This window comes from Streptomyces sp. NPDC006476, assembly GCF_040612015.1.
Classification (GTDB): domain Bacteria; phylum Actinomycetota; class Actinomycetes; order Streptomycetales; family Streptomycetaceae; genus Streptomyces; species Streptomyces griseorubiginosus_B.
The window spans coordinates 1-54057 of sequence record NZ_JBEXPK010000031.1 but is presented as its reverse complement, the minus strand read 5'-3'; the positions used below and the strand labels follow the sequence as shown (position 1 = coordinate 54057).

At 71.0% G+C, this 54057-nt stretch carries 56 protein-coding genes and 5 pseudogenes (1 of these 61 only partly in view); 39 read left to right on the top strand and 22 right to left on the bottom strand.

Translation table 11 applies throughout. The annotated features are described in order from the left end of the window. Positions 1-74 (top strand): annotated as a pseudogene (locus tag ABZZ74_RS30810) (IS30 family transposase); its annotated part reaches 136 nt to the left of the window's first position; the annotation flags it as partial. A 389-nt stretch (positions 75-463) separates the two neighbouring features. On the opposite strand, the gene ABZZ74_RS30805 reads toward ABZZ74_RS30810, so the two are convergent. Next, positions 464-1039, bottom strand: coding sequence for a TetR family transcriptional regulator (locus ABZZ74_RS30805; protein ID WP_356770453.1), 576 nt, complete (start codon positions 1037-1039; stop codon positions 464-466). Positions 1040-1352: 313 nt separating this feature from the next. On the opposite strand from ABZZ74_RS30805, the gene ABZZ74_RS30800 reads away from it, so the two are divergent. The 3 genes from ABZZ74_RS30800 to ABZZ74_RS30790 are packed head-to-tail and all read left to right on the top strand — an operon-like array spanning position 1353 to position 3985. After that, positions 1353-1550: a ferredoxin gene (locus tag ABZZ74_RS30800; RefSeq protein ID WP_099933971.1), complete on the top strand. Its 198-nt coding sequence runs from the start codon at positions 1353-1355 to the stop codon at positions 1548-1550. Positions 1551-1555: 5 nt separating this feature from the next. Beyond that, positions 1556-2731: an FAD/NAD(P)-binding oxidoreductase gene (locus ABZZ74_RS30795; protein WP_356770563.1), complete on the top strand. Its 1176-nt coding sequence runs from the start codon at positions 1556-1558 to the stop codon at positions 2729-2731. Between the two features lie 45 nt (positions 2732-2776). Then, positions 2777-3985: a cytochrome P450 gene (locus ABZZ74_RS30790; protein WP_356770451.1), complete on the top strand. Its 1209-nt coding sequence runs from the start codon at positions 2777-2779 to the stop codon at positions 3983-3985. 150 nt (positions 3986-4135) lie between these two features. Here the strand turns inward: ABZZ74_RS30790 and ABZZ74_RS30785 are convergent, their stop codons facing one another. The 3 genes from ABZZ74_RS30785 to ABZZ74_RS30775 all read right to left on the bottom strand — a co-directional run bounded on the left by ABZZ74_RS30785 (position 4136) and on the right by ABZZ74_RS30775 (position 6693). Continuing rightward, complete coding sequence (locus tag ABZZ74_RS30785) at positions 4136-4477, bottom strand: hypothetical protein (RefSeq protein WP_356770571.1); 342 nt, start codon at positions 4475-4477, stop codon at positions 4136-4138. 252 nt (positions 4478-4729) lie between these two features. Next, entirely contained in the window at positions 4730-5533 is an 804-nt protein-coding gene (locus ABZZ74_RS30780) for a citryl-CoA lyase (protein WP_356770449.1), read from the bottom strand. Further along, positions 5530-6693: a CoA transferase gene (locus ABZZ74_RS30775; RefSeq protein WP_356770447.1), complete on the bottom strand. Its 1164-nt coding sequence runs from the start codon at positions 6691-6693 to the stop codon at positions 5530-5532. The genes ABZZ74_RS30780 and ABZZ74_RS30775 overlap by 4 nt, the downstream gene beginning before the upstream one ends. A gap of 309 nt (positions 6694-7002) precedes the next feature. Between ABZZ74_RS30775 and ABZZ74_RS30770 the strand changes: the two genes are divergently transcribed. Continuing rightward, a complete protein-coding gene (locus ABZZ74_RS30770) occupies positions 7003-7602 on the top strand; it encodes an NAD(P)H-dependent oxidoreductase (protein WP_356770445.1) in 600 nt (199 codons plus the stop codon). A gap of 172 nt (positions 7603-7774) precedes the next feature. Continuing rightward, positions 7775-8584 carry an IclR family transcriptional regulator C-terminal domain-containing protein gene (locus ABZZ74_RS30765; RefSeq protein WP_356770443.1) on the top strand — a complete coding sequence of 270 codons (810 nt, stop codon included), beginning with the start codon at positions 7775-7777 and terminating at the stop codon, positions 8582-8584. A 32-nt stretch (positions 8585-8616) separates the two neighbouring features. Here ABZZ74_RS30765 and ABZZ74_RS30760 read toward each other — a convergent pair whose 3' ends face one another. Both ABZZ74_RS30760 and ABZZ74_RS30755 read right to left on the bottom strand, forming a co-directional pair. Next, positions 8617-9780: an LLM class flavin-dependent oxidoreductase gene (locus ABZZ74_RS30760; protein WP_356770441.1), complete on the bottom strand. Its 1164-nt coding sequence runs from the start codon at positions 9778-9780 to the stop codon at positions 8617-8619. Continuing rightward, positions 9777-10619, bottom strand: a complete 843-nt coding sequence (locus ABZZ74_RS30755) for an alpha/beta fold hydrolase (RefSeq protein ID WP_356770439.1) — start codon at positions 10617-10619, stop codon at positions 9777-9779. Before ABZZ74_RS30755 ends, ABZZ74_RS30760 begins: the two co-directional genes overlap by 4 nt. A 188-nt stretch (positions 10620-10807) precedes the next feature. Here ABZZ74_RS30755 and ABZZ74_RS30750 point away from each other — a divergent pair, with 188 nt between their 5' ends. The 3 genes from ABZZ74_RS30750 to ABZZ74_RS30740 all read left to right on the top strand — a co-directional run bounded on the left by ABZZ74_RS30750 (position 10808) and on the right by ABZZ74_RS30740 (position 13332). Further along, the gene (locus ABZZ74_RS30750) at positions 10808-11833 is read left to right on the top strand and encodes an AraC family transcriptional regulator (RefSeq protein ID WP_356770437.1); all 1026 of its coding nucleotides are present in this window, start codon (positions 10808-10810) and stop codon (positions 11831-11833) included. A 20-nt stretch (positions 11834-11853) separates the two neighbouring features. Beyond that, complete coding sequence (locus tag ABZZ74_RS30745; RefSeq protein WP_356770435.1) at positions 11854-12546, top strand: alpha/beta fold hydrolase; 693 nt, start codon at positions 11854-11856, stop codon at positions 12544-12546. Between the two features lie 219 nt (positions 12547-12765). Beyond that, entirely contained in the window at positions 12766-13332 is a 567-nt protein-coding gene (locus ABZZ74_RS30740) for a VOC family protein (protein ID WP_099926988.1), read from the top strand. A 291-nt stretch (positions 13333-13623) separates the two neighbouring features. Here ABZZ74_RS30740 and ABZZ74_RS30735 read toward each other — a convergent pair whose 3' ends face one another. Together ABZZ74_RS30735 and ABZZ74_RS30730 are read right to left on the bottom strand one after the other, a co-directional pair. Then, complete coding sequence (locus tag ABZZ74_RS30735; protein ID WP_356770433.1) at positions 13624-14163, bottom strand: alpha/beta hydrolase fold domain-containing protein; 540 nt, start codon at positions 14161-14163, stop codon at positions 13624-13626. 73 nt (positions 14164-14236) lie between these two features. Beyond that, positions 14237-16510 carry an MMPL family transporter gene (locus ABZZ74_RS30730; RefSeq protein WP_356770431.1) on the bottom strand — a complete coding sequence of 758 codons (2274 nt, stop codon included), beginning with the start codon at positions 16508-16510 and terminating at the stop codon, positions 14237-14239. Between the two features lie 192 nt (positions 16511-16702). Between ABZZ74_RS30730 and ABZZ74_RS30725 the strand changes: the two genes are divergently transcribed. The 5 genes from ABZZ74_RS30725 (at position 16703) to ABZZ74_RS30705 (ending at position 20254) form a co-directional block, all read left to right on the top strand. Then, entirely contained in the window at positions 16703-17431 is a 729-nt protein-coding gene (locus tag ABZZ74_RS30725; RefSeq protein ID WP_356770429.1) for a response regulator transcription factor, read from the top strand. Next, entirely contained in the window at positions 17425-18468 is a 1044-nt protein-coding gene (locus ABZZ74_RS30720) for a HAMP domain-containing sensor histidine kinase (RefSeq protein ID WP_356770427.1), read from the top strand. The genes ABZZ74_RS30725 and ABZZ74_RS30720 overlap by 7 nt, the downstream gene beginning before the upstream one ends. 452 nt (positions 18469-18920) lie before the next feature. After that, positions 18921-19529 (top strand): IS110 family transposase, encoded by a 609-nt coding sequence (locus tag ABZZ74_RS30715; RefSeq protein ID WP_356770425.1) that lies wholly within the window; start codon positions 18921-18923, stop codon positions 19527-19529. After that, positions 19529-19735 (top strand): hypothetical protein, encoded by a 207-nt coding sequence (locus ABZZ74_RS30710; RefSeq protein ID WP_356770423.1) that lies wholly within the window; start codon positions 19529-19531, stop codon positions 19733-19735. Before ABZZ74_RS30715 ends, ABZZ74_RS30710 begins: the two co-directional genes overlap by 1 nt. 258 nt (positions 19736-19993) lie before the next feature. Further along, positions 19994-20254, top strand: coding sequence for a hypothetical protein (locus tag ABZZ74_RS30705; RefSeq protein ID WP_356770421.1), 261 nt, complete (start codon positions 19994-19996; stop codon positions 20252-20254). A 790-nt stretch (positions 20255-21044) separates the two neighbouring features. Here the strand turns inward: ABZZ74_RS30705 and ABZZ74_RS30700 are convergent. Next, positions 21045-22010 carry a pirin family protein gene (locus tag ABZZ74_RS30700; protein WP_356770419.1) on the bottom strand — a complete coding sequence of 322 codons (966 nt, stop codon included), beginning with the start codon at positions 22008-22010 and terminating at the stop codon, positions 21045-21047. A 75-nt stretch (positions 22011-22085) separates the two neighbouring features. Between ABZZ74_RS30700 and ABZZ74_RS30695 the strand changes: the two genes are divergently transcribed. Both ABZZ74_RS30695 and ABZZ74_RS30690 read left to right on the top strand, forming a co-directional pair. Next, positions 22086-22577, top strand: coding sequence for a MarR family transcriptional regulator (locus tag ABZZ74_RS30695; protein ID WP_356770417.1), 492 nt, complete (start codon positions 22086-22088; stop codon positions 22575-22577). Next, the gene (locus ABZZ74_RS30690) at positions 22574-23017 is read left to right on the top strand and encodes a MarR family transcriptional regulator (RefSeq protein WP_356770415.1); all 444 of its coding nucleotides are present in this window, start codon (positions 22574-22576) and stop codon (positions 23015-23017) included. The genes ABZZ74_RS30695 and ABZZ74_RS30690 overlap by 4 nt, the downstream gene beginning before the upstream one ends. Positions 23018-23061: 44 nt before the next feature. Here ABZZ74_RS30690 and ABZZ74_RS30685 read toward each other — a convergent pair whose 3' ends face one another. Continuing rightward, the gene (locus ABZZ74_RS30685; RefSeq protein ID WP_356770413.1) at positions 23062-24462 is read right to left on the bottom strand and encodes a PepSY-associated TM helix domain-containing protein; all 1401 of its coding nucleotides are present in this window, start codon (positions 24460-24462) and stop codon (positions 23062-23064) included. A 146-nt stretch (positions 24463-24608) separates the two neighbouring features. Between ABZZ74_RS30685 and ABZZ74_RS30680 the strand changes: the two genes are divergently transcribed. Then, positions 24609-25253, top strand: coding sequence for a peptide deformylase (locus tag ABZZ74_RS30680; RefSeq protein WP_356770411.1), 645 nt, complete (start codon positions 24609-24611; stop codon positions 25251-25253). 28 nt (positions 25254-25281) lie between these two features. On the opposite strand, the gene ABZZ74_RS30675 is transcribed toward ABZZ74_RS30680, so the two are convergent. Next, a complete protein-coding gene (locus tag ABZZ74_RS30675; RefSeq protein WP_356770409.1) occupies positions 25282-26715 on the bottom strand; it encodes an NAD(P)/FAD-dependent oxidoreductase in 1434 nt (477 codons plus the stop codon). A gap of 121 nt (positions 26716-26836) precedes the next feature. Between ABZZ74_RS30675 and trxA the strand changes: the two genes are divergently transcribed. Then, on the top strand, positions 26837-27223 hold the full coding sequence (trxA, locus tag ABZZ74_RS30670) for a thioredoxin (RefSeq protein WP_356770407.1): 387 nt from the start codon (positions 26837-26839) through the stop codon (positions 27221-27223). Positions 27224-27393: 170 nt separating this feature from the next. Then, positions 27394-27636 carry a hypothetical protein gene (locus tag ABZZ74_RS30665; protein WP_356770405.1) on the top strand — a complete coding sequence of 81 codons (243 nt, stop codon included), beginning with the start codon at positions 27394-27396 and terminating at the stop codon, positions 27634-27636. Positions 27637-27842: 206 nt separating this feature from the next. On the opposite strand, the gene ABZZ74_RS30660 is transcribed toward ABZZ74_RS30665, so the two are convergent. Genes ABZZ74_RS30660 through ABZZ74_RS30650 form a run of 3 tightly spaced genes read right to left on the bottom strand, consistent with a single transcriptional unit; the run spans position 27843 to position 31549 of the window. Continuing rightward, entirely contained in the window at positions 27843-29279 is a 1437-nt protein-coding gene (locus ABZZ74_RS30660; protein ID WP_356770403.1) for a benzaldehyde dehydrogenase, read from the bottom strand. Between the two features lie 30 nt (positions 29280-29309). Beyond that, on the bottom strand, positions 29310-30485 hold the full coding sequence (locus ABZZ74_RS30655; RefSeq protein WP_356770401.1) for a 4-hydroxybenzoate 3-monooxygenase: 1176 nt from the start codon (positions 30483-30485) through the stop codon (positions 29310-29312). A gap of 17 nt (positions 30486-30502) precedes the next feature. After that, positions 30503-31549, bottom strand: a complete 1047-nt coding sequence (locus ABZZ74_RS30650; protein ID WP_356770399.1) for a LacI family DNA-binding transcriptional regulator — start codon at positions 31547-31549, stop codon at positions 30503-30505. 130 nt (positions 31550-31679) lie between these two features. Between ABZZ74_RS30650 and ABZZ74_RS30645 the strand changes: the two genes are divergently transcribed. Together ABZZ74_RS30645 and ABZZ74_RS30640 are read left to right on the top strand one after the other, a co-directional pair. Further along, positions 31680-32372 (top strand): TetR/AcrR family transcriptional regulator, encoded by a 693-nt coding sequence (locus ABZZ74_RS30645; RefSeq protein WP_356770397.1) that lies wholly within the window; start codon positions 31680-31682, stop codon positions 32370-32372. Further along, positions 32369-33499, top strand: coding sequence for an NAD(P)/FAD-dependent oxidoreductase (locus tag ABZZ74_RS30640; protein ID WP_356770395.1), 1131 nt, complete (start codon positions 32369-32371; stop codon positions 33497-33499). Before ABZZ74_RS30645 ends, ABZZ74_RS30640 begins: the two co-directional genes overlap by 4 nt. A gap of 146 nt (positions 33500-33645) precedes the next feature. On the opposite strand, the gene ABZZ74_RS30635 is transcribed toward ABZZ74_RS30640, so the two are convergent. Further along, positions 33646-34326 carry a helix-turn-helix domain-containing protein gene (locus ABZZ74_RS30635; RefSeq protein ID WP_356770393.1) on the bottom strand — a complete coding sequence of 227 codons (681 nt, stop codon included), beginning with the start codon at positions 34324-34326 and terminating at the stop codon, positions 33646-33648. A gap of 101 nt (positions 34327-34427) precedes the next feature. Here ABZZ74_RS30635 and ABZZ74_RS30630 point away from each other — a divergent pair, with 101 nt between their 5' ends. Next, entirely contained in the window at positions 34428-34991 is a 564-nt protein-coding gene (locus tag ABZZ74_RS30630; RefSeq protein ID WP_356770391.1) for an NAD(P)H-dependent oxidoreductase, read from the top strand. A gap of 52 nt (positions 34992-35043) precedes the next feature. Here the strand turns inward: ABZZ74_RS30630 and ABZZ74_RS30625 are convergent, their stop codons facing one another. Beyond that, complete coding sequence (locus tag ABZZ74_RS30625) at positions 35044-35949, bottom strand: LysR family transcriptional regulator (protein ID WP_356770389.1); 906 nt, start codon at positions 35947-35949, stop codon at positions 35044-35046. Positions 35950-36068: 119 nt separating this feature from the next. On the opposite strand from ABZZ74_RS30625, the gene ABZZ74_RS30620 reads away from it, so the two are divergent. After that, on the top strand, positions 36069-36260 hold the full coding sequence (locus ABZZ74_RS30620; protein ID WP_356770387.1) for a hypothetical protein: 192 nt from the start codon (positions 36069-36071) through the stop codon (positions 36258-36260). A gap of 2 nt (positions 36261-36262) precedes the next feature. Here the strand turns inward: ABZZ74_RS30620 and ABZZ74_RS30615 are convergent. Beyond that, positions 36263-37144, bottom strand: a pseudogene (locus ABZZ74_RS30615) (LLM class F420-dependent oxidoreductase). A 116-nt stretch (positions 37145-37260) separates the two neighbouring features. Here ABZZ74_RS30615 and ABZZ74_RS30610 point away from each other — a divergent pair. The 3 genes from ABZZ74_RS30610 to ABZZ74_RS30600 all read left to right on the top strand — a co-directional run bounded on the left by ABZZ74_RS30610 (position 37261) and on the right by ABZZ74_RS30600 (position 40506). Beyond that, a complete protein-coding gene (locus tag ABZZ74_RS30610) occupies positions 37261-38028 on the top strand; it encodes an FkbM family methyltransferase (protein WP_356770385.1) in 768 nt (255 codons plus the stop codon). Between the two features lie 221 nt (positions 38029-38249). Beyond that, positions 38250-39221, top strand: coding sequence for an alpha/beta hydrolase (locus ABZZ74_RS30605; RefSeq protein ID WP_356770383.1), 972 nt, complete (start codon positions 38250-38252; stop codon positions 39219-39221). A gap of 262 nt (positions 39222-39483) precedes the next feature. Beyond that, the gene (locus tag ABZZ74_RS30600) at positions 39484-40506 is read left to right on the top strand and encodes a helix-turn-helix domain-containing protein (RefSeq protein ID WP_356770381.1); all 1023 of its coding nucleotides are present in this window, start codon (positions 39484-39486) and stop codon (positions 40504-40506) included. Here ABZZ74_RS30600 and ABZZ74_RS30595 read toward each other — a convergent pair. Next, a complete protein-coding gene (locus tag ABZZ74_RS30595) occupies positions 40503-41057 on the bottom strand; it encodes a 2'-5' RNA ligase family protein (RefSeq protein WP_356770379.1) in 555 nt (184 codons plus the stop codon). The genes ABZZ74_RS30600 and ABZZ74_RS30595 overlap by 4 nt on opposite strands. Before the next feature lie 88 nt (positions 41058-41145). Between ABZZ74_RS30595 and ABZZ74_RS30590 the strand changes: the two genes are divergently transcribed. Next, positions 41146-41604, top strand: a complete 459-nt coding sequence (locus tag ABZZ74_RS30590) for a MarR family transcriptional regulator (RefSeq protein WP_208785055.1) — start codon at positions 41146-41148, stop codon at positions 41602-41604. Between the two features lie 184 nt (positions 41605-41788). After that, a complete protein-coding gene (locus ABZZ74_RS30585) occupies positions 41789-43000 on the top strand; it encodes an MFS transporter (protein WP_356770377.1) in 1212 nt (403 codons plus the stop codon). Between the two features lie 88 nt (positions 43001-43088). Here the strand turns inward: ABZZ74_RS30585 and ABZZ74_RS30580 are convergent, their stop codons facing one another. The 3 genes from ABZZ74_RS30580 to ABZZ74_RS30570 form a co-directional block, all read right to left on the bottom strand. Next, on the bottom strand, positions 43089-43835 hold the full coding sequence (locus ABZZ74_RS30580) for an NAD(P)-binding domain-containing protein (RefSeq protein WP_356770375.1): 747 nt from the start codon (positions 43833-43835) through the stop codon (positions 43089-43091). A gap of 81 nt (positions 43836-43916) precedes the next feature. Beyond that, positions 43917-44459 carry a DoxX family protein gene (locus ABZZ74_RS30575; protein ID WP_356770373.1) on the bottom strand — a complete coding sequence of 181 codons (543 nt, stop codon included), beginning with the start codon at positions 44457-44459 and terminating at the stop codon, positions 43917-43919. A gap of 112 nt (positions 44460-44571) precedes the next feature. Next, the gene (locus tag ABZZ74_RS30570) at positions 44572-45003 is read right to left on the bottom strand and encodes a hypothetical protein (protein WP_356770371.1); all 432 of its coding nucleotides are present in this window, start codon (positions 45001-45003) and stop codon (positions 44572-44574) included. Between the two features lie 18 nt (positions 45004-45021). On the opposite strand from ABZZ74_RS30570, the pseudogene ABZZ74_RS30565 reads away from it, so the two are divergent. Then, positions 45022-45123 (top strand): annotated as a pseudogene (locus ABZZ74_RS30565) (hypothetical protein); the annotation flags it as partial. Positions 45124-45193: 70 nt separating this feature from the next. Beyond that, on the top strand, positions 45194-45328 hold the full coding sequence (locus tag ABZZ74_RS30560; RefSeq protein WP_356770369.1) for a hypothetical protein: 135 nt from the start codon (positions 45194-45196) through the stop codon (positions 45326-45328). A 4-nt stretch (positions 45329-45332) separates the two neighbouring features. Here ABZZ74_RS30560 and ABZZ74_RS30555 read toward each other — a convergent pair whose 3' ends face one another. Then, on the bottom strand, positions 45333-46253 hold the full coding sequence (locus ABZZ74_RS30555; RefSeq protein ID WP_356770367.1) for a LysR family transcriptional regulator: 921 nt from the start codon (positions 46251-46253) through the stop codon (positions 45333-45335). A 142-nt stretch (positions 46254-46395) separates the two neighbouring features. On the opposite strand from ABZZ74_RS30555, the gene ABZZ74_RS30550 reads away from it, so the two are divergent. From ABZZ74_RS30550 to ABZZ74_RS30510, 9 genes and pseudogenes are all read left to right on the top strand, one after another. Further along, complete coding sequence (locus tag ABZZ74_RS30550; protein WP_356770365.1) at positions 46396-47637, top strand: MFS transporter; 1242 nt, start codon at positions 46396-46398, stop codon at positions 47635-47637. Between the two features lie 66 nt (positions 47638-47703). After that, a pseudogene (locus ABZZ74_RS30545) lies at positions 47704-48537 on the top strand (TauD/TfdA family dioxygenase). Further along, entirely contained in the window at positions 48534-49127 is a 594-nt protein-coding gene (locus tag ABZZ74_RS30540; RefSeq protein ID WP_356770363.1) for an SDR family NAD(P)-dependent oxidoreductase, read from the top strand. The pseudogene ABZZ74_RS30545 and the gene ABZZ74_RS30540 overlap by 4 nt, the downstream one beginning before the upstream one ends. 49 nt (positions 49128-49176) lie before the next feature. Continuing rightward, positions 49177-49446: a hypothetical protein gene (locus tag ABZZ74_RS30535; protein ID WP_356770361.1), complete on the top strand. Its 270-nt coding sequence runs from the start codon at positions 49177-49179 to the stop codon at positions 49444-49446. 167 nt (positions 49447-49613) lie between these two features. Continuing rightward, positions 49614-50813: an MmgE/PrpD family protein gene (locus ABZZ74_RS30530; protein ID WP_356770359.1), complete on the top strand. Its 1200-nt coding sequence runs from the start codon at positions 49614-49616 to the stop codon at positions 50811-50813. A 1-nt stretch (position 50814) separates the two neighbouring features. Beyond that, entirely contained in the window at positions 50815-52002 is a 1188-nt protein-coding gene (locus ABZZ74_RS30525) for a CaiB/BaiF CoA-transferase family protein (protein ID WP_356770357.1), read from the top strand. Positions 52003-52023: 21 nt separating this feature from the next. Beyond that, complete coding sequence (locus tag ABZZ74_RS30520; RefSeq protein WP_356770355.1) at positions 52024-53190, top strand: acyl-CoA dehydrogenase family protein; 1167 nt, start codon at positions 52024-52026, stop codon at positions 53188-53190. Continuing rightward, positions 53183-53929, top strand: a complete 747-nt coding sequence (locus ABZZ74_RS30515) for a GntR family transcriptional regulator (RefSeq protein WP_208783417.1) — start codon at positions 53183-53185, stop codon at positions 53927-53929. The genes ABZZ74_RS30520 and ABZZ74_RS30515 overlap by 8 nt, the downstream gene beginning before the upstream one ends. Positions 53930-53961: 32 nt before the next feature. Beyond that, positions 53962-54057, top strand: a pseudogene (locus ABZZ74_RS30510) (electron transfer flavoprotein subunit beta); the annotation flags it as partial.

Sequence of the window (54057 nt, the reverse complement as noted above, 5' to 3'; positions counted from 1 at the left end):
AGACACATGGCTGTCGAACACCGGCAGAGGTCGACGCTGACTTCCTGAACAGCGGTGGTGCGCTGACCGCTTGAGTGGTCATCGTTTGACGACAGGCGTTCCTTGGGGATCGGCAAGGATGTCGCGCGGAACCTGGCCCGCCAGGGCGCGACGGTTGTACTGCACGGCCGCGACCAGGCGCGGGGCGAGGCCGTGGCGAAGGAGATCCCGTGCGGCCGTGCCGGTGATCGGCGGCTGATCTCCGAGATCGTCTGGTTCCTGGGCGAGGGGCCGCCGACGAAGCCGGAGAACACCGATATTGGTGACAGCGTCAGCCGCCCGAGCGAGAACGAGCCGATCTCGTCCACTCGCTCCAGCGCTTGGGAGAACGCGGTGCCCATCGTCCTCGTGGGCGGTCGGCGCAGCCGCTCCAACTCGGAGAACCTGCGGTCCTTCCGGTGTCATCAACGCGCCGCACGCCATCTCAGTCGGGGAGCCCTTGAGCCGCTGTCAACACGGCGGTGCGGAGTGCCTCCGACAGTCCCGCACTTTCATTCTGGCCCGGCTCGGATCGGCCAACGCGCTCCCGCCATGCGTAATGCTCCGCGGCCACGCGCAGGGCAGCGTTGATCGTCGCGGCTTGGATCCTGATGTGCAGGTCATCAGCGTCACAACCTGCGCGCTCGGCGAGGATTTCGGCGAGCTGACCGTCGTATTCGTGGTACGTCTGAAGCCATACGGCCTTCAGTCCCGGCTCGGTGCGGGTGAGGCGGATGAGTTCCAGACTCGCGGCGACATCGGGCTCGTCCATCAGGGCGTCGCCGTCTTCCCAGTCATTCACGGCCTCTCTCAGGGTGCGCCCTGACGGCCATGTGCGCAGTCGCCGGGTGACCGCTTCGGCCCCCGCTGCCAGTAATGGCTGGACGCATGCTTCCTTGCTGGGGAAGTACCGCCGCAGTGTGCGCGTCGAGATGCCGACGGCTTCCGCGATCTCATCGGCCGAGGTCGCGGCGACGCCCTTGCTCGTGAACAGTCGCACTGTCTCGCGGGCGATCTCCATCCTCGTTTCGGCCTTGCGCCGTTCCGTCAGTGGCGGACGGCCCGTTCTCCGCTCCGCGTCCGGCGCGCCTCGTCGGCTTGTCGCCGTGTCGCCGCACTTCACGTCACCCGTCTCCGCTCATCCCCACCATCTGGCCGAAAGTAATGCTATGTCATCCAGGGACTTCATGTCCCTTCCGGACTTACTGTCCGCTTAGGCCAATAACTCGTAGACTGCTTCCCATGGCGCCTGGGTGACGGCCTACCGCCGACAGCACGCTGTGCGCCGCAGTGAACAAGCCAGCCATGACAGTTGAGGTGATACGCCTATGCCTATGCGGGTAGAAGTCGACGCTCCCAAATGCGTCGCCTCGGGGCAGTGCGTCCTGCTCGCCCCGGAGATCTTCGACCAGCAGGAGGAAGACGGCCTCGTCATCCTCCTGGACGAGGCCCCGGCACCCGACCACCATGACGCCGTGAGGGAGTCGGCGGCGGTGTGCCCGGCCGCGGCGATACGGCTGACCGAATCGTGAACTCCCTGAACCGGATCGCGATCGTCGGAGCCTCGGCTGCCGGGCTCGCCGCCGCCGAGACGCTGCGGCGGGAGGGGTACGAGGGTGCGATCACGTTCATCGGCGACGAGTCCCTGTCGCCGTACGACAGGCCGCCGTTGTCGAAGGAGATCCTGTCGGGATCGTGGGCCGCCGACCGGCTCCCGCTGCGCCCGGAGTCCGATCTGGACGCCCTGCGCCTGGAGCTGTGCCTCGGCCTCGCCGCGACCGGACTGGACCTGACCGGTCGTACGGTGTCGCTGGCCGACGGCTCCGAGGTGGGCTTCGATGGCCTGGTCGTGGCAACGGGTGTACGGCCGCGTCGGCTGCCCGGCGAGCGGGCGCATGTGCTGCGCACACTGGACGATGCGCTCGCTCTGCGGGACCGCATCCGGCCCGGTTGCCACCTGGCCGTGGTCGGAGCCGGATTCCTCGGCTCCGAGGCCGCCTCAGTGGCCCGCAGTCTGGGCGCGCGGGTGACGCTGCTGGAGCCGGCCTCCGTGCCACTGGCCCACGCGGTGGGCGAGGACGTCGGACGCGTGCTCTCCTCCCTCCACGACGAGCACGGCGTGGACCTGCGCACCGGAGTGACAGTCGCCGAGGTCGTCTCCGGTGGCGTACGCCTCGGCGACGGCAGCGTGCTCAGGGCCGACGAGGTACTCGTGGCCATCGGCTCCCACCCCAACACCGAATGGCTGGAGGACAGCGGCCTGACCGTGGGCGACGGCCTGGTGTGCGACGAGTTCAGTGCCGCTGCCCCTGGCGTGTACGGAGCCGGCGACGTGGCCTCGTGGCACAACCCGCTCTTCGATACGCGGATGCGCGTCGAGCACCGCACGAACGCCGCCGAACAGGGTGTGGCCGCCGCCCGCAATCTGCTCAACCCGCAGGCGCGCAAGTCCTTCGCGCCGGTGCCGTACTTCTGGTCCGACCAGTACGGCATGAAGATCCAGGCCCACGGCTACCTGCGCGGACACGACGAGGTCACCGTCGTGGAGGGCGACCTGGCTTCCCGCCGGTTCGTCGCCGCCTACCGCAGAGGCGACCGCCTCACCGGAGTCCTCGGCGTCGGTATGCCGCCGAAGGTGGTCCGTGCATGGCGGCAGTCCGTCGCCCTGCGCGCCGCCTGGCGTAACGCCGTGGGGGCGGCCCGGACGCCCTGATGCGCCGCGCCGCCTCGTCCACATCCCATGAAGAAAGGAATCCCCATGTCGGAAACCCTGCCCGAGCGTCGTTCGATCCCCGTTCAGCGGGCGAAAGGCTGCCCGTTCGACCCGCCCCCCGAGCTGAGCGAGCTCCGGGAGAAGGAGCCGGTGTGCCCGGTCACCATGCCGGACGGCACCGACGGATGGCTGCTCACAGGCTACGACGACGTCTACGCGACCCTGCGCAACCACGAGACCTTCAGCTCCCGCGGTGAACTGCGGACCTCGGCCATCGGAACCATGCTCTCCGCACGCCGGCCCGCCGGCCCCGGCAACATGAACCCTATGGACCCGCCGGACCACACCCGCCTGCGCCGCAAGGTCCAGGGCAAGTTCACCACCAAGCGGGTCGCCCAGCTCTCCGATGCCATCACACGGATCGTCGACGAGCGCCTCGACGAGATGCAACGCGTGGGGCCCCCGGTCGACCTGGTCGAGACGTACTCCCTGCCCATCCCCTCACTGGTCATCTGCGAACTCCTCGGCGTGCCCTATGGGGACCACGCGGAGTTCCAGTCCCGTAGCGCCGCCCTGCTGAAAATGGGCAGCACCGCGGAAGAGTATGCCGCGGCGAACCAGGAGCTCCTGGACTTCGTCCACGAACTGGCCCGTCACAAGCGCGCCCAGCCGACGGACGACATACTCAGCGAACTCGCCCAGGACGAGGAGCTCTCCCTGGAGGAGACGGCCGCCCTCGGCATGAGCCTTCTCGTGGCCGGTCACGAGACCACCGCCACCATGATCACCCTGTCCACCTTCGCCCTGCTCCAGCACCCCGACCAACTGGCACTGCTGCGCGAAGACCCGGCCGGCCGGATCGACAACGCGGTCGAGGAACTGCTCCGCTACCTGACCATCCCGCAGTACGGCCTGGAACGCGCCGCTCTGGAAGACGTCGAGGTCCGCGGACGGCAGATCAAAAAGGGCGATGTGGTGATCCCCGCCCTGTTCGCAGCCAACCGTGACCCGGAGCGCTTCGAGGACCCCGACACCCTCGACATCGGCCGCCGCTCCGCCAACGCTCACCTGGCCTTCAGCTTCGGCATCCATCAGTGCCTCGGCCAGCAACTGGCCCGTGTCGAGCTGCGCATCGCGATTACCGCGCTCCTCGAACGGTTCCCGACGCTGCGTCTGGCCGCTCCCGCGGACGAGATCGAGATGCGGACGAACAGCTTCGTGTACGGCGTCACCGCTCTTCCGGTGGCCTGGTGACCGAATCCACCCAGAGGTGACAGCAGCTCCTTGTTCCCCTGCCGCCGTCACACAAGGGGCACCACCCTCTGTTCCCGTCCGCCCCGCCATCGTCCGGCTGCTGAGCGTCACCACGCCCGCACCACTGCCGGTCCCTCACCCGTCCGGGACTCACCTCCGCCGAACTGACAACGCTTCCGGCACCGCCGTGGCGGGTGCGAAAGCCACGGATGGTTTTGGGCCGGCGAGGCCGGAGAGCTGTGCGGCGAGAAGGCGGTGGTGTCGGCGCCCGTACTGTTCAGCGGGCATGGCGGGATTCCATTGCTGGTTGGCCGGCGGTGCTGGCCGGTGACCGGGGATGGGGCGTGTCAGGACGGAGGGGCCAATGGTGGCGGACACGTTGATGCCATGGCCGACGACGAGGCCGACCCGTGCGCCGGGCAACGGAATCACGTCGAACCAGTCGCCGCCCACCTCGGCGTCGCCGCCCGACGGTAGGTAGCGGGCGGCCATCTCCACCGCGGCGTGGGGGATCTGGCTGGGGGGCAGCAGGGCGCGCGTACCGGCGGGCGTTGTCCACGTGGTTGGCTGGAGCCGGTCCACATGGGCGGTGCGAGGCGTAATCCCGCAGCCAGGCAACCGGCCGTCAGGTGGTCGTGCCGTAGTCCCCGTCCTCTGTGGATCCCGCCCCCCGGCTCACCGACGGGCACCGCAGGAGGGGCTTTCTCCATCCGCCGAGGCAGCCCCTCCTGTCCTTGCGGTTGTTTATCCGACGGCGTCACCGGCGACGTAGCGGGCGTTGCGGTCGACCGAGTGGTAGATGTCGGCGGCGATGGGACGGCGGAGTTCCTCGGCGAGGTGGCCGAGGAGTCCGGCCGCGCGGGCCAGGAGAGCGAAGCCGCGCAGCAACTCGGCGGGGAGGCGGAGGTCGGCGAGTGCGGCACCGCACACGCCGGCGCCGTTGAGGGGCAGGGTCCGGCCGAGGATCTCGGGTGCCATGCGGCCGAGGGCCTCGAACAGGGCGAGGTGGGGGCCGTAAACGCCTTCCTCGCGTGCGATGCGGATGATCACTGCTGTACGCGGGTCGCGTTCCTTGTGCACGGGGTGGCCGAGGCCGGGCACGAACCGTTTGGTCGCCTTGCGTTCGGCCAGTGCCTGGCCGGCCAGGGCGTCCCACTCCTCGGTGGTGGCCGGGAGCGGGTCTCCCGCGGCAGTGATCACCTCGTCGAGGAAGAGGCCGGTGTCCTCGGTGACGCCGAGGAAGCGGGAGCCGCCGCCGAGCAGGCCGGCGGCCATGGCTCCCTGGATGGACTCCGGTGCGGACAGCAGGGTTAGACGGGCGGCGATGGCGGTGGGGGTGAAGCCGTGGTCGGCCAGCGCGACCAACACTGTCTCGAAGAGCCGAACCTCGCCCGCGCTGGGGCGGCGCTGGGAGGCGAGCCAGAAGGCGAGTTCGCCGAAGCCGACCTGGCCCATCAGGTCGTTCGCCAGGTCATGGCCGAGCAGTCTGATGGTGGTGGCATCCGATGTGCCGAGTCCGGTCGGGTACTGGGGCTGTCCGGCAGTCACTGGTCCACGTCCTTGTCCGCCGCGAGCCAGGCCCGCAGCTCGTCGCCGTGCTGGTCGAGGTCGGGGGGAGGAAGGATGTGCCGTGGCGCGGTGGCACTGAAGGTGATCGGGTTGCGGATCATCGGTGTCGCCTGCGGTCCTGAGCCGACGGTGACCACCGGGTCGAGCCCCAGCTCCTTGGCGAGGGCAACACCGCCGTCCACGTGGTTGATCGGTCCGCACGGGATCCCGGCCGCGGACAGTTTCTTGAACCACTCGTCCGCCGGGCGCTCCTTGAGCTTGGCGACCAGGAGGGGGCCCAGCTGTTCGCGGTTGCGGGTGCGGGCCTCGTTGCCGGCGAAGCGGGGGTCCTCGGGCAGCTCGTCCAGGCCGAGTTCGGCGCAGAGTCTGCGGAACTGGCCGTCATTGCCTGCGATGACGATGAGGTCCTTGTCCGCCGTGGGCAGCGGCTCGTAGGGGAACAGGCTGGGGTGTGCGTTGCCCATCCGGTGCGGGACGACGTCGCCGGCCACGTAGGCGGAGGTGTGGTTCACCAGTCCGGACAGCGCTGAGGACAGGAGGTTGACCTCCACGTGCTGTCCGGCCCCGGTCGCGTTGCGGTGGTTCAGGGCGGCCAGGATGCCGATGGCGGCGTGCATCCCCGTCATGACGTCGAACACCGAGATCCCCGCCCGATACGGCGGGCCGTCCGCGTCTCCGGTCAGGCTCATCAGGCCCGATGCCGCTTGGACCAGGAGGTCGTAGCCGGGCAGGGACGCCCCACCCGTGGTGCCGAAACCGCTGATCGAGGCGTAGACCAGTCCCGGGTTGTCGGCGCTGACCGTGTCGTAGTCCAGGCCGAAGCGTGTCAGGCCGCCGGGCTTGAAGTTCTCGATCATGACGTCGGCGCGCGAGACGAGTTCCCTGGCCAGGCGCAGGTCCCCGGGGTTCTTGAGGTCCAGGGCGATGGACCGCTTGTTGCGGTTGATGCCGAGGTAATAGGTCGAGACCTCGTCCCGGACCGGCGGCACCCAGGTGCGCGTGTCGTCACCGGCGGGCGATTCCACCTTGATCACCTCGGCGCCCATGTCCCCGAGCAGCATGGTGGCGTACGGCCCGGCGAGGATGCGGGAGAAGTCGGCGATCAGCAGCCCGTCGAGGGCTCCAACTGTGTCGGTCATCGGGCGACACCCTTCAACATGTCCGCCATGCGGACGACTGTCCGATAGTTTGGGTTCCTGATACAGCCAGTGTCAACCGCCACCTCCGCGTGGAAGGTATGCCGTCCGTCGCGTGAGGTTTGAAGTAACCGTTGTGCGGACGTAAGTCCGTTGTACGGCAGGGAGAGGTGGTCCTGTTGCCGGAAACGGCTCGACCGTGCCGGAAGCGGCTCGTGCCGCCGACCGCCCCCTCCTACCGTCGCCCCTACGGACAACGGACCGAACGCTCGATGACGAGCACGAGATCGCACTGTGGAGGACGCCATGGGCGTGCAGACGACACGAGTCCTGGGGATCGGCGGGACGACGCGGCAGAACTCCAGCTCGGAGCGCGCCTTGCGGGTCGCCGCCGCGGCTGCGGCGGACGCAGGCGCGACCATCGAGCTGATCACCGCGGAGGAGCTCGTCCTTCCGCTCTACGATCCCGAGAAGTCGGCGAGGACGGAGGGGGCCACCGCGTTGGTGGCGGCGCTGCGTGACGCGGACGCACTGCTGATCTCGTCCCCGGGCTACCACGGCACGGTGTCGGGGATGGTGAAGAACGCCCTTGACTATGTCGAGGACCTGCGAGACGACGAGCGCTCCTACCTTGCCGGGCTCCCGGTCGGCTGCATCGCCGTCGCTTACGGCTGGCAAGCGAGTGTGGCGACCCTGCAGACCCTGCGCACCTGCGCGCACGCGCTGCGAGGGTGGCCTACCCCGATGGGTGCAGCGCTGAATGCCTCGATGCCGGGGCTCTTCGACCCGGTCACCGGCGCCTGCACGGACGAGTCGGCCCGGTTCCAGCTGGAGACCGTCGGCCGGCAGGTCGTCGAGTTCGCCGCCGCTCGGCTGGGAGACGAGAGGGTGCTGGCTCCGGTGCAGGCGTGAGGTGGGCGCACGGCGTGACCGTGGGGCAGCGTTCAGCGCCGTCCCACGGTCGCGCCGTGCGCCGACCTGGACCTGCCATCTGCGGAGCGGGCGGCGGTACAGTGGCGGACAACCATCCGGTGGGCGGTCATTCGGCCCGTCCGCCCATTTCGCAGGCGTGGAGGGACGACAGATGCGCCGGGACGCCGGTCCGGATTTCATCGAGGCCCTCGCGAGAGGGCTCGACGTTCTGCGCTGCTTCCAGCCGGGGAGGCCGTACATGACGCTGAGCGAGGTCGCAGCCGAGGCACAGCTCGCCCGGCCCACAGCACGCCGGATTCTCATCACGCTCCAGAAGCTGGGATACGTACGCAGCGACGAAGCCGGGTTCGCCTTGACGCCCCGCGTGCTCGAACTCGGGATGACCTACATCGGCTCGCAGAACATCTGGGAGCTGGCGGAACCTCACCTGCGTGCCCTGGTCGACCGCACCCGGGAGTCGTGCTCGATCGCGCAGCTCGACGGATCCGACATCGTCTACGTATCCCGGGTCGCCATGCCCAAGCTGGTGACGCTGTCGGTGACCGTCGGCACCCGCTTCCCCGCCGTGCAGACGTCTCTCGGCAAAGTGCTGCTTGCCGCCCTGGACGGTCCCGCACTCGACCGCGTCCTCGCTCAGCCCAGCAGGTCGGGTATCACGCCCCGGCGCCACCTTCAGCGCGACGAACTCGACGAGATGCTCCGCGACGTACGGGCCAAGGGGTGGGCGTTGACCGACGAGGAACTCGCTCTCGGCATCAGGTCCGTCGCCGCGCCCATCCGCAACGGGCAGGGCCGCACAGTCGCGGCGGTGAACGTGAACGCGCATGCCGCCGAGACCTCGGTCGGCCGCCTGGTCGAACACCATCTTCCCCTGCTGCTGCGCACCGCCGGCGACATCAGCGCCGACTGGGCCGCATGGGAGAACCGTCCCCTCGCCACGCTCGCCCCCCGGGCCGGCTGATCGGGCCGAGGGGCGAGCGTGGGCTGTACCGGTCAGGAGGATGCCGGCACCTTGCCCGCGACGCCCAGCGGACGCAGGGCGGGCATCACCTCTGACGCGAACAGCTCCATGCTCCTGTTCATCTCCTCGGCGGTGATGTCTCCGATCGAGAACAGCCCGATGAGCTGGCCGAAGCCGAGCTGCGCCTGCAGTTCGCTCAGCCGGGCTGCGACGGTTTCGGGGCTGCCCACGACGGCGTATCCGCCCGCCAGCAGTTCCTCGTACGACGTCTCGGTGTACGGCTTCATTCCGGACATCAGCAGACCGCGCATCGAGCCCGGCGACATGTAACCCGGCGGATAGACCTGCGGGAAGCTCTGCTTGAGCCCGCGGTGGAACAGCCACTCGATGTGCCGCCGTCCCTCACGGCGGGCCTTCTCATCGGTCTCCGCCACATAGATCGGCACCGAGAAAGCGGACTTCACCGGGTCGTGTTCCATGCCCAGTTCCTCCACCGCCTGCCGGTGTCCGTCGAACCAGCGGCGGACCAGGGGCGTCGGGGCGTAGACCGACATGTAGGTGTAGCCGTGCTCGGCGACGAACTTCATCGTCTCCGTACTGCCGGCGCCGGGGATGTAGATGGGCGGATGCGGCTCCTGCACCGTCCTCGGCCACAGATTGACGTAGCGGTACTCGTAGTTGGGGCTGACCCACTGGAACGGTTCGTCGGACGTCCACGCCTTGATGATCAGGTCGTGGGCCTCGTTGAACCGGTCCCGTGACCGGGTCGGGTTGACGCTCTGCGCGAAGTACTCCCAGCCGATGCCGCGGACGAATCCGGAGACCACCCGCCCATTGCTGAGGTGGTCGAGCATGGCGATCTCCTCCGCCACCCGCAGCGGATTGCCGCGCACGCCGATCGCGTTGCCGAGCACCATGATCTGCGCCCGCTCCGTACGCCGGGCAAGGGCCGCAGCCATGAGGTTCGGCGAGGGCATCAGGCCGTAGGCGCTCTGGTGGTGCTCGTTGACGGCGATCCCGTCGAAACCGAGTTTCTCGGCATGCTCAAGCTCGTCCAGGTACCGGTGGTAGAGCCGGTTGCCGAGTTCGCGGTCGAAGAACTTGTTCGGGAAGGTGAGGGAAGGGCTCGGGTACTTCTCGTCGAAGTCGTCCGGCAGGTACGGGTAGGGCATCAGGTGGAAGAAGACGAACTTCATCGGCTCGCTCCGCTCAGCTCGGTCCTGGCATCGGCTTCGGCCAGGAATTCGGTGACAACCTGGGCGAACTCCTGCGGACGTTCGAAATACATCGCGTGACCGCAGTCCTCGACCTGTGCGAACCGGGCCTGAGGAATGAGTTCGGCGTAGCGCGCTCCGTGGGCAACGGGGACGACCTTGTCCTCGGCCGGACAGACGACGAGTGTGCGCGCGGTGATGCGGTGCAGCCTGCGTTCCAGCTTCGGGTTGTTCAGGAACGGATGCCACGAGAAGCGGGCAAGGGCGGTCATGTCGCGGTACGCCGCGAGGATGTCGTCGACGTCCGGTTCGCCGGGGAACAGGGCCGACGCCTTGGCGGGGTCCTTGAAGAGTGCGTCGACCACCTGGTCCGGCGTCATGAGGAACAGATCGGCGAGCGGATGTGCCGGCAGCCGCAGCCCGGCCGGGCCGAGCAGGGTCAGCGAGCCGATCAAGTCCGGGCGGGCGACCGCGAGTTCCGCCGCGACCCATCCGCCGAAGGACGCGCCCACGATGTGCGGACGCTCCAGCCCCAGCCGCTCGATGACGTCGAGGTAGTGGAAGACCAGATCGTCGACGCCCTCCAGCTCGGGGAACTCGTCCGACCCGCCGAACCCCGGGTGGTCGGGAGCGAAAACTTCGAAACCGCGCGACAGCAGTTCATGGAATGGGTGCCATTGGCCCGCGCCGCCGGCCGCGTGCAGAAAGAGGACCGGGGCCCCCTTACCGCCCCGCAGCAGGTGAACCCGCCCTCCGGGGACCTCGAGAAAATCCTCGGCGTGCGGACTGCTCACGTCCCGCCCGGCCTCGGTGGTCGTCACTTGTGTCACTGCACTACCTCCGGCTCTTGTGCTGCTGACGTCCGAAGGTAGGGAGTGGGCGGCAGAGGCACCGAGCCGGATGCCGCAGCCTTGGGCCGCTTCCCGCACCACAGTTGACATACCGGCCGGAGCCACGGATTCTGCGAGCTGGACGTCATACGGACAGGCGTCCGATGGTGGAGGTAGTCATGCGCGCTCCGTCAATGTCGATGGACGAGGGGCTGATACCGGAGGGCACCAGCGTTCCCTACGGCCGATTGATCAACACGCGGGACCCGTCCGAGGCGCGGGCACGGACGCAGGAACTCCTCAAGAACGTGCACAGCATGAAGGTGCTGGAGCGCGGGAGTCCCTTCCAGGCCCGCGTCGAATACCGGAAGCTGAACGGCATCGGCCTGATGGCCTCTGGCTACGGCCCCGCGGTGGAGATCTCCTGCACGCCGCCGATCAGCGACGTGTGCGTGAATTTCGTCTTCGGCGGCACCATGCTCATCGACGAGGGCTCGACCGGTGAGGCCACCGCGGTCGCCGACCCGGCCCGGGCGGCGGTCTTCTGCTTCCCGGAGACCGTCAGCATGCGCTGGTCCCCCGGGCTGCGCCAGCTCATGCTGACCGTCGACAAGGCCCTCATCGACCGCTGTCTGCGGAACCTGCTCAACGAGCCGCTGCACGCGCCCCTGCGCTTCGAGACCGAAATGGACCTCAAGCGCGGCGGCGAGGGCATCACGGCCGCGATCAGCACGCTGCAGCGGGCACTCGAACAGTGCGGCAAGGCCGGCCCTCCCCCGGTGCTCGCCAAGGAGATCGAACACGGCATCCTGACCGCCCTGCTGCTCGGGCAACGGCACAACTACACCGACCGAATTTTCTCGGCGCAGCCGCTGCCGGCGCCCCGTGTGGTCCGGCGCGTCGTGGAACTCATCGAGTCGTCCCCCGACGCCGCGTTCACGGTCGCTGACCTCGCTGAATTCGCCGGGGTGAGCGAACGTTCCCTGCATTCGGCGTTCCGTCGGCAGTTGGGCACGTCACCGATGTCGTACGTCCGCCGCCACCGCCTCGAACAGGTCCACGAGGAACTGCTGATCGCCGACCCCTCCACCGGGGTGAAGGTCACCGATGTGGCTCTGCGCCACGGGTTCACTCACACGGGCCGCTTCGCGGCCGCCTACAAAGAGCGCTTTGGAGAGTCGCCGTCCGCGACGATGCGCCGTTGACGTTGAACAGAGAGCGAGCTGTGGACCCCCTGATTCTCTTCGTACACGGAGCCAACCACGATGGCTGGTGCTGGGCTCCGGTCCTGGAGCGGCTGGATCGCGTCGGCGTCGCCGGCCGGGCGATCGACCTTCCGTTCACCTCCTTCGAGGACGACACCGCCGCTGTGCGGGAGGCCGTCCGCGAGATCGCGCGGGCACGGCCCGTCGTGCTGGTCGCGCACAGTTACGGCGGCCTGCCGGTGACCGCCGGAGGGCAGGGAGCGGACCGTTTCGTCTTCGTGGCCGCGCGCATGCCACCGGCCGGAGAGTCAGCCGCGGCGCACACGCCCCGCTGGAGCCATCCGGAGTTCCGGACGGCATGGGACACGGGCGAAGACGGCGCCGTCATCCTGCGTGAGGAGGCCCGGGAGGTCCTCTACTCGCACTCTCCGCCGAACATGGCCGAGTTGGCGGCTCAGCGGTGGCGGCCGATGGCGAGCCGCGTACCGCGAACGCCGATCATCGAGCCCGCGTGGAGGTCCGCGCCGTCCGTCTACGTGGTCTGCACGAAGGACCGGACGGTCCGGGTCGAGGCGCAGCGCGAATGCGCGGCACGCGCCACCGAGAGCATCGAGGTCGACTGCGACCACTCCCCCTTTTTCTCCGCCCCGGACCGGCTGGCGGCGCTTCTGGCCGAGCAGGCCGCACATGCCGCGCGAACGGTCAGGACCTGAGATCCCGGCCCCGCTGCCAATGACGCTGCGGTCCGGTTCCGCGCAGAATCCGCTCTCCGCGAGATTCATCCGATTCCCGCAGGGCTTGATTCCCCTGCCTCTCCCGGCTCTTGACCGGGGAAGAGCCGCGCGCGACCGTCGACCCATGCTCGCCTGACGGACAGATGTCCGAAGAAGTCTCCGTCTCGGTGAGCGGAAGATGACGAAGGAGAGTCAACGATGACCCAGTCCCTGCCCGAAGCCGCCAACAGCACGGCCGTCGGCTCCCTGCCGACGCGACTTCACCACAATGCCTACGTCACGCGGGACCAGGAAGCGACCCGGGCGTTCTACGAGGACATCATCGGCCTGCCGCTGGTGGCGACGTGGAAGGAGTCCGACGAGCTCTTCGGCGCCGTGCGGACGTACTGCCACACCTTCTACGGTCTCGGGGACGGCAGCGCGCTGGCCTTCTTCCAGTTCGTCGACCCGGCCGACCAGGAGCAGTTCGGCCCGAGGATGCCGCACTCGCCGTTCCAGCACATCGCGCTCAAGGTCACCGAGGAGGTCCAGAACGCCCTCGCCCAGCGGCTCGAGGACGCCGGCTGGAAGCCCGAGGAGACCTACGTCCTGGAGCACGGGTACTGCCGTTCCCTGTACACCAGCGACCCGAACGGCCTCCTCCTCGAGTTCACCCTGGACGCCCCCGGCATCGAGGCCTCCGACGAGGAGCGCCGACGGACCGCGCACGCCGAACTCAAGTCGTGGCTCGAAGGTGACCACGTCAGCAACAACACCTACCGCTGAGCCCCAGTGCCGCCGCCCGTATCCTCCACCTCCCATCCCTGTGTCCCGCGCGGGTGGGTACGGGCGGCCCCCGGGCACTCAGCGGCGACACCGCGTACCGCCCGCCAGACAGGCGACGAGGCGGGCCCGAACATCAAGGCCTTCGCCGGGTCCTCATAGCGAGGATCCGCCGGCCGACGAGGCCGCCCAGGGACAGGCCGACCCAGTGGGCCGACGGGGTCGAGCCGTTCGATCAGCTCCACCACGGCGATGGTCAGAGGGTGCATACCGGGGAGCGCGTCGCTGGCGTGCTTACGGCTGCCGACCTTGCCGAGATCCTTCAAGCCCGGGGCCGTGAACGATTGACCGGTTGGCGGGGAAGGGCCCGAGAACAGGTGTCCCGTATCGGGCGAGCTCGTTCTCGACGGTCGGCTTCCCGGGGTCACGGAAGCTCGTCCAGCCGCCCCGGTCCCGGGCCAGGACGATAGCGTGACCAGGCCCTGCATCCACCATCCGGCCGCAATCTGCTACGCCTCCCAGGACAGATCGTTCCGGTGGATGCCGCCAGTGTGCGGTGACCGGACGGCTAACGCTGAGGCGATCACCGATCGCGGCCGAACGGCACAGCAGAACCGCCAACGCGAGGTTGGCGCCCCCCGGCACGAGCGAGGCGGCATGGTCGAATGCCGTCAGGCAGTCGTCGAGCCCTGCGGGAAACGGGTCCTCCGGAGCCAGCCGGTACTCGGGCAGCAGCACGCGCACCTTCGTCGCCAGTGCCAGCTGGGCCGCGAGGCCGCATAATCCTCCGGCCAGCCCGGAGCGGAAGCCGCCTCCGTGGATGTAGGGGATCACGATGTCGTCCGGGGCCGCGTCCAGAGGGCGCGCACAACATCGTCCGAGGTGACCCATCCCCTAATCCCGGATATCAGTAGGCTTTCGTCTGGCCCGCCTCGCCTCCCCCGGTGCCCACCGCGACCCGGGCGCCATCCGTCTGCCGTGGCGGCGCGCCGGGCGCCGAGGCCGGGTGAGTCGTCCGGCGGGCCAGCCTCTCCCCCTCGATGTCCACGTCCGGCAGGGCCCGCTGCAGGAAGCGCGGCAGCCACCAGGCTCTGCCCCCAAGGATCGCCATCACCGCCGGCACAAGCGTCATACGGACGACGAACGCGTCCAGGAGCACACCGATCCCGAGGGCGAATCCCATGCCCTTGATGACCTGCATATCGGCGAAGACGAAGGACCCGAAGACGGCGATCATGATCAGGGCGGCCGCGGTCACGACCTTCGAACCGTGGTCGAACCCCCGGATCATGGCCTCGGCGGGCGGCCGGCCGTGGGCGTGCTCCTCGCGCATCCGGGAGACGAGGAAGACCTCGTAGTCCATCGCCAGGCCGAAGAGGATGCCGACGAGCAGCATCGGCAGGAAACTCAGCACCGGGCCGGTGTCCTTGATACCGAGGAGCCCGGAGAGCCATCCCCACTGGAAGACGGCGACCAGTGCGCCGAGCGAAGCCCCCAGCGAGAGCAGGAAGCCGACGGCAGCCTTCACCGGTACGGCGATCGCGCGGAAGACGACAACCAGCAGCAGTAGCGCCAGGCTCATGACCAGCAGGCAGTAGACGGGCAGGGCCGCCGAGAGCTTGTCCGCCACGTCGATGTTGACGGCGGTCGTGCCGGTGACCGCGATGTCCGTGTCCGTGCGCTCCTCGACAGCGTCGCGCGCGTGCCGGATTTCGGCGAGAACCCCCTTGGTGGCCTCCGTCTCCGGCCCGCTCGACGGCGTGACGCTGATCATGGCGGCGTCGCCGGATGCCGCGGTCACCACCGGAGACACGGCGCGGACGCCGGGCAGGTCCCGGACCGTCGAGGAGAATTCCTCGGCAGTGGCGACCACGGTCCTGGTGGCGCCCTGGACCAGAACGACCAGGGTGCCGCTGTAGCCGGGACCGAAGCCGTCGTCGACGAGTCGCTGCGCGCGCGCCGCGGAGGTGTCGGGGTCCTGGGTACCGCCGAGGCCGAGCTGCAGGTCGGCCGCCGGGACGGCAAGGACTCCCAGGCCCAGAAGGGACACGACGAGCACGGTCCACCGGCGCCGTGACACGAGGGTCGCCCAACGCCGCCCCGCGCCGTTTCGCTCCGTACGGCGTGCGGCACGCTCCGTGGAGCGGCGCAGCACCGGGACGGTGCTGGTGGCGATACGGGTACCCATCAGACCGAGCACGGCGGGGAGAAGGGTGACAGCGACCAGTACGGAGACCACCACCGTCGCGGCGGCTCCCAGCCCCATCACGGTGAGGAACGGAATGTTCACCACGGACAGAGCGGCCAGCGCGATCACGACCGTGGCGCCGGCGAACACCACCGCGCCGCCGGCCGTGCCGTTCGCGAGGCCGGCCGACTCCTCGGGGTCCATGCCCTCCCTGACCTGGGTCTGGTGGCGGGAGACGATGAAAAGGGCGTAGTCGATGCCGACCGCGAGGCCAAGCATCACGGCGAGGATGGCCGAGGTGCTGTCCATCGTGACGACGCTGGTCAAGGACAGCAGTGCGAGGACGCCTACGGCGACCCCGACCAGCGCCGTGGCCACCGGGATGACCGCGGCGCGCAGGGATCGGAAGACGAAGACCAGCACGCCCAGGGCGATCAGCACGCCGACCGCTTCCCCGGGCCCCAGCACCTCGACCTTGACCTGGGAGAACGCGTCACCGCCGAGTTCCACGGTCAGCCCCGCCCGACGTGCGTCGGCGGCGGCCTCCTCGACGGCGCCCTTCGTGGTCGTCGGCAGCGTTGCGCCCTTCTTGGTGGAGAAGACCAACTCGGCGATGCCCGTCCTGCCGTCGGCGGACACGGTTCCGGCCTTCGCTGACGGAGCGGCGGCCGACGTCACGCCTCGTACGTCGGCGACCGCTTCGACGCTTCGACGGACGGCCGCTCCAGCCTCCCCGGCGCTCACTGTCGCCCCACTCCGCGCCCGGAAGACGATCTTCCCGGTGATGTGGGCGTCGTCAGTGGGGAATTCCTCCCGCACGACGTCGAGCGTGCGCTGGGCCTCGGTGCCCGGAATGGTCGTGGCCGAGGCGAACGGCTTCATCAGCCCCAGTGCGGCAACGACCGCCACCAGCAACAGCACGGACCAAGCGCCGATGACGGACCATTTGCGCCGGTAGGCGAAACGGCCCAGGCGGTACAAGAGCGTGGACACGCGAAAACTCCCGGATACCTAGCGAGGACAGGCGACACCTGCGTGATCCACGCTAGGAACACCGTGCGGCCCTTCCTGCCGAAGGAGCCTCCGGCGGCCGCTCTTCACACACAACTCCCATGGAACACGTCCACGTGGCCGCGAAATGATCGAATGGAGTCGCCGAGAAGCAGCGAACAGAAGAGGGTCCGCATGTCCGATCAGCCCGCCAGGACCGACGCCACGGCACCCAAGCCGCTCGGTCGACTGCTGGTGGTCGACGACGAACCCGCGATCCTCGACACGGTCGGCCGCTTTCTGCGATTCATCGGATACGAGGTCCGTGCGGCCACCACGGCCAAGGACGCCCTGATCGCGGCGCGCGAGTTCCTTCCCGAACTCATCCTGCTGGACGTGATGCTCCCGGACGGCGACGGTTTCGAGGTGATGCGCAGGCTGCGCTCGGACGGCCTGCCGCACGCCGTCGTCTTCCTGACCGCGCGCGACACCCGCAGGGACCTGGTCCGCGGTCTGAGCGAGGGCGGCGACGACTACATCACCAAGCCCTTCGGTCTCGACGAGGTCGCCGCCCGCGTCGGAGCCGTCCTGCGCCGAACCCGCCGCCACGAGCGCCCGGACCGCGTCCTGCGCGTCTGCGACCTCGAACTCGACCCCGACACCCACACCGTCCGCCGCGCCGGAAGCCCGGTGGACCTCTCCCCTACCGAGTTCCGCCTCCTGCGCTATCTCATGCTGCACAGCGGCCAGGTCGTGCCGCGCGCCCGGCTGCTGGAGCACGTCTGGTCGTACGACTTCAACGGCGACGACACCGTGGTGGCCACCTACATCAGTTATCTGCGCCGCAAGCTGGACGCCCTGGGCCCGCCACTCATCCACACCCAGCGTGGCGTCGGCTACGGGATCGGGGAGCCCCGATGCTGAGCCGGGCCACCCACCGCCCCCTGCGCACCCGGCTCAGCGTGCTGGTCACCGCCCTGTGCGCCTGCGCGATGGCGGCAACCGCACTCACGTGGATCCTCAGCGGGGATCCGGCCGTCATCGTGATCGTCGAGCTGGCCGGCCTGGCCGGAGTGGCGCTGGTCAGCACCGCGGTGGTCCGACGGGAGCTGCGCCCTCTGGAACAGGCTGCGGACACCGCCGATGCCATCGCCACGGGCGACTTCGGCCGACGGATGGTCGCGGCCGACGACGCCCCGACCACCGAGGTCGGCCGCCTCACCGACGCGCTGAACCGCATGCTCGGGCAGATCCAGGCCTCCCTCGCGGCCCGCGAGCAGTCCGAGGACCGCATGCGCCAGTTCGTGGCGGATGCCTCGCACGAACTGCGCACCCCGCTCCAGTCGCTGCGCGGGTACGCCGAGCTCTACCAGCAGGGCGCGCTCCCGGACACGGCAGCGGTCGACGACGCCGTCGCCCGCATGCTCTCCGAAATCCACCGGATGACACGACTGGTCGAATCAATGCTGATGCTGGCCCGCTTCGACGAGCAGGACGACACCGAAGTCGAACAGGTCGACCTCTCGCGCGTCGTGGCCGATTCCTGCCGCGACGCCACTGCCGTCGAACCGGCACGCCCGCTGCACTCACGCATCGAGCCCGGAGTGACCGTCCTGGGCGACGAGGCACAGTTGCGCGGCCTGCTCGGCAACCTTCTCGGCAACGTCCGCATGCACTCCGGCCCAGGCACCCCCTGCCACGTCGATCTGGTGAGGGCCGGGAGCGATGTGCTCCTGCGCGTCGAGGACGAGGGACCCGGCATTCCCGACCACGCCGTGGCCCACGTCTTCGACCGCTTCTACCGTGCTGACAGGGGGCGAAGCCGCGCGAGCGGAGGCAGCGGGCTCGGACTGCCCATCGTCGCCGCCATCGCGGAACTGCACGGCGGCCGAGTACGACTGGACAGCGCGCCCGGCCGCGGCACCCGCGTCGAGGTGATCCTCCCCGGACGGGCGGCTTGAGGTTCACCGAACGGACGCGAGGGACTGGGTGGAGCACCTGGTTCTCCCCCTGCCAGCCACGCCGCGGCGATCCGTAAAGCGCCTGATTGCGCGACCAGGACGGACACCCCACGCGGGCGTGGTCAAAGGGCAGGCAGGGTGATGGCGGTGCGGGTGGTGTCTCAGTGGTGGTCAGGCCGGATCCCTTGGGTAGTGGGAGGCGGTCGCGGAAAGGCGTGAGCGCGGTCCTCAGGCTGCGCACTCAGCGTTATTGGTCAGCAGATGGCGTGTGAGCTTGTCCTACCGTTTCGGCACGGGTCCACGCCGGTCATTCGTAGGATCGGTGGACTCGAGGACTCCGGGTATGGCAGTCAGCTTGTCGCCACTCGATGGCTGAAAAGACTTGGCTGCCCGGAGCCCGTGACGGTCACAACCGCTCATTGGGATAAGCGACTTGATCGCTGTGTAGGACAATGTCGACGAGGCCGTCCGCGGGACCGCAGAATAAACAGCTGACGGAGGCGGCCCTGTTGAGGATCTGGGCCGGGGTCGACATCGGCAAGGAGCATCATCACTGTGTGGCACTCGACCCCATGGTGAACGGATGCTGTCGCGACGTGTCGGCAACGACGAGGCCGAGCTGCTGGAACTCATCCGGGATGTACTCGTCCTGGCTGACCCGGGCGAGGTGCTGGACGGTGGACATCAACCACGGCAGTGCGGCTTTACTCATCGGGCTCCTCCTCGACCGCGGACAGCCGATGGTCTACCTCACCGGTCTGGCCGTTCACCGCGCCTCGGCCGGCTACCGCGGTCAGAGCAAGACCGATGCCAAGGACGCCCACGTCATCGCCGACCAGGCCCGCGTGCGCCAGGACCTCGGGCTGCTGCGGCCTGGCGACGAGGTCGCCGTCGATCTGCGCATCCTCACGGGCCGTCGCCTCGATCTCGTCAACGACCGCACCCGGCAGATCAACCCGCTGCGCGAGCAACTCCTGGAGATCTTCCCAGCGCTGGCGTGCTGTCGGCCGCAGCCGAGGTGGCTGCCCCGATCACAGCGGACACGCCACTCGCCGAGCTGATGGACCGTCCGGACGCGCGGCGGATCTTCACCGAGACGCTGATCCGGTACATGCCGGAGGCCGCTGGCTACATCGTCCAGCCAGACGCGATACCCGGGGACGCGAGCATCCGCAGCATCGCCGCCGTGCACCCAGGAGGTGACAAGTTTCTCGCCGACCTGGAAGAGCAGTTCACCGCGCCCAGTCAGGCCGGTGAGGCGGAGTGAGGTATCGCGGGAGCCGGGATCGCCGACTCCGAACCCCCGCATCCGGCCTGCGCGGCCTCGGCCATCCCGCGGACAGGACCCCCGCGCAACCGAACCCGTGCTGCTCACAGGGGAGCAGCAGGCGCTGTCTCCCGCTCACTGGAACACCTGCTCCGCCAGGACCCCCGAACCGCTGTACTGCCCATGTGCCGGGATCGCACCGCAGGCCGAGCGGTCCGCTCTACCGGCGTCGCAATCCACCGCGTTCCTGGAGACACCGTGGCCGATGACCCTCGTTTCGCGTTCACCAAGATTCTGGTGGACGACCTGGAGACCGAATCCACGTTCTACAACACGGTCCTAGGCCTCGTGGAGAAGCACCGGGTGGCCGGAGGGGAGGGTGGCGGCGCGTACACGCAGAGCGTCATGTGCTGCGTGGGCAGCGACGAGCCCTCGCTGTTGCTGCTCAAGCCTCTCCACCGCACGAGCGGAGCGCCTACCGCCTGCCCTGGCCACGGACGAGCGGCTGCGCCGTCGTGATCCGCCCAGATCTGCTGAACATCCTGTCCGAGGGGACATCCGCGCCGATCGTCACCAGAGATGCCGTCATGCGACTGGAAGCGAACTGAAGAAGAGCAGACGGGACACCGATGGCGCCGACGTCGTCCCATGAGTCCGGAAGAGTCCAGCGTCCGGGCAGCCGACCATCTGCTCTGTCCAGTCCCGCTGGCCCCCAATCGCTCGCCCTGCAGCCGCAGCATGACCCGAACCGGCGCCGCCAGAGCAAGATCCGGACCATTTCCGGACCAGCCCCCGACCGAAGGCTGCGCCAACTACCGTTTTGCCAAGTCAGCGCGGATTCAGCTCCTGTACCGCCAGCAGACGAAGAACCTGCTAGCCACTCTCCGGCGCAGCACCTTTCGGATCGGACGCAAGCGGCGCTACCGAAAGACAGCGGTGATATCGGAATCTTATGGAATCTCCACAAGACAGCAGTGTGAGCAACGCCATCCCTCCGCAACGCCCGACTCGACCGCCAGCCAGGTCAGCATCGGTCCGGACACCACCGAACCTGCAAACGCCTACGCAAGCGCCGGACCTCGGAAAAGACCCCCTCCCCCGAGCCTGACGATGCGTCAGCAAAGTCAGCATTAGGTCAGCAAGAGTCCTGCCACAGCCGCCCACAGACAGCCACACCGTGGAATCGCCAACCGCACCGGCCTAAGCCAGCCGGCTGTTTGGACGCCTTCCGGCAAGCAGGTGGAAGACAGTGAGAATTACCCGACCGTCTTCCGCCCTGCGACCACCAACGGTGACGCGTTTCCGCAGGTCAGCGCACCCTTCCCCGCGGCTTCAACGGGACCGGCGGCAGCTCCGGTGCGGGCAGTGGCGCCCCGTCGTAGCCCTTCACCTCGCCGAACCGGGTGCCTTCCATCCAATCCCGGCGCGCCTGCTCGATCTCTTCCTGGGACCGTCCGATCCAGTTCCAGAACATCACGAGCTCCTCCTCGAACGGCTCGCCGCCCAGGAGCATCAGGCCCGCGTCCGACTCGGCGCGCAGGGGGAGTTCGGTGCGGCCGCAGCCGAGGTAGAGCATCGAGCCCGGCAGCACCGGCACGCCGTCGACATGGGCCTCGCCGGACATGGACAGCACGGCGTACTCGAAGTCCGGCTCCAGCGGGAGGCGTACCTCAGCGCCGCGGGTCAGTGCCAGGTCGGCGCCGACGATCGGGGTGTACGTCGTGCCGGGCGAGGTCGCGCCGTCCAGGTCGCCGAGGATGAGGGTGGCCGTGAGCCCGGGCGCGGTGACGCGTGGGAGTTCGGCGTGGTGCTCGAAGCGCGGGTCGGTGTGGCGGTGGCCGTCCGGGAGGGCGACCCACAGCTGCGCGCCGTGCAGGAAGCGGGCGTGCGGGCGGGGGCTCTCCTCGGAGTGGCTGATGGCCCGGCCCGAGGTCATGAGGCCGAGCTCGCGGGGGCGGATGGTCTGGAGGCTGCCGGTCGAGTCGCGGTGCAGTACCTCGCCCTCGTGCAGCCAGCTGACCGTCTGCAGGCCCATGTGGGGGTGCGGCGGGACCTGCATGCCGGGTTCGTCGGCGATGTCGTCGGGGCCGTAGTGATCGACGAAGCACCAGGCGCCGACCATGCGGCGGCCCAGGTTGGGCAGCAGCCGGCGGACTTCGGTCGACTCGCCGAGCGGGACCCGGCGAGGACTGAGGAGTTCGCGCACCGGCTCCGCCACGACGAAGCCACGGCCGCCGCACAGCGCGGGAACCGCCTCGCGATCAAGATTGCTCATGGCGCACAACCTAGTCCCGTAGCCGCCCCAGCAAAATAGTAGCCATGGACATAGTAGCCATGTACGGTATCTCTCATGAGCAGCGGTTACGAGAACGCGACGCCCGGGTTCCTGGTGTGGCGTCTGTCGATGAAATGGCGGGTCGCCGTCGACCGGGCGATGGTCCCGCTGGGCCTCACCCACGCCCAGTACTCGCTGGTCGCCTCGCTGTACGGCATGCAGCGCACCGGCGAACGCCCCAGCCAGCGCCGGCTGGCCGACCACACCGGCCTGGAGCCGCTGTACGTCTCCAAGCTGGCCCGCAGCCTGGAGTCGGCCGGACTCGTGGAACGCACCCGCGACCCCCGGGACCCGCGCGCGGTGCAGTTGGCCCTCACCGACCAGGGGCGCGAGGTCACCGGGCGCGCCATCACGGTCGTACAGGGTCTGCTGCGGCAGTTCCTGGCGCCGCTCGGCGGCCTCGACGCGCCGCGTGCCCAGGAGTTCACCCGCGACCTCGTGGCCCTGCTCGACGCACCTCTTGATCCGTTCAGCGAGAACGACCAGAACGAGAAGGAGCAGTCATGACCACCACCGAACCCGTCGCCGATGCCCGGGCCCTGGGCCTGGCGCACTACGCCGCCCGCGCCGTCCTGGAGAACGTCCTGGACCGGCACGGCGCCACCTTCCAGCAGCAGATCACCCTCCGGCTCGTCGTCGTCGCCGGGCAGCCGGTCGAGCACGAGGCCCTCGTGGCCCAGGTCGTCGGCTCCCTCAAGGTCGAGGCCGCCGAGGCGCGGGGCGTCATCGCGGAACTGGGCGCCAAGGGCCTGGTCACCGTGGACGGGTCCGACGTGCGCGTCACGGATGCCGGACGCGACTTCTACACCCGGGTGAGCGCCGAGACCGGGGAGATCAGCGCCCGGATCTGGGGCGGCATCCCGGCCGAGGACCTCGCGGCGGCCGGTCGCGTCCTGGCGACCGTCACCGAGCGGGCCGACGCCGAACTCGCCGCGCTGGCCGCCTGAACACCTCGGGCCCGGCTCCCCGAGGAGCCGGGCCCGGTCGTGTTCTACGTAGGGCCCGCCGAGGCGCGGCCGCGCCGGTGCGCTATCTCGCCGTAGAGAACGTCCGCGACGACGAAGGCCGCCAGGGGGATACCGAGGAGCGGGACGAAATAGCCGAGTACGGCGATCACGGCGACGCACGGGACGACGATCTGCGGGGGCACCTGCTGCCAGGCGCCGCGTGGGATCGGCCGGCCGAAGGAGGAACCACGGCCGCGCTGCCACCACATGCGGTAGCCCCAGACGATCAGCAGGACCAGGGCGAGCGCCAGGGCCATCAGGGCGATCTGGTTGACCAGGCCGAACAGGATCCCGGTGTGCAGGTCGATGCCCCAGCGGGTCAGCTTCGCGAGCAGCGGGTAGTCGGCGAACCGCAGCACGTCGGTGACCTCGCCGGTGGCCGGGTCGACCGCCACGGAGTCCTGCTTCTCGGGCCAGCTGCGCTGGATCTGCCGCACCACGTACGCGGAGCCGGTGTCGGCGGGCGGGACGATCTCCACCGGATCGGTCAGACCCTCGGCACGGGCCGCGGACAGGACCTTGTCGAGCCCGACCCCGTGCTCGCCCCCGCCCGCGGAGGCGGCGGCGCCGTGGCCCGCGTGGTCGCCGCCCGCCGTGGCCGAGACGGACGGGGTGGCCTGGCCGAGCGAGGTGCGCAGTTCGTCGATGTTGGCGCCGGCGTACGTCGACCAGGTCAGTCCTGTCGCCGACAGGAAGAGGAAGCCGGCGGCGGTCCAGACGCCGACGGTGCCGTGCAGGCCGAGCGTGCGGCGCCGGCCGTTGGTACCGCGGACCTTGCGCAGGGCGCGGCGGCGGGAGAACCACAGCACCAGGCCGCTACCCGCGATCACCCACAGCCAGCTGGCGGCGAACTCGCTGTAGAGGCGGCCCGTGTCGCCGAGGTGCAGGTCCCGGTGGAACTCGTCGATCCAGGTCCGCAGTGGCAACGCGCCGGTCGAGCCGTACTGTTCGAGGGCCCCGCGCACCTTCGCGGTGTACGGGTCGACGAAGACGGCGAGGGTGTGGTCGGGATCCACGCCCTTCACGCCGGACAGCAGCACCCGGGTGGTGGCGTCCGCCTCCGGGGAGGGCCGTACCGCGGAGACGGTGCCCTCGGGATGGGCCTTGCGGGCGGCGCTGACCTGCTCGGAGACCGGCAGCTTGGTGTCACCGACCTCGGCGACGGTCATCTCGTGGGCGTACACGAGCTTCTCGGCCTGGAAGGCGCCGGCATAGAGGAAACCGGTGACGGCGGCGACAAGCAGGAAGGGGGCGACGAGCACTCCGGCGTAGAAGTGCAGCCGCAGGACGAGGGGCCGCAGGGAGGCCCACGGGCCCGGGGAGGCCGTGGGGGTTGGTTCGGCTTTCGGGGCCTCGTCCTTGGTCGGCGAGGGAGCGGTGGACATCGGCGGGCTTCTCCGGGGGACGGGATGGTGTGGTGCTGTGGCGGTCCAGTAGTCGGGGGAGGCGGACGCCGAGTTCCCGGGGGCCCAAGTGGCGTACGTCACACGGCACTACGACCGTCCCCGACCGTTCATGGCATGCTGACGGCATGGCAACTCCCCGTAACCACCCGTCACTTGCCGAGCAGGTCGAGGAACTCCTCGCCACCGACGGCCCGCTGCCCATCGTCACGGCCGGTGATCCCGTCCTGCGGCGCGGCACCGAGCGCTTCGACGGACAGCTCGACTCCGCCCTGCTGGCCCGCTTCGTCGAGGCCCTGCGCGTCACCATGCACGCGGCGCCGGGCGTGGGCCTGGCCGCGCCGCAGGTCGGCGTGGCGCTGCGGATCGCGGTGATCGAGGACCCGGCGCCGGTGCCGGAGGAGGTACGGGTGGCGCGGGGGCGGGTGCCGCAGCCGTTCCGGGTCCTGGTCAATCCGTCGTACGAGCCCCTCGGCGCCGCCCGCGCCGCCTTCTTCGAGGGCTGTCTGAGCGTGCCGGGCTGGCAGGCCGTGGTGGCCCGGGCCGCCGAGGTGCGGCTGACGGGCGAGGACGAGCACGGGCGGCCGGTGGACGAGGTGTTCAGCGGCTGGCCCGCGCGGATCGTGCAGCACGAGACGGACCACCTGGACGGCACGCTCTACCTCGACCGGGCGGAGCTGCGGTCGCTGTCCTCGAACGAGGCGATGGCCCAGCGCTGGACGCGGCCCACACCGCAGGAGGCCGCGGAGGCGCTGGGCTTCGAACTCCCGTAGGCCGCAAGGCTTCCGGGCGCGAGCGTCGTCAGTTGTCCCGGTACGCCTCCAGCAGCCGCAGCCACACCTCGCTGATCGTCGGGAACGACGGAACGGCGTGCCACAGCCGGCTGATCGGCACCCGGCCCGCGACCGCGACCGTCGCCGAGTGGATGAGTTCACCGACGCCGGGGCCGACGAAGGTGACGCCGCGCAGGATCTCCTCGTTCAGGTCGACGACCATGCGAGCGCGGCCCCGGTAGCCGTCGGCGTACAGGCCCGCGCCGGACGCGGAGGACATCTCGACGTCCACGGCACGCACGCGGTGACCGGCCTGCTCGGCCTCCGCGAGGGACAGACCGACGGCCGCCGCCTCCGGGTCGGTGAAGACGACCTGGGGAACCGCGTGATGGTCGGCGGTGGCCGCGTGCGCGCCCCAGGGGTCCGTCTCCAGGATCGGCACGCCGGAGGCGCGGGCGGCGATGGCGGCACCGGCGATGCGCGCCTGGTACTTGCCCTGGTGGGTGAGGAGCGCGCGGTGGTTGACGTCGCCGACCGCGTACAGCCAGGTGCTGCCCGACACCAGCATGCTGTCGTCGACCGGCAGCCAGCCGCCCGGCTCCAGGCCGACCGTCTCCAGGCCGATGTCGGCGGTGCGCGGCTTGCGGCCGGTGGCGAAGAGGATCTCGTCGGCCTCGATGCGGTCGCCCTGGCCGGTCATGACGACGACCGTGCCGTTCTCCCGCGTGACCGACTCCACCGACGTACCCGTCCGCACGTCCGCGCCGGCCTCCGCCAGCGCCTCCTCGACCAGCTCCCCGGCGAAGGGTTCCATCCGGGGCAGCAGGCCCTTGCCGCGCACCAGGAGGGTGACCTTCGAGCCGAGCGCCTGATAGGCGGTGGCCATCTCGGTGGCCACCACTCCCCCGCCGACCACCACGAGACGGCCCGGGACCTCCTGCGCGCTGGTGGCGTTTCTGCTGGTCCACGGCCTCACCTCGGCCAACCCGGGCAGATCGGGCAGCACGGCGTCGGTGCCGGTGCAGACGGCGACGGCGTGCCGGGCGGTGAGCACGCGCTCCGCGCCGTCCGAGCCGGTGACGGTGACCGTCCGGGGGCCGGTCAGCCGGCCCTTGCCGCGGTAGAGGTCGGCGCCGATGCCGTCCAGCCATGTCGCCGCGCCGTCGTCGTGCCAGTCGGAGGTGTAGTAGTTGCGATGCGCGAGGACCGCGGCCGCGTCGAGGGGGCCCTGCACCGACTGGCGCAGACCGGGCACGCGTCGGGCGTCGGCGCGGGCGATGGCCGGGCGCAGCAGGGCTTTGCTGGGGATGCACGCCCAGTACGAGCACTCGCCGCCGACCAGTTCGCTCTCCACGACCGCGGTGGACAGGCCGGCCGCACGGGTGCGGTCGGCCACGTTCTCCCCCACGGGCCCGGCCCCGAGCACCACGACGTCGTACGCGTTGGTTTCCGTTTCCGTCATGGGGTCAGTCTGGTGGGTGGTGTGCGTTGAGGCCACACGGGTAGGGGCGCGGAATACGTGATGGGCCGGCCGTGTTGTTCCGTCGGCTTCGCCCCGACAGCAGGAAGAGGGAATTCAGGTCATGAGCAGCACCGTGGAGCTCACCAAGGAGAACTTCGACCAGACGGTCACGGACAACGAGTTCGTCCTCATCGACTTCTGGGCGTCCTGGTGCGGGCCGTGCCGTCAGTTCGCGCCGGTGTACGAGAAGGCGGCCGAGGACAACCCGGACCTGGTGTTCGGCAAGATCGACACGGAGGCGCAGCCGGAGCTGGCCGCGGCCTTCGGCATCCAGTCGATCCCCACGCTGATGATCGTGCGTGACCAGGTCGCCGTGTTCGCGCAGCCGGGCGCCCTGCCCGAGGCCGCGCTGGCGGACGTCATCGGGCAGGCACGCAAGCTGGACATGGACGAGGTCCGCAAGGCCGTGGCCGCACAGCAGGCGCAGGCCGAGCAGAACGGGCAGTGACGGACGCGGTGCCCGGCACCGGTGCGGACTGACCTGAAAGCGATCCGCCCTGCGGCGTAGGCCCCGTAGTCCCAGATTGACCCGCGGGTCAGGACGGCCGTGCACGCGTGGTCGGCGTGCATGAGCGCCCACAGTCACCGGCTGCGCGACCCGCGGCCTCGGTCCCGTCGATGGACGCGCCGGCCGCGACCCGCGCCGAGATCGCGCAGGCCGAGGCGGACGTCGCGTGCAAGACGTGGACGAACCTGGTGGGCATCTGGTTCGCGGTGGAGTCCGCGTACCAGCGGGCCGCGATCCACGAGCACCATGACGAACTCGCGTCCGTCGCCGAACGCCGCGACCGGCAGGCGGCGCGGACCGAGCGTCTCTACCGGTCGTACACCGGCTGGCGCACGGCTGAGCGGACATGGTGAAGTCCGCAGCGGTTCGGTAGCGCCCCCGAAGGGGCGCGGGGAACTGCGCGACCGGCCACGACGGCGCCGCGGACGACCGACGGCACAGCGCGGCACTTCCAGCGGAGCGCTTAGCGCACGGCCGGCGCCGGTTGCGAAAGCGGCGTCGTCGCCGAAAGGCGGCCACGCGGGCGCCGCTTTCGCAACACGCCCTCGCGGGCCCAGGCCTAGAAGGGGTACGGCGCCACATCACCGCGTACGGTCGTCCAGCGCACGTCCGTGAACGCCTCCAGGTTGGCCTCGCCGCCGAAGCGGGCGCCGGTGCCGGAGGCGGCCACGCCACCGAAGGGGGCCACGGCCTCGTCGTTGACCGTCTGGTCGTTGATGTGGACGATGCCGGTCGGGATGCGCTCGGCGAGGTCGAGGCCACGGGCGGTGTCACGGGTGACGATGCCGAGCGAGAGGCCGTACTCGCCGGCCGAGGCGAGGGCCGCCGCCTCCTCGGGGCTGCTGAAGGGCCGTACCGGGGCGACCGGGCCGAAGACCTCCTCGGCGTAGGCGGGGCTCTGGTCGTCCACCCCTGCGATGACGGTGGGCCGGTAGAAGAGCCGGTCGTGGGTGCCACCGGCGGCCACCTTGGCGCCGCGTGCCGTGCTGGCCTCGACGAGCCCGTGCACCTTGGTGAGCTGGGCGTCGTCGATGATCGGCCCGAGGTGGACCTGCTCGCGGTGCGGATCTCCGACGGCGAGCGAGTCTGCCTTGGCCGCGAGACGCTCCACGTACTCCTCGTACAGGGAGCGGTGGACGAGGTGGCGGCCGGTCGTCATGCAGATCTGGCCCTGGTGGAAGAAGGAGCCCCAGGCGGCCGTGGAGATCACGGCATCGAGGTCGGCGTCCTCCAGGACGACCATGGCGGAGTTGCCACCGAGTTCCAGGTGGACGCGCTTGAGGTGGCGTCCGCCGGCCTCGCCGACGGCGCGTCCGGCGGCGGTGGAGCCGGTGAAGGAGATGACGGGGACGCGCGGGTCGGCGACCAGGGCCTGGCCGACGTCCGGGCCGCCCGGCAGGACGTGGAAGAGGTTCTCCGGCAGGCCCGCCTCCGCGAGGACCGCGGCGAGGGAGAGCCCGCCGCAGACGGCGGTGCGCGGGTCCGGCTTGAGGACGACCGCGTTGCCGAGCGCCAGGGCCGGGGCGACGGAGCGGATGGACAGGATCAGCGGCGCGTTGAACGGGGAGATCACACCCACCACGCCCACCGGGACGCGCCGGGTGTAGGACAGGCGGGGCGCCTCGGAGGGCAGGACCTGGCCGGCGGGGCGGGAAGCGAGGGCGGCGGCCTCGTAGCACTCCTGGGCGGCGACGTGCAGTTCGAAGTCGGCCTTGCCGGGGATGGAACCGGACTCGCGGACGAGCCACTCCCGCAGTTCTTCCGCGTGAGCGGTGAACAGGTCGCCGGCCTTGCGCAGGACCGCGGCGCGGACGAAGTGCGGGGCACGGGCCCATTCCGTCTGGGCGGCGCGCGCCGCTTCGGCGGCCCTGTCCACGTCCTCGGCGGAGGCGAGGGTGACGGTGGCGAGCGTGTCCCCGGTGGCGGGCTCCGTGACGGCGTACTCGGGCCCCGACAAGGGGTGGGGCTGCCAGGTCTTCGGGTCGAGCAACGGCATGACGGCTCTCCGTTTCGTCACCGGCGGGACTCAGGTCATGAGCGGAAGTCCCGTGTAGTTCGCGGCCAGTTCGGCCGCCGCGTGGCGGGATGCGGTGATACGGCGCAGTCGGGCGAGCTGCATCCGGTTCTCGAAGGCATCCCCATCTGGTTGAGCATGCAACATCTTAGTCATGTCGTACGAGAAACGCGTGGCCTGCCACACACGCTCCAGGCACGTGTCGGAGTACGTGTCGAGCAGTCGCTCGGATCCGGTGCGGTGCAGTTCGGCGAAGGCTCGGGCCAGGACGCGGACGTCGGAGACGGCGAGGTTGAGGCCCTTGGCTCCGGTGGGCGGGACGATGTGGGCGGCGTCCCCGGCCAGCAGCAGCCGGCCGTGGCGCATCGGCTCGTGCACGAAACTGCGCATCGGGGTCACGGACTTGGCGGTGATCGGGCCGCGGTCGAGGGTCCAGTCCCCGTCGATGGCGAAACGGGCGGCGAGTTCGTCCCAGATCCGGTCGTCCGGCCAGTCCTCGGGGTCGCTGTCGTTGGGAACCTGCAGGTAGAGACGGGAGACGTGCGGGGAGCGCATGCTGTGCAGGGCGAAGCCGCCCCGGCCGCGGGCGTAGATCAGCTCCTCGCAGGAGGGCGCGACGTCGGCGAGGATGCCGAGCCAGGAGTAGGGGTAGCCGCGTTCGTAGGTGCGGCTCACGGCGGCGGGGAAGGTGTCGCGGGAGATGCCGTGGAAGCCGTCGGCGCCGACCACCCAGTCGCAGGTCAGCGTCTGCTCGCGGCCCTCGTGCAGAAACCGTACGACGGGTGAGGCGCTCTCGGGTTTCTCGATGCCCAGCGCCTCGGCCTCGAACAACAGCGGTGGCCCGTCGGCCAGTTGGAGGGCGACGAGGTCCTTCACGATCTCGGTCTGGGCGTAGATGGTGACCGTGCGGCCGGTGAGGGTGGGGAAGTCGATGTGGTGGCGCTCCCTGTCGAAGCGCAGCTCGATGCCCTGGTGCACCAGGCCCTCGGCGTTCAGCCGCTCGGCGGCGCCGGCCTCGCGCAGGGCGTCGACCGTCCCCTGCTCCAGCATTCCGGCGCGCTGGCGGCGCTCGACGTACGCACGCGTCCTGGCCTCCAGGACCACGCAGTCGATCCCGGCGCGGTGCAGGAACCGGGCGAGGAGGAGCCCGGCGGGGCCGCCGCCGATGATGCCGACCGTGGTGCGCATGGCCGCCTCCCCTGGGTTCAGCTGGAGTCGCGGTGGATCACCGTGGCTCCGAGCACCTTGTGCGTCTCGGGCGCGGCGGCGGGGTTGCGCACCGCGCGGTCGACGAGTTCGGCGAGGTCGCGGCCGGACGGCAGCTCGATGTGGACCGTGCTCAGACGGGGCCTGAGCAGCCGGCCGAGCATGAGGTCGTCGGCACCGATCACGGCCGTCTCCTCCGGAACGCGCACGCCCACGTCCTGCAGGGCCCGCATCAACAGCATCGCGTACTCGTCGTTGTAAGCGAACACGGCGTCCAGGTCGAGTTCGCGCCAGCGGGCGGCGAGGCGCGCGGCGGACTCCTCCTCGTAGGCGAGGGACAGCTCGGTGACGGTGGCGTCGGTGCCGGCCAGGGCGCGGCGCACCCCTTCCAGGCGGGGCTGGGAGAAGACCTCCAGGCCGCCCTCCTCGGGTACGACGACACCGATGCGGCGCCGGCCTCGGTCGAAGAGGTGACCGCCGGCGCAGTGGCCCACGGTCTCGTGGTCCATGAGCAGGGCGTAGGCACCCTCGACCGCCTCGGGGCCGAGAGTGACGACGGCGCGGGCGCCGGAACCCTTGAGCACCGCGACACCCTGCGGGCCGAGACCGGCGCCGGGCACCAGGACGGCGACGGGGCGCAGTTCCGCCCAGGCCCGGGCGGCCTCGTCGCCGTGCAGGCCGACGGTGCCGTACTGGACGACGGTGTAGTCGAGGCGGCCGAGCGCCCACTGCAGTTCGTTGATGAACTGGCTGTAGAGCGGGCCGACCGGGATGGTCGGGGCCGGCATCAGGACCATGCGGCTGTGTCCGGCGCGCAGGCTGCGGGCGGCGGCGTGCGGTACGTAGCCGAGTTCCTTGGCGGCCTCCTGGACGCGGCGCCGGGTCGGTTCGCTGATGCGGACGGCGCTGGTGTTGTTCAGGACGTAGGAGACGGTCGCGCGCGAGACGCCGGCCAGGCGGGCCACATCGGCGCTCGTGGGCACGGAGCGCGGTGCGGGCAACGCGGGCTCGGGCATTTTCGGTATCTGCACCATGACGTACCGCATCTTCGCAGAAGCGGAGGCGCCTGCCCCGGTGGGGGCGGAACGGAGCCGCGGCGCGGTGGACAAACACATTCGTCACGAACATGTTCGTCACGAACTTGTTCGCGGCGAACATGTTCGTTATGGTTGCGTCATGACCGACCGACCCGACACCCCCCGCAGCCGTCGTGAGCGGCCCGCCAAGCCCGCCCTGACCAGGGAGGGCATCGTCGCCGCGGCCGTGGAGATCCTGCGGGCCGAGGGCCTGGGGAAGGTGACCATGCGGCGCCTGGCGCAGGAGCTGGACACCGGCCCGGCGTCGCTCTACGTGTACGTCCGCAACACCGCCGAGCTGCACGCGGCCGTCCTGGACGAGCTGCTGGGCACCGTCGGGCCGGCCCCCGCCGGGGGCGACTGGCGCGAGCGGCTGGAGCGGGTGCTCACCGCGTACACCGCGATGCTCTTCGAGCACCCGACCCTGGCCCGCTCCGCGCTCACCGCCCGGCCGAGCGGACCGCACTACCTGAATCTGATCGAGACCCTGCTGGCCCTGCTCGACGAGGGCGGTGTGCCGCCCGCGCAGGCCGCCTGGGGCGTGGATCTGCTGCTGCAGCACGCCACCGCCACGGCCGCCGAGCATGTCGAGGAGGCGTCCGAGGAGGACTGGGACGCCTTGCGCCGCACCCTGGCCGGCCTGTCCGAGCGCACCCACCCGCGCACCGCCGCACTCGGCGGCGCGCTGCTCGCCGGAGCCCCCGAGGAGCGCCTGTCCTGGGCGTTCCGGACGTTGATCGCGGGCATCGAACGGACCGCCGTACCCGACCGACCCCAAGGAGACACGACATGACCTCCCACCACCCCGTCACGATCATCGGCGCAGGTCTCGGCGGCCTCGCTCTGGCCCGCGTGCTGCACGTGCACGGCGTCCAGGCGGCCGTCTACGAACTGGACGCCTCCCCCGCCGCCCGTACGCAGGGCGGCATGCTCGACATCCACGAGGACTCCGGCCAGGTGGCGCTGCGCGCCGCAGGCCTGTACGAGGACTTCCTGGCCCGGACCCACCAGGGCGGGCAGGCCACCCGGGTCCTGGAGCCGGACGGGACGGTCCTCCTGGACCGTCCCGACGAGGACGGCGGCCGTCCCGAGATCGACCGCGGCGACCTGCGCGACCTGCTGCTCGGCTCACTGCCGCGGGACACCGTCCGCTGGGGCGCGAAGGTCGCCGGCGCGCGGCCGGCGGGCGATGGCCGGCACGAGGTGACCCTGGCCGACGGCACCGCCTTCACCACGGATCTGCTGGTGGGCGCGGACGGCGCCTGGTCGACGGTGCGTCCGCTCGTGTCCGACGCCCGGCCCCGCTACACGGGCGTCTCCTTCGTCGAGGCGGACCTGCGGGACGCGGACGTACGGCATCCGGTGGGCGCCGAAGTGGTCGGCGGCGGCATGCTCTTCGCACTCGGGGAGGGCCGGGGCTTCCTCGCGCACCGTGAGAGCGACGGCAGTCTGCATGTCTACGCCGCGCTGGAGTGCGCCGAGGAGTGGCTCGACGGCATCGACTTCACCGACGCCGAGGGCGCCAGGACGCGGGTCCTCGAGGAGTTCGCCGGCTGGGACAAGCGCCTGCGGGCGCTGGTCGCCGACGCCGACGGCGCGCTGGTGCCGCGCCGGATCCACGCCCTGCCGGTCGGCCACCGCTGGGCCCGGGTCCCGGGCGTCACGCTGCTCGGCGACGCCGCGCATCTGATGTCCCCGTTCGCCGGCGAGGGCGCCAACCTCGCCCTGCTGGACGGGGCCGAACTCGCCCTCGCGCTGGTGGCGCACCCGGGGGACACCGAGGCGGCGCTCGCCGCCTACGAGGAGAAGATGTTCCCCCGCAGCGAGTTCTCGGCGACGGAGTCGGCGCAACAGGGCGAGCTACTGTTCCGCGCCGACGCCCCCCGGCGCCTGGTCGAGATGTTCACCGCGCAGAACTGAGCCGGGTTCAGCGCAGCGGCTTGCACAGCAACCGCACGCACGGTCGAGCAAGGCTCCGGGCGGCGGTTGCGCAGCGCCCCTCGGGCAACCAACCACCCGCACGACCCCACCCCGCCCAGCGCCGGCGGCCACAGGCGGAGTCCGGCTCAGCGTGGCGGCTCCGTGCCCGTTACGCGGGCGACCAGGTCCACCCAGCCGGTCTCGAGCCGCTCCAGCGGCATGCCGCACTGCCGGGTGCGGTGGTGGATGAGCGCGGGGTCGAGGTAGCTCATCAGCGTCTGGGCGAGCAGCTCGCAGTCGGCGTCGGGCACGACCTGCCGCAGCAGGACGGTGACATGCATGGCCATCGCCCGCGCCGAGGGGTGGCCGTAGCGCCGGGTCGGCTCCGACTGGGCCGCCAGCTGCAGGTCCAGCTGCTCGGCCGAGCGGTACAACACCGCCACGCCGAACGCTCGCAGCCGCTCCAAGGGCGGCGCCCCGGGGCCCAGCGGCGGCGGACCGCCGAGGAAGTCGGCCTGCAGGGTGCGCGAGGAGTGGTCGAGCAGGGCCATCAGCAGCCCGGTCCGGTCGCCGAAGCGGCGGAAGACGGTCCCCTTGCCGACATCGGCCGCGGCGGCGACCGCCTCCATCGTCACCCCGGCCACACCGTGCTCGGCGATCAGCCGGGCCGCGGCCTCCAGCAGCCGGGCCCGGTTGCGCGCGGCGTCGGCGCGCAGGCAGGGGTGCTCCTCGGCGGTGCCGAGCTGCAGCAACTCAGGCTCACCGACGGGCTCGTGCGGCGTCGGGAACGGCGGCAGGGAGGCGGACATGAAGACAGCGTAAAGCATGGGGAAGAAAACTGGACCGCGGTCCGGTTATGGTGCTAGAAAGTGAAAACGGACCTCGGTCCGGATCGTAACGGCAATGTTTCAGCCCTTTGGAGTCCCCCATGTCTGTCCGCATCCTCGCGCTCGTCGGCAGCCTTCGCGCCGGTTCGACCAACCGCCAGCTCGCCGAGGCGGCCGTCAAGTTCGCGCCCGAGGGCGCGGACGTCGAGATCTTCGAGGGCCTGTCCGAGATCCCGTTCTACAACGAGGACATCGACGTCGAGGGCGACGTCCCGGCCGCCGCCGCCCGCCTGCGCGCCGCCGCCCAGTCCGCCGACGCGTTCCTGCTCTTCTCCCCCGAGTACAACGGCACCATCCCGGCCGTCCTGAAGAACGCCATCGACTGGCTGTCCCGCCCCTACGGCGCGAGCGCCTTCGGTGGCAAGCCGGTCGCCGTCGTCGGCACCGCGTTCGGCCAGTACGGCGGCGTATGGGCGCAGGACGAGGCCCGCAAGGCCGTCGGCATCGCCGGCGGCAAGGTCATCGAGGACCTCAAGCTGTCCATCCCCGGCTCGCTGACCCGCTTCGCCGAGACCCACCCGGCCGACGACGCCGAGGTCGCCGCCCAGCTGACCGAGGTCGTCGCCCGTCTGCACGGCCACGCGGGCGAGACCGTCGCCGCCTGACCAGGACCCGCACCGAAGGGCCGTGGCCGCGAGGCCGCGGCCCTTCCGTGTGTCAGGCCACCACCGTCGCCGCCAGCTCGCGCAGCTCCCCGAGGGCGGCCGCCACCGCGGGCCGCTCCCGGCCGCCCCGGCGGGTGCAGGTCAGCAGTTTGCGGTGCGGGTTGCCCGCGCAGCGCACGCGCGTGATCGGCAGCTGCGGGGTGAGCTGCGCCATGCGCGGGATCAATGCCACGCCGAGCCCGCCCGCGACCAGGTGGGCCGTGACGTTCCAGTCCACGGCCAGGTGAACCACGTCGGGGTTGAACCCGGCCTTGCCGCACGCGGACATCACATGCGTACGGCAGGGACTGTCCGGCATGGGCGCGATCCAGGCCTCCCGCGCCGCGTCCGCGAGATCGACCCGCGCCCGCCCGGCCAACTCGTGCCCGTCCGGTACGACGAGGTCGAACGGGTCGTCCAGCAGCGGCCGCTGGTCGAAGCGGGCGTCGCCCAGCGGCGGGTTGTGCGGGGTGGCCTCGACGATCGCCAGGTCCGTCTCCCCCTCGAAGAGCAGGTCGAAGCTCTCCGGCACCCCCGCCTCCCGGATGCGGACGGCGAGTCGGGGATGCCGTTTCTGAAGCCTGGCCGCCATCGGGGCGAGGAGCACCGAGGCGGCCACCGACAATCCGCTCACGCGCAGCGGCCCGGCCGGGTCGCCGTGGTCGGCCCGCAGATCGAGCTCGGCCTGCTCCCAGCGGGCCTGGATCGCGTCGGCGTGCGCGAGCAGACTCTCGGCGGCCGGGGTCAGCCGTACCCCGCGTCCCTGCGGCTGGAGCAGGTCGACGCCCAGGTCGCGGGCGAGCTGACGGATCTGCTGAGAGGCGGCGGACGGGGTGAAGTGCAGGGCCTGGGCGGCGGCGGTGACCGTGCCGTAGTGCGCGACCGCCCGCAGGACATGGAGCCGGCGCAGGTCAATCATGAAGCCCACGCTTCAAGGTGACGTCCGGAAAGTCAACCTGGACGTGAACGGATTCCTCGCCGCACCCTTGGCTGTGTCGCGACGGTCCGCCTGTCATCACGTACGAGGAGCACACAGCCATGACCAGCACCACCGGTACTGCCTGCCCGCACTGCGGCTGGCCCGACGGCGTCGAGCCCTTCAAGGTCGTCTCCCGGCACGTCACGGCGGCCGGGACCACTCTGTGGACGCGTTGCGCGTGCGGTTCGCTGCAGGTCCGCACGGTCGACGGCTGCGGGACGCGTATCGTCTCCCGCAGCCGGCCCGCGTGAGGTCAGTCCAGGTCGGCGAGGCGCGGCACGAGCGGTGCGACGAACCGCTCCATCCATGCCGCCGTCTCGCCCAGGCGCGGGGCGAGGATCACCGTGTCGATGCCGAGTCCGGTGTAGCCGCCGATGTCCCGCAGGAACGCGTCGAGGTCGCCGTCGGTCGCGGGCTCGCCGCCGTACGCGACGGTCTTGCGGACGGCGTCGTAGTCGCGGCCCTCGCTGTCGCAGTGGGCGCGCAGCACCTCCAGCTTGTGCCGGACCTCCTCCGGTGAGGTCGCGAAGAGGTTGCAGGCGTCGCCGTACCGCGCGACCAGACGCAGGGTCTTCTTCTCCCCTCCTCCGCCGATCATGATCTCGGGGTGCGGGCTGCTGACGGGCGCCGGGACGCACAGGGTCTCGGCCAGGCGGTAGTACCGGCCCTCGAAGGGGCCGTTGTTCTCGGGGTCTCACATCTGCAGACAGATCTGCAGGACCTCTTCCAGCCGCTCGAAGCGTTCGGCCAGCGGTGGGAAGGGCACGCCGAGCCCGGCGTGCTCCCGGTCGTACCAGGCGGCCCCGATACCGAGGATGGCGCGTCCGCCGGACAGCACGTCGAGGGTCGTGGCAATCTTGGCCAGCAGACCGGGGTGGCGGTAGGTCACTCCGGTGACCAGCGCGCCGAGCCGGAGGGTGGAGGTGCGGGCGGCGAGATAGCCGAGGGTCGTGTAGGCCTCCAGCATCGGGTCCTCGGCGCCGCCGTTGAACTCCATCTGGAAGTAGTGGTCCATCACCGACAGCCAGCTGACCCCGGCCGCCTCGGCAGCGGCGCCCGCGGCGGCGAGTTCGGCGCCGAGCGCGGGTGCACCGGCGCCGTGGTCGAACCGGTTGATGTGCACGCCCACCCGCATGTCGTTCTCCGTTCGCCCGCGTCTTCGCCGTCATCGGCGACGCTAGATCTTCGAGCGCTCTCGAAGTCAAGTACCGGGGTGGGCGTGCGTACGGTCGCCTCTGCGAGGATGATCCAATGCGGACCCTTTACGAACGACTGCGCGACCTGCTGCCCGAGTCGGGCGTACGGGCGGGGGCGACGGACGAGACCGGGCGCGACCTGCAGTCGCTGGCCTCCGAGTTCCTGTGTCATCAGCACGTCGGCGAGATGCTGGACCTGTACGACGTCAACTGCGTGTTCGACGTCGGCGCCAACACCGGTCAGTACGGCAGGGAACTGCGCGAGCTCGGCTACACCGGCCGGATCGTCTCCTTCGAGCCCGCCTCCGCCGCCTTCGAGCGGCTGGCCGATGCGGCGGCCGGTGACCCCGAGTGGCGGGTGCACCGGCTCGCCCTGGGCCGCGAGGAGCGCGTCACGGCCATCCACACCGGGTGGGACACCATGAACTCGCTGCTGCCGCCCAGCGATTACGGCCGCGGCCGCTACGAGCGCTTCACCGAGACCCGCACCGAGGAGGTCCGCGTCCGCCGCCTGGCCGACGTGATGGACGAGGCCCTCGACGGCATCGACGATCCGCGCCCGTTCCTGAAGATGGACACCCAGGGCTACGACCTGGAGGTGTTCACGGGCGCCGGGGACCGGATCGGGGAGTTCGTGGGCCTGCTGTCCGAGGTCGCCCTGCTGCGGCTGTACGAGGGCAGCCCGCGGATGGACGAGGCCGTGGCCGCGTACGAGGCCGCCGGCTTCGAGACGACCGGCCTGTACTCGGTCTCCCGGGACCCCGCCACGGGCCGGGTGGTCGAGTTCGACTGCGTGATGATGCGGGCGAAGAGGGCCCGTTAGGCGACGGCGACACGTCGTGGGGGGGGGTGGATCCGACGGTGTTGTCGGCGCCGGCGATCTCTTGCGCCACGCCCAGGCGAACGGAAGGCAGTCGGCTCCTTGCGGCTCGGGGGACCCGCCGCCTGGCGGGCAGGTTCCGCCGGACGGCGGCGGTCCGGACGACGACCGATGCCCCGATCATGTCGGACACGAGCCGCCGCGCCCCGCGTGAGGAGAAAGCCATGACCCTGGTGCCGCCCCCGTTCGACCCCGAGCTCGCCGGAGCCCTGGAGCTGATCAAGGACATGATCTCGCCCGGGCTCACCCTGGACGAGATCGACACCGTGCGCATGGGACCGGGCATCGAGATGCTCGCCCAGCTCGACCTCACGGCGGACGGCTTCTTCGAGGTCGAGGACCGCACCGTGCCCGGGCCGGAGAACGCGCCGGACATCTCGCTGCTCATCTGCCGCCCGGCCGCCGAGCCGACGGCCGGGCCGCGTCCGCTCGTCTACCACGTGCACGGCGGCGGCATGATCATCGGCAACAACCGGGTCGGCGTGGACGTGCCGCTCACCTGGGCGAAGGAGCTGGACGCGGTCGTCGTGTCGGTCGAGTACCGGCTGGCGCCGGAGCATCCACACCCGGCGCCGATCGAGGACGTCTACGCCGGGCTGGTCTGGACGGCCGAGCACGCGGCGGAACTCGGCGCCGATCCCGAGCGGATCGTGATCGCCGGAGCCAGCGCCGGCGGCGGGCTCAGCGCGGCGCTCGCCCTGCTCACCCGGGACCGCAAGGGTCCCCGGCCGATCGGCCAGGTGCTGATGTGCCCGATGCTCGACGACCGCAACGACACGCCCTCCAGCCACCAGATGGCGGGCCTCGGCGTCTGGGACCGCACGGCCAACGAGACCGGCTGGACGGCCCTGCTCGGCGCGGCGCGCGGCGGCCCGGACGTCTCCCCCTACGCCGCACCGGCCCGCGCCGAGGACCTCACCGACCTGCCGCCGGCCTTCCTGGACGTCGGCTCCGCGGAGACCTTCCGTGACGAGGTCGTCGCCTACGCCTCCCGCATCTGGCAGGCGGGCGGCGTCGCCGAACTGCACGTCTGGCCGGGCGGCTTCCACGGCTTCGACGGCTTCGCCCCCCAGGCGTCCCTGTCCCAGGCGTCCCGAGCGGCCCATGTGAACTGGCTGCGCAGGCTTCTTGGCTGACGGAGCCGCGGCGGCGCGGCGGGGGTGGCGCTAGTTCCGGGGCGGCGGATGGCACTGGCACGGTGGCTGAAACCCCCGGGACGACGACAGGCACTGGCACGGCGGCCGCGCCCCAGGACAACAACCGACACCCGCACTGCAGACCCGCCGCGCACGACCCGCCCTCCGCGACGGGCCGACGGCGGGTGACCTGGCGCCCGCCCCAAGCATGACCGCAGTCCCGAGGGTCCCTCCCGGCGCTCCGATGGCGCACCATGTGCGTATGAAAGAGCTGGCGGGACGGCTGACCGCGGTGGATCCGGATGCCGGGGCCGCGGTGCAGGTCATCTCCTACTTCGACCGGCTGGCCGAGAGCAGGGCCGGGTTGGAGGCCCTGGTGCGTGGGGCGGCGGTGCTGGCCGGGTGCCCGGCGCGGCTGGTCGACGCGGCGCGGCACGTGCGGGTACGGGTCGAGCCGGACGGTACGCGCAAGGACTCGGAGACCAAGCCGGACCCCGACTGGCCATGTGCGGCACTGGAGCCCGGCGGCGTCCCCGCCCTGTGGCTGGAACGGGCCGGAACCGTGCCCAGCGTGGTGGACGCGGTGATCCTGGAACGGGCGGCGGGCGCGGTACGGCTCGTCCTGGACCGTACCCGGGGTCGCGCGCCGGCCTCCGCCGCCGATGATCCCGCGCTGATCGAGACGCTGCTGGACCGCACGGTTCTGGAGCCGACGCGGCTGCATGCGGCTCGCCGCCTGGGCGTCGACCCCGCCGATCCCGCCGTACGACTGCGGGCTGTCGCTCCGGGTGCCGGGCCGCCCCGCGTCCTGGTCACCCCCGGGGGCAGGCGTCCCGCGGAGTCGGAGCTGGCCGGCGGTCGCCTCGGGGTCGGACCGGCCGTACCCGTGCTCGATCTGCCGGCGTCCTGGGCCGCCGCCCGCACGGCGCTGCGGTTCACGGCCGACGGCACGCCGCTCGATCCCGGTCCGCGCGTGGTGTACGCCGATGAGCTGGGCGGCATCGCGCTGCTCGCGGATCTGGTCGTACCGGGTGCCGAACCGCCGCCCGATGTGCGTGCCGTCGAAGCGGCGGCGGTCGCGGTGCCCGGTCTGCTGACCACCCTGCACGCCGTGGCCGCAACGGCGAGCCAGCGGGCGGCGGCCGCCGAGATCAACGTGCACCACTCGACGCTCCAGGACCGCCTCACCCAGGCCGAACACCTGCTGGGCTGGCCCCTGCGCACCCCGCAGGGCCGTCTCAGACTGCAACTGGCCCTGACCATGCGCCACTTGGCGAGGCCTTAGGCGTCACCAGGGGCGTCCGGGCGCCCCAACGCGAAGGCCGCCCGCTGCCGCCACCCAGTGCCGTCGAAGACCACGAGGTCGACCGAGGCCACGCGAGCCACGACGGGAAGGTGGACGGCCAACTCGGCCTCCGCTTCGGCCAGAACACTCTCGTCGTGCGTCTGGGCGACGGTCAGGTGCGGGACGGGCTCGTACTTTCCGCCGTACGGCGGCGCTTCCGGCCAGCGCTCGGCGATCTCCTCGGTGAGGCGGCGGAAGGGGGCGTCGGGCTGGGGAGCGAGGTAGAGCAGCCCGGGAAAGCGGCCGGAACGCTCGAACCGCACGTCGAAGGGCCGGTGCCGGCCGATCACCTCCTCGAGGGCGGCGCAGACCGCGTCGTCGACGGTGTCCGCGGGCAGGAAGGGGAAGAGCACGGTGACATGGGCCGGGACTCCCGTCCGGAAGGTCGGGTCGAGGCGCTCGCGCCAAGTCCCGACCGCCGGTTCCGCCTCGGGGACCCGTACGACGAGGGCCGTCTGTCCTGCCTGGAATCCCTGGGGAGTGTCCGCCACGGCACGATGTATAGCAGGCAGGAGCCGCTTGCACGCGCGCCCTACATGCCCCCGCCGGTAATTTCACCGGTGGCTTATCCTTGAGGCCATGACCGCCACCGACCCCGCGCTCACGGCTCTCGCCCAGGGCTGGTGCGCTCTCTCGCTGCTGCACGGCAGGATCGAGGCGCACATCGAGCGCGCGCTGCAGGCCGGGCACGATCTGAGCGTGCGGGAGTACTCGCTGCTGGACGTGCTGAGCCGACAGCACGACGGTGAGGGCGGCCATCTGCAGATGAAGCAGGTCGCCGACGCGGTCGTGCTGAGCCAGAGCGCCACGACCCGGCTGGTCACCCGTTTGGAGGACCGCGGGCTGCTGACGCGCTACCTGTGCCCCACCGACCGGCGAGGCATCTACACCAATGTCACCGAGGCCGGCCTGAAGCTGCTGGAGGAGGCCCGCCCCACCAACGAGGCGGCCCTGCGCGAGGCCCTCGACGAGGCCGCCCGGAATCCGGAACTCGCCCCGCTGGTGAAGGCGGTCGAGACCCTGCGCGTCCCCGTCTGACCCCGAAGCCCCCGCGGCCCCCAGCCCCCGTGCGCACGCTCGTCGCGGGGGCTTTCTCCTGAACAGATGCATGCGTACGCGTGCTATCGGCAACCGGCATTCTCTGCGCTTGCATTTATCCCGCGTCTGCAACTATTGTCGACGCTCGTAAGCGCAACAAGCAATCTTCTGGAAGGTTTCTCCCATGCCTCTCGCCCTTCTGGCCCTGGCCATCGGGGCCTTCGGGATCGGCACCACCGAGTTCGTGATCATGGGTGTGCTGCCCCAGGTCGCGGGTGACTTCGGGGTCTCCATCCCCACCGCCGGATGGCTGGTCTCCGGTTACGCGCTGGGCGTGGTCCTGGGCGCGCCCGTGCTGACCGTTCTGGGCACCAGGGTCTCCCGCAAGAAGATGCTGATGTTCCTGATGGGCGTGTTCGTCGTGGGCAACGTGCTGTCGGCGCTCGCGCCCGTCTTCGCGGTGATGCTGATCGGCCGGGTGGTCGCCTCGCTCGCGCACGGAGCGTTCTTCGGCATCGGATCGGTGGTGGCGGCAGGACTGGTCGCGCCGGCGAAGAAGGCCTCGGCCATCTCCTTGATGTTCACGGGTCTGACGGTCGCCAACATCGTGGGCGTCCCAGTGGGGACGTACGTCGGACAGGCCGCCGGCTGGCGGGTCACCTTCGCCGGCGTCGCCGCGCTCGGCGTCGTGGGCCTTCTCGGTGTGGCCAGGCTGGTGCCGGAGACGGGCCGGCCCGAGACCCACACCCTGCGCACCGAGTTCGCCGCCTTCCGCAACGTCCAGGTCTGGCTCGCGATGGCGATGACGGTGCTCGGCTTCGGGAGCGTGTTTGCCGCGATCACCTACATCACGCCGATGATGACCGAGGTCGCCGGCTACTCGTCCGGCGCGGTCACCTGGCTGCTGGTGCTGTTCGGCGGGGGGATGTTCCTGGGCAACCTGGTGGGCGGCCGGTTCGCCGACCGGGCGCTGATGCCGATGCTGTTCACCGCGCTGGGCGCGCTGTCCCTGGCCCTGCTGCTGTTCACGGTCACGGCCCACGACAAGGTGCCGGCCGCGCTGACGCTGGCGCTGATCGGCGCTCTCGGGTTCGCGACCGTGCCACCGCTGCAGAAGTGGGTGCTGGACCAGGCCGCGGCCGCACCGACCCTGGCGTCCGCCGCCAACATCGGTGCCTTCAACCTCGGCAACGCGCTGGCCGCCTGGCTGGGCGGCGTAGCCATCGCGGGCGGGCTCGGCTACACCTCCCCGAACTGGATCGGCGCGCTTCTCGCCTCCAGCGCGCTGCTGCTCTCCGTCCTGGCGGCGCTCCTGGACCGCCGCCGACGGCCTGCCGGGCGGGTCGTCGCCTCGTCCGCCGTACCCGAGAGCGCGTCGATCGCGACACGGCACTGACGTGTGGCGGCCTCATGTCACGGCACGGCGCTGACGTCTGGCGGCCTCGCGTCATGGGCCCGCTCGCGAAGGAACGCCGGGGGAGGCCTCAACCGGGCGTCGGCTGGTGCCTGTTCATCAGGGCGAGCGCGGCGGTCGCGGCCGACGTGACGACGTCCGGCTCTGCACCGGCCGCCTCGGCGACGTCGGTGACCAGCCGGACGTCCTTGCGCAGCAGGGGTCCGGCGTGGGCGGCGAGACGGTCGAGGGTGCCGCCGGCGGCCGCGACGCGGTTCAGGGCGAAGCTGCCGGCGCTGCCGTGCGCGAGGAGCTGGGCGAGGGCGGCCGGGGCGATCGCCAGGTCGCGGCCCAGGGCGAGGGTGTCGGCGGCGGTGGCCAGAAGGGCCGTGAACAGCACGTTGTTGAGGAGTTTCGCGAGCTGTCCGGTGCCGAGCGGCCCCATGTGGACGACCGGGTCGCCGTAGGTCGCGAAGACCGGCCGGCAGTAGGCCACCGTTCCGGGCTCGCCCCCCGCCATCACCACCAGTCTGCCCTCGGCCGCCGCGGGGCCGCCGCCGCTGACCGGGGCGTCGATGAGGGAGACGCCTGGGTGCGGGCGCGGTCCGGCGAGGCCGCGGCAGGTGTCGGGGTGGACGGTGCTGTGCACGGCGATCACCCCGCCCTTGCGCAGCCCGGCGAGGACACCGCGTTCGCCGGTGACGACCTCCTCGACGTCAGCGTCGTCGACGACACAGACGCAGACCAGGTCACTGACCACGGCCAGGTCCGCCGGGGAGGCGGCCCGCCGGGCCGGGGTGCCGGCGAACGGGACGAGGTGGCGGGGCGGCGGGCCCACAGGGTCGTCTCGTAGCCCGCGTCGATGATCCGGCGGGCCATGGGAGCGCCCTGGCTGCCCAGGCCATGAACCCAACACGCGTCAACTGGCCTCCTGCTCAAGGGGTTCGGGACTCGCCGCCGGTTCCGGCGCGGGCCGCTGGGGGCGCCAGAACGTGGCGAGCAGACCGCCGGTCGCCACGACGGCCACGGCGAGCGCGATCCCGAAGCCCGCCCATCCGGACACGTCGATGCCGGCGGCCTCGTCGAGCGAGGCGCTTCCCGGGCCGAGCACGGCCAGCGCCAGGGAGACGACGGCGAGGGTCAGGACATACTCGTAACCCTCCTTGAAGACGAAGAAGCCGTTGGGGCGGTGGGCGAGCAGGCCCGCGACCAGCATCACCGAGATGACGGCCGCACAGGCCAGCGGAGTGAGCAGGCCTGCCAGCAGGAGGACGCCGGCGCCGATCTCGGTGACCACGCTCATCCACGCCTGGAGCACGCCGTGGCGCAGGCCCAGGCCGGTGAACCAGCGGGCGGTGCCGGCGATGCGGCCGCCGCCGCGCCAGTGGTTGAGACCGTGCGCGATCATGACGACGCCCAGGACCAGGCGCAGCAGAGTCGCGACCACATCCGTCTGGTTCATCCCGCTCTCCCCTCTCGTGGGGGCGCGGCGAGGTCGGCCTCTCGGGTCACCGCGCACTCCTCGACGAACGACAGCACGTTCAGGTGATAGGCCCGGGCCGAATGCCCGAGGCTCAGATTGTGCCCGCTGTCGGCTTGTTCGTTAATGCGCGTGCGAGGGGATGCCGTGAAGAGGGAGGCGATGTCGGCCGGCGCCTCGGGCCGGGGCTCCACACTTCCTCGTGGTCACCGAGGCTGTAGCGCACGGGGATCCGTACCCGAGCCGCCAACTCCGGGAACTCGTACCGCCATTCGCGCGCCGCGGACTCGTAGGCCGGGGAGGCGGCGGCGATGCTCGCTTCGCCGAAGACCTCCGGAGGGTACAAGTGGCCCGCGCACCAGAGCGCTTCACGCAGGCGGGTGCGGGCCCGGTTCAGGTCCTGCTCTCCGAGTTCCAGGAAGGCGACGGAGCGCGGGTGGTGGTGGCGTCCGGTGCCGGCGATCTCCAGGCCCGAACTGGCCGAGGATCCACGGTTCGCGACCGATGAGCTGATCGCGGAGAACACCGAGGAGGCCGTCAAGATCTGCGCGAGGTCTTCGCGACCCGCACGCCGGCCGAGTGGAGTGAACGGTTCGCGACGCTCGCCGGGCCCTGGGCGCCCGTACAGGACTCCCGGCAGGTCGCCGCCGACGCCCAGGTGCGGGCGAAGGAGTACATCGTGCGGGCCGGGGAAGCTCGAACTGGTCGCGAACCCGGTGCAGTTCGATGTCACGGCGCCCGAGGCGGGACCGGCTCCGGAGTTCGCGGCGCAGACCGAGGAGGTGCTGCTGGAGACGGGCCTCGACTGGGAGCGGATCCTGGCGCTGAAGGCGGCGGGGGCGGTGACGTAGCCCGTCAGCGGGCCCACTTCGGGGTCCAGCTGTGCGCGTCGCGCCGGGCGGTGCCGAGGTGGGCGCGGAGCGCGGCGAGCGCCGGGTGGGGGTTGTCGGCGCGCCAGACCAGTGAGTGCGGGTAGACCGGTGTGGGGTCGCGCAGGGGGATGCGGCGCAGATCGTGGTCGGCCGGCCAGACCATGCGGGTCTGGACGCCGACGAAGGTCGCCAGGTGCGGGGAGTCGGCGATCGTGTCGAGCAGGGGCTCGGTGCCGAAGTCGGGGCCGGTGACCTCGATGGTGAAGCCGAAGGCGGCGGCGAGGTCGTCGTAGAAGGCGGCCCACTCGGTGCCCGCGACGTTGCCGGGCATCCAGATCCGGTGCCCGGCGAGCTGGGCGGGGGTGACGGCGCGGGCGGCGGCGAGCGCGTGCCCGGGGCCGGTGAGGAGCTGGAGCGGCTCGTCGTGGACGCGGGCCGCCGCGATGCCCTCGGGCAACTGCCGGGTGGGGAGGGTCAGGGCGCGGAAGGACGCGTCGACGGTGCCCGCGCGCACCGCCGCGACCGCCGCCTCCGCGTCGAAGAGCGTCACGACGTCCAGGGCCGTCTCGGGGTGGGCGCGATGGAAGTCCCGTACCAGGTCGGCCGGGGCGAGCCGGCGGCCGATGACGTCGACGCGCAAGGCGCGGCGGCCGGGGCGCACGGAGGACGCCGCCTGTTCCTCGGCCCGCAGCAGCTCGCGGGCGTGCGGCAGGAAGACCTGCCCGTCGACGGTGAGCTGCGCCCCGCGGGCCGTGCGGGTGAACAGACGTGCCCCGAGGTCCTTCTCCAGCGCGGCGACCCGCTTGGAGACGGCCTGCTGGGTGACGGACAGGGCGAGAGCGGCCTCCCGGAACCGTCCGGCGTCCGCGACGGCCACGAAGGTGCGTACTGCGTCGAGATCCACGGCCCCCTTTCTACCGCGTCCGGTCGAGCGGTTTCCCACAACGTGTGGTTGTCGCGTGACGAGCGTGTCGGTTGTTTGCCCCAGCGCCCGCCGAGCCGCTTTGATGTCGCCGGTCGGGATTGGCGCGGGACGGGGGACGGGCATGCGGGGCGGACGTTCGCTGGGGCGGCGGTTCGAGTGGCTGTGGGGGGCGTACGCCGTCAGCGCGCTCGGGACGTGGCTCGCCTTCGACGCGTTCTCGCTGATCGCGGTGATCGTGCTGCACGCCGGGGCGACCGAGGTGGCGGTGCTGTCGGCCGCCGGACTCGCGGTGGGGGCGGCGGTGGCGACGCCGCTGGGGCCCTGGATGGAGTTCCGGCGCAAGCGGCCCGTGATGATGGCCATGGACCTGGTCCGCTGTGCGGCGTTGCTGACCATTCCGGCGGCTTTCGCGCTCGGTGCCCTCACCTTTGTACAACTCCTGGTTGTGTCGATCGTGGTCAGTGCGGCCGACATCGGCTTCACGGCGGCCAGCGGGGCCTTCCTCAAGTCACTGCTGCCGCCGGAGGACCTGCTCGCCGCGAACGCGCGGTTCGAGGCGACACAGTGGACCGCGACGATCCTGGGGCCGCCGCTGGGCGGGGCCGCCATGGGCGTGTTCGGGCCGGTGACGACCACCCTGGTCAACGCGGTCAGCTTCCTGTTGTCGGCCGTCGGGATCCGGGCGATCGGCGGGACGGAGACGCATCCGGTACGGACGGACACCGCGCGGGCGGGCGGTCTCCTCGAAGGCTGGCGGTACATCCTGGCGCATCCGGTGCTGCGGCCGCTGTTCTGCAACACGGTGCTCTACAACGCCATGATCATGGTGTCGCTTCCGCTGCTGGCCGTGCTGATGGTCGGCGATCTGGGGTTCACGGCCTGGCAGTACGGCCTGGCCTTCTCCGCGCCCAGCGTGGGCGGCCTGATCGGTTCGCGGCTGGCCCGCAGGCTCGTGCCGCGCTTCGGGGAGAGGCGGGTGCTGCTCGCGTCGGGATGGCTGCGGGCATGCTGGCCGATCGGCCTGGCCTTCGTGGGGCCCGGCACGGCGGGACTGGTGCTCGTCATGGTCGTGGAGCTCGGGGTGATCACATCGTGCGCCGTCTTCAACCCGGTGTACTCCACGCTCCGGCTGCGGCAGACGGACTCCGGCCGGGCCGCGCGCACGCTCTCCGCGTGGTCGGTCACCACCAAGGCCACGACCGCCGGGATGACGGCCCTGTGGGGTGTGCTGGCCGGCTTCACCGGTCCCCGCACGGCGATCGCGGTCGCAGGCGTCCTCGCCCTGGCCACACCGCTGCTCCTCCCCCACCGCGTCGAGCCCGCCCCGGAGATGGCGCCGCTGCGCGCGGACGGAGTACTCTGATGCGAAAACGCCATTCTCTATAAGAGAGAAGGCGACTGGCGGAATCGACAGAAGAGCCGCCCGCGAATGCCCGTCACCGTCACCGAACTCACCCCCGCCACCGGCGTCGAGATCACCGGCCTCACCGGGAACCGACTGGTCGACCGGGGCGTCGCCGAGGACTGCCTGGCCGCTCTGGAGCAGCGCGGGGTGGTGATCTACCGTGAGGCCGACCTCGACGACGACGATCTGGTCGCCTTCAGCCGCCTGCTGGGCGAGGTCGTCCCGCTGCCGATGGGCGGCCACCCGACCCACCGGGAGATCCAGCGGATCACCCGCGACCCGTCGAAGAGCCCGCTGGCCCCCTACTGCGAGTCCACCTTCCACTGGCACATCGGCGGCACGACGGAGCAAGTACCCATCAAAGCAACCCTTCTGACGGCACGACAGATATCGGACGACGGCGGCGGGGACACCGAGTTCGCCAACACCTTCGCCGCGTACGAGTCGCTGCCCGAGACGGAGCGCGAGGAGCTGGACGGAGTGCGCGTGGTGCACAGCTTCGCCGCCTCGCAGTTGCTCGTGACGCCGGACCCCTCACCCGGGGAGCGGGCGGCCTGGGAGCGGAACCCGGCACGGAAGCATCCGCTGGTGTGGACCCGGTGCAGGCGCGCAGGTCCCTGCTGATCGGCGCCACGGCGGGCTCGGTCGTCGGCCGTCCGGCGGCCGAGGGCCGGGAACTGCTCGACAGCTGCCCGACCTCGCGACCCGGCCGCTTTCACCCTCCGCCACCGCTGGCGCCGGGGCGACCTGGTCATCTGGGACAACACCGGGATGCTGCACCGCGCGCTGCCCTACGGCTCCGGCTCCTCCCGGCTGATGCACCGCACCTCGCTGCTCGGCGTGGAGGCGGTCGCATGAGCGAGCAGCGCACGGCGCTCGTCACGGGCGGCGGTTCGGGCATCGGGCGCGCCATCGCGCAGCGCCTCGCGCAGGACGGCTTCGCCACCGCCGTCCTCGATCTCAACGGGGACGCGGCCGAGCAGGTGGCCGAGGAGTCACGGCAGAAGGGGCACGAGTCGGCCGCGTTCGGCGGGGTCGACGTGTACGACCGGGCGCACCCCGAGGCGACCGCCGAAGCCGTCGACGAGGACGGCTGGCTGCACACCGGCGACCTCGGAACCCTCGACGGACGGGGCCACTTGAGGATCGTGGGCCGCAAGAAGGACATGTTCCTCGTCGGGGGGTTCAACGCCTACCCGGCCGAGATCGAGGGCTTCCTGCTCCGGCACCCGGCGGTGGCGCAGGTCGCGGTGATCGGCGTGCCGGACGCCCGGATGGGCCAGGTGGGAAAGGCCTTCGTGGAGCGGCACGGGCCGGTCACGGAAGCCGAGTTGATCGGCTGGGCCCATGAGCGGATGGCCGGGTTCAAGGTGCCGAGATCGGTGGAGTTCCGGGAGGAGTTGCCGCTCAGCGCCACGGGCAAAGTGATGAAGGACCACCTGCGATGAGGACGGACGGGACCGCGATCCGGATCCCTGAGGAGAACGGAGATCTCTCGTGACGACGACCGACCACGCTGCCGGTGTGACGGAACAGCGGTCACTCGATCAGCTGAAGCGCCTGGACGACGAGATCATCGCGCTCCTGGCCCGCCGTCGCGCGATGGCCCAGGAACTCCCTCCCCCGGCCCGTGCCCGCGCCGCCGACCCCGCTTTCGCCGAGACCGTACGGGGCATGACGGGCCGCTACCGCCGGGAACTGGGCGGTGCCGGGGAACTCGTCGCCCGCGCGGTGATGGTGCTGTGCGATCCGAGCCGGGAGAACTGAGGAAAGCTTCCCGCAGTCACCGGTGCGTACAACGTCATTGGTGCGTACAAAGTGCGCCCGGGGCACGGATGTGTCCTGGGCCTCACTCGGGGAGTGCGTCAAGACACACGTCGGGCCACGTCAGTCGGCGTTGACACCGCTCGGGATTTGGCCGTACAAACTTTTTCATGGCCGTTGCCCGAGCGCTCGCCCAGTGGGCCCGCGATCTCCGCCCGGCGCCGGAGGACCTGGCGCTGGCGGAGCGATCGCTGGCGGACACCGTCGCCGTGGCGCTGGCCGCCCGGACGCATCCGCTGCGATCCGTCGCCGCCTCCCTGCCGGAGGCGGCCCGCTGGGCGGCGATGGCCCATGTGCTCGACTTCGACGACCTGCACATCGACACCACCGCCCACATCTCCGTGGTCACCGTCCCGGCCGCGCTCGCCGTGGGAGGTGACGCCCGCGCCTACCTCGCGGGTGCGGGGGTCATGGCACGGCTCGGCGCGATGCTCGGCTGGGGCCACTACGCTGCCGGCTGGCACACGACCTGCACGGCGGGCGCCCCGGCGGCCGCCGTCGCGGCCGGGATCGCCCTCGGACTGGACGCCGAGCAGCTGGCCACCGCGATGGCCCTCGCCGTGCCCGCCGCCGGCGGCGGGCAGGAGGCCTTCGGCACGCACGGCAAGTCCTTGCAGGTCGGATTCGCGGCCGAGGCGGGTGTACGGGCCGCGCGGCTGGCGTGGGCGGGAGCAACCGCGGATCCGCGCGCACTGGAGGCCTGGGTCAGGCGGGTCGGCGGCACGCCTGAAGCGGACTTCCCCGCCGCCCCGGCCGTCCCCGGCGGCCTCGCGGTCAAGCTCTTCCCCTGCTGCTACGCCATGCAGCGGCCCATCGCCGCGCTGCGGGAGGTGCGCGACCATGTCCGCGGCGACATCACGGCGGTCACGGTCACCACGCCGGCGGGCACCGTTCAGCCGCTCGTCCACGACCGTCCGGTGACCGGCCTGGAAGGCAAGTTCTCGCTGCCGTACGCGGTGGCGGCGGCGCTGCTGGACGACTATCCCGGCTTCGACAGCTTCACGGACGCGGCCGTCGCACGGCCCGAGGCGCAGAAACTCGTCGGTCTCGTCGGGGTCGAGCTGCTGCCCGGTGAGACGAGGACGCTGCTGGACGGGCGCGTGGAGCTGCGGGTCGGCCTCGCGGACGGCGGTGAGGTGTACGCCGAGCTGGACTTGCCGCCCGGGGCTCCGCAACGGCCCGTTTCCGAGGCCGGGTTGCGCGCCAAGGCCGCCGCCTGCGGTACGGATGTGCCCGCGCTGCTGGACGGGCTGACGTGGGCGGGAGCCCGCGAAGTGCTTCGCGAGCAGTTCCCCGACGAGGAGGCGTGACGTGCGGCAGCAACTCCCCCTGTCCGGCATCACGGTGGTCAGCCTCGAGCAGGCCGTCGCCGCCCCGTACGCCACCCGCCAGCTCGCCGACCTCGGTGCCCGCGTCATCAAGGTGGAGCGGCCGGGAGAGGGCGATTTCGCCCGCCGCTACGACACGACCGTGCACGGTCACTCCAGCTATTTCGTCTGGCTCAACCGCTCCAAGGAATCCCTCACACTGGACCTGAAGGACCCGCGCGGCCTGGAGATCCTCCGCCAACTCCTCGACGACGCCGACGTGTTCGTCCAGAACCTGGCGCCCGGCGCCGCCGACCGGCTGGGACTCGACACCGCCACGCTGACCGAGCGCCACCCCCGGCTCATCCCCTGCACGATCTCCGGGTACGGCACGACCGGCCCCTGGGCCGGTCGCAAGTCCTACGACCTGCTGGTGCAGTGCCAGACCGGGCTCGTCTCCCTCACCGGAACCGCCGACGAGGCCGCCCGCGTCGGCATCTCCGTCGCGGACATCGCGGCCGGGATGTACGCCTACAGCGGCATCCTGACCGCGCTGTACACACGGGCCACGACCGGCCGCACGCACCCCGTCGAGGTGTCGTTGTTCGAGGCGCTCGCCGAGTGGATGGGCCAGCCCGCCTACTACACCCGCTACGGCGGCACCCAGCCGGCCCGCCTCGGCACCCAGCACGCGACCATCGCCCCCTACGGCGCCTTCCCGACCGCCGACGGCCGTCAGGTGCTGTTCTCCATCCAGAACGAGCGCGAATGGGCCGCCCTGTGCGCGGAGTTCCTGGGCCGGCCGGCCCTGACGGACGATCCACGCTTCGCCACCGGGTCCCAACGCGTGACGCACCGCGACGAGTTGAACGCGATCGTCGCCGAGCGCATCGCCCGCTCCGACGCCGACGACGTCCTCGCGGACCTGGAGCGGATCGGCATCGCCTGCGCGGGAGTCAACGACGTCGCCGCGTTCCTCGACCACCCCGTGCTGGCCGCCCGCGGACGCTGGCAGGAGGTGGCGGTGCCGGGCGCGACGGTCCAGGCCCTGCTGCCGCCCGCCGACCTCGCGGGCGTCCCCGCACGCATGGATCCCGTACCGGCCGTCGGCGAGCACACCGACGCGATCCTCGCCGGACTCGGCCGTACCCGCGACGACATCGACGCCCTGCGCGCCGACGCCGTCATCTGACGACGTGTGGAGAGTGCCCCGATGAGCGTCCTGGACCTCCTGCCCGACGACGAGCAGTTCGTCGTACGAACCGTGCGCGAGTTCGTCGACAAGGACGTCAAGCCCGTCGTCAAGGAGCTGGAGCACTCCGACACCTACCCCGAGCACCTCATCGAGCGGATGAAGGAACTCGGTGTCTACGGCCTGGCGATCCCTGAGGAGTACGGCGGGAACCCCGTCTCCATGCCCTGCTTCGTGCTGGTCACCGAGGAGCTGGCGCGCGGCTGGATGAGCCTGGCCGGGGCGATGGGTGGACACACGGTCGTGGCCAAGCTCCTGCTGCTGTACGGCACCGAGGAGCAGAAGCGGCGCCATCTGCCGCGGCTGGCGACCGGTCAGGTGCGCGCGACGATGGCGCTCACCGAGCCGGGCGGCGGTTCCGACCTCCAGGCGATGACGACGGTCGCGCGCAGGGAGGGCGGCGAGTACGTCGTCAACGGCGCGAAGACCTGGATCACCAACTCCCGCCGCGCCGGACTGATCGCGCTGCTGTGCAAGACCGACCCGGCCGCCGAGCCGCGCCACCGGGGCATCTCGGTCCTGCTGGCCGAGCACGGACCGGGCCTCGTCGTCTCCCGTGATCTGCCCAAGCTCGGCTACAAGGGCGTGGAGAGCTGCGAGTTGTCCTTCGAGGACTACCGGCTGCCCGTCGAGGCGCTGCTCGGCGGTGCGGAGGGCCAGGGCTTCGGCCAGATGATGAAGGGACTGGAGACCGGCCGGCTCCAGGTCGCCGCCCGCGCGCTGGGAGTGGGACGCGCGGCGCTCGAGGACTCGTTGCGCTACGCCCAGGAGCGGGAGAGCTTCGGCAAGCCCATCTGGCGTCACCAGTCGATCGGCAACTACCTCGCCGACATGGCGACCAAGCTCACCGCCGCCCGCCACCTGGTCCTGCACGCGGCCCGGGAGGCCGAGGCGGGACACCGGGTCGACATGGAGGCGGGCATGGCCAAGCTGTTCGCCTCCGAGACGGCGATGGAGATCGCGCTCAACGCGATGCGGATCCACGGGGGTTACGGCTACTCGACGGAGTTCGACGTGGAGCGGTACTTCCGTGACGCCCCGCTGATGATCGTCGGTGAGGGCACCAACGAGATCCAACGCAACGTCATCGCGGCCCAGTTGGTGGCGAGGGGCGGCCTCGATGGCTGAACAGCCCCAGCGGGAGAGCACCTATCTGCGCCTCGCGCGCGAACTGCGGGCGGCGATCCTGCGCCATGACTACCCGGACGGCGTACGGCTGCCCACCGAGGCCGAGTTGGCCCAGACGTACGGGGTCAGCCGGCAGACCGTGCGGCGGGCGTTCCAGGACCTCGTCGCGGAGGGCCTGGTCTACCGGGTGCCGGGGCGCGGCACGTTCTCCACGCCCCGGGAGGAGCAGTATCTGCGGCAGTTCGGGTCGGTGGACGACCTGATGGGACTGTCCATCGACACCCGTATGGACGTGGTGACACCGCTGCACCGGCGGGTCGACGTGGACGCGGCGGGCCGCCTCGGTCTGCACACCGACCGCGTGCACAAGCTGTCCTTTCTGCGGCTGCACGAGGACACGGCGTTCTGCCACACCTCGGTCTGGCTGCCACCCGCCGTCGGCCAACTGCTGTCTGACGTAACCGAGTTGACGCTGCCAGGCACCCCGAACGCCTTCACCGTCATCGGGCTGCTCGACCAGCGGCTGCCCGAACCGATCGCCGAGGCCGAACAGAGCATCACCGTCGCCGAGGCCACACCGGAGATCGCCAAGCACCTGGGCTGTGAACCGGGCCGGGCGCTCCTGCGCATCGACCGCGTCTACCAGACCGTGACCGGGCAGCTCGTCGAGCTGGCCATCAGTCACTTCCTGCCCGAGCACTACTCGTATCGCGTACGGCTGCGGCGCAGTGGCCAGTGAAGTCCGTACCAACCTGTTGAGGAGAAGGAACCTTGAGCTTGAGGATCGTTGTCACTGTGAAGTACGTGCCCGACGCCACTGGCGACCGGCACTTCGCCGATGACCTGACCGTCGACCGGGACGACGTG

What these genes read in the sequence shown, in the direction of transcription:
- ABZZ74_RS30805 (WP_356770453.1), bottom strand. Translation starts at nt 1,039, where the DNA reads ATGGAGATCGCCCGCGAGACAGTGCGACTGTTCACGAGCAAGGGCGTC.
- ABZZ74_RS30800 (WP_099933971.1), top strand. Translation starts at nt 1,353, where the DNA reads ATGCGGGTAGAAGTCGACGCTCCCAAATGCGTCGCCTCGGGGCAGTGC.
- ABZZ74_RS30790 (WP_356770451.1), top strand. Translation starts at nt 2,777, where the DNA reads ATGTCGGAAACCCTGCCCGAGCGTCGTTCGATCCCCGTTCAGCGGGCG.
- ABZZ74_RS30785 (WP_356770571.1), bottom strand. Translation starts at nt 4,477, where the DNA reads ATGGCCGCCCGCTACCTACCGTCGGGCGGCGACGCCGAGGTGGGCGGC.
- ABZZ74_RS30775 (WP_356770447.1), bottom strand. Translation starts at nt 6,693, where the DNA reads ATGACCGACACAGTTGGAGCCCTCGACGGGCTGCTGATCGCCGACTTC.
- ABZZ74_RS30765 (WP_356770443.1), top strand. Translation starts at nt 7,775, where the DNA reads ATGCGCCGGGACGCCGGTCCGGATTTCATCGAGGCCCTCGCGAGAGGG.
- ABZZ74_RS30760 (WP_356770441.1), bottom strand. Translation starts at nt 9,780, where the DNA reads ATGAAGTTCGTCTTCTTCCACCTGATGCCCTACCCGTACCTGCCGGAC.
- ABZZ74_RS30750 (WP_356770437.1), top strand. Translation starts at nt 10,808, where the DNA reads ATGCGCGCTCCGTCAATGTCGATGGACGAGGGGCTGATACCGGAGGGC.
- ABZZ74_RS30740 (WP_099926988.1), top strand. Translation starts at nt 12,766, where the DNA reads ATGACCCAGTCCCTGCCCGAAGCCGCCAACAGCACGGCCGTCGGCTCC.
- ABZZ74_RS30725 (WP_356770429.1), top strand. Translation starts at nt 16,703, where the DNA reads ATGTCCGATCAGCCCGCCAGGACCGACGCCACGGCACCCAAGCCGCTC.
- ABZZ74_RS30720 (WP_356770427.1), top strand. Translation starts at nt 17,425, where the DNA reads ATGCTGAGCCGGGCCACCCACCGCCCCCTGCGCACCCGGCTCAGCGTG.
- ABZZ74_RS30715 (WP_356770425.1), top strand. Translation starts at nt 18,921, where the DNA reads ATGTCGACGAGGCCGTCCGCGGGACCGCAGAATAAACAGCTGACGGAG.
- ABZZ74_RS30710 (WP_356770423.1), top strand. Translation starts at nt 19,529, where the DNA reads ATGGACCGTCCGGACGCGCGGCGGATCTTCACCGAGACGCTGATCCGG.
- ABZZ74_RS30700 (WP_356770419.1), bottom strand. Translation starts at nt 22,010, where the DNA reads ATGAGCAATCTTGATCGCGAGGCGGTTCCCGCGCTGTGCGGCGGCCGT.
- ABZZ74_RS30695 (WP_356770417.1), top strand. Translation starts at nt 22,086, where the DNA reads ATGAGCAGCGGTTACGAGAACGCGACGCCCGGGTTCCTGGTGTGGCGT.
- ABZZ74_RS30690 (WP_356770415.1), top strand. Translation starts at nt 22,574, where the DNA reads ATGACCACCACCGAACCCGTCGCCGATGCCCGGGCCCTGGGCCTGGCG.
- ABZZ74_RS30685 (WP_356770413.1), bottom strand. Translation starts at nt 24,462, where the DNA reads ATGTCCACCGCTCCCTCGCCGACCAAGGACGAGGCCCCGAAAGCCGAA.
- ABZZ74_RS30680 (WP_356770411.1), top strand. Translation starts at nt 24,609, where the DNA reads ATGGCAACTCCCCGTAACCACCCGTCACTTGCCGAGCAGGTCGAGGAA.
- ABZZ74_RS30675 (WP_356770409.1), bottom strand. Translation starts at nt 26,715, where the DNA reads ATGACGGAAACGGAAACCAACGCGTACGACGTCGTGGTGCTCGGGGCC.
- trxA (WP_356770407.1), top strand. Translation starts at nt 26,837, where the DNA reads ATGAGCAGCACCGTGGAGCTCACCAAGGAGAACTTCGACCAGACGGTC.
- ABZZ74_RS30665 (WP_356770405.1), top strand. Translation starts at nt 27,394, where the DNA reads ATGGACGCGCCGGCCGCGACCCGCGCCGAGATCGCGCAGGCCGAGGCG.
- ABZZ74_RS30660 (WP_356770403.1), bottom strand. Translation starts at nt 29,279, where the DNA reads ATGCCGTTGCTCGACCCGAAGACCTGGCAGCCCCACCCCTTGTCGGGG.
- ABZZ74_RS30655 (WP_356770401.1), bottom strand. Translation starts at nt 30,485, where the DNA reads ATGCGCACCACGGTCGGCATCATCGGCGGCGGCCCCGCCGGGCTCCTC.
- ABZZ74_RS30650 (WP_356770399.1), bottom strand. Translation starts at nt 31,549, where the DNA reads ATGCGGTACGTCATGGTGCAGATACCGAAAATGCCCGAGCCCGCGTTG.
- ABZZ74_RS30645 (WP_356770397.1), top strand. Translation starts at nt 31,680, where the DNA reads ATGACCGACCGACCCGACACCCCCCGCAGCCGTCGTGAGCGGCCCGCC.
- ABZZ74_RS30640 (WP_356770395.1), top strand. Translation starts at nt 32,369, where the DNA reads ATGACCTCCCACCACCCCGTCACGATCATCGGCGCAGGTCTCGGCGGC.
- ABZZ74_RS30635 (WP_356770393.1), bottom strand. Translation starts at nt 34,326, where the DNA reads ATGCTTTACGCTGTCTTCATGTCCGCCTCCCTGCCGCCGTTCCCGACG.
- ABZZ74_RS30630 (WP_356770391.1), top strand. Translation starts at nt 34,428, where the DNA reads ATGTCTGTCCGCATCCTCGCGCTCGTCGGCAGCCTTCGCGCCGGTTCG.
- ABZZ74_RS30625 (WP_356770389.1), bottom strand. Translation starts at nt 35,949, where the DNA reads ATGATTGACCTGCGCCGGCTCCATGTCCTGCGGGCGGTCGCGCACTAC.
- ABZZ74_RS30620 (WP_356770387.1), top strand. Translation starts at nt 36,069, where the DNA reads ATGACCAGCACCACCGGTACTGCCTGCCCGCACTGCGGCTGGCCCGAC.
- ABZZ74_RS30610 (WP_356770385.1), top strand. Translation starts at nt 37,261, where the DNA reads ATGCGGACCCTTTACGAACGACTGCGCGACCTGCTGCCCGAGTCGGGC.
- ABZZ74_RS30605 (WP_356770383.1), top strand. Translation starts at nt 38,250, where the DNA reads ATGACCCTGGTGCCGCCCCCGTTCGACCCCGAGCTCGCCGGAGCCCTG.
- ABZZ74_RS30600 (WP_356770381.1), top strand. Translation starts at nt 39,484, where the DNA reads ATGAAAGAGCTGGCGGGACGGCTGACCGCGGTGGATCCGGATGCCGGG.
- ABZZ74_RS30590 (WP_208785055.1), top strand. Translation starts at nt 41,146, where the DNA reads ATGACCGCCACCGACCCCGCGCTCACGGCTCTCGCCCAGGGCTGGTGC.
- ABZZ74_RS30585 (WP_356770377.1), top strand. Translation starts at nt 41,789, where the DNA reads ATGCCTCTCGCCCTTCTGGCCCTGGCCATCGGGGCCTTCGGGATCGGC.
- ABZZ74_RS30575 (WP_356770373.1), bottom strand. Translation starts at nt 44,459, where the DNA reads ATGAACCAGACGGATGTGGTCGCGACTCTGCTGCGCCTGGTCCTGGGC.
- ABZZ74_RS30550 (WP_356770365.1), top strand. Translation starts at nt 46,396, where the DNA reads ATGCGGGGCGGACGTTCGCTGGGGCGGCGGTTCGAGTGGCTGTGGGGG.
- ABZZ74_RS30540 (WP_356770363.1), top strand. Translation starts at nt 48,534, where the DNA reads ATGAGCGAGCAGCGCACGGCGCTCGTCACGGGCGGCGGTTCGGGCATC.
- ABZZ74_RS30530 (WP_356770359.1), top strand. Translation starts at nt 49,614, where the DNA reads ATGGCCGTTGCCCGAGCGCTCGCCCAGTGGGCCCGCGATCTCCGCCCG.
- ABZZ74_RS30520 (WP_356770355.1), top strand. Translation starts at nt 52,024, where the DNA reads ATGAGCGTCCTGGACCTCCTGCCCGACGACGAGCAGTTCGTCGTACGA.
- ABZZ74_RS30515 (WP_208783417.1), top strand. Translation starts at nt 53,183, where the DNA reads ATGGCTGAACAGCCCCAGCGGGAGAGCACCTATCTGCGCCTCGCGCGC.